This is a genomic window from Clostridium sp. OM02-18AC (assembly GCF_003481825.1).
Lineage (GTDB): Bacteria > Bacillota > Clostridia > Lachnospirales > Lachnospiraceae > Brotaphodocola.
This window is the reverse complement of the sequence record NZ_QULW01000007.1, coordinates 1-57462: the sequence shown is the minus strand read 5'-3', so window position 1 is coordinate 57462 and position 57462 is coordinate 1. Positions and strand designations below refer to the sequence as shown.

Genomic DNA, 57462 nt, shown 5'->3' with positions numbered 1-57462 from the left:
CCAGACGGGCACCGTCCACATAAAGCGGGATCTGATATTCACGGCAGACGCTGCTGATATCCTCTAATTCCTTTTTGGAGTAAAGCGTGCCGTACTCCGTCGGCTGGGAAATGTAAACCATACCAGGCAGGACCATATGCTCGTGGTTTTCATCGCTCCAAAATGTTTTCAGGTATGCACGGATTTCCTCTGCCGAAAGCTTCCCAAGCTCATGAGGCAGCGTCAGCACCTTGTGCCCGCTGTGCTCGATCGCACCTGCCTCGTGCATGCTGACATGACCGGTATCTGCGGCAATCACACCCTGATAGGACTGCAAAAGCGCATCGATCACCGTAGCATTGGTCTGGGTTCCTCCAACCAGAAAATACACCTCTGCACCCGGTGCCTTGCAGGCCTCGCGGATCTTCTGCTTTGCAGACTCCGTGAAAGAATCCGTTCCATAGCCCGGGGATGCCAGAAAATTGGTTTCCTGTAATGTTTCTAAAATAGAAGGATGCGCACCTTCCATGTAGTCACTTGCGAATGATAATTTCGTATTCATAGTCATTTCTCCTAAATGTAGCAATCAAATTCTATAGACTGTTTTATTTTACTTCATGAAAGCTTCCTTATCAACTTCAATATTACTTCAATGTCAGCTTCCATGCTACTTCAATATCACTTCACGACCTACTTCAATACCACTTCATGTTCTACTTCAATACCACTTCACGACCTACTTCAAAACCAAGAATTATCACGAGCTGCTTTCTCTGAATGCATAGAGCAACAAAAAAGTCCAGAAAAGCGCTTTTTCACGCTTTTCCGGACCTTCTCTATTTTATTGAAAGATCAATTTCTTACTTGCTATACTTAATTTTCCTCACCTGCCCAAACGGCACCACGCCCTCAACAGCCTTTGCTGCATCGATCACCTCATCATCGTTATCGAGGTCGATCAGACGATAGCGGTTATTGCCCATGCCCATTTCCTTCATATAGGAAAGCTGGCGCATGCTGTGGCGAGTGAGCATGCGCTTTGTCAGAGCCTTGTGCTCGTCCTCTTTCATGGCAAAGACCATATCCACGCAGGCCTGATCTGCTGCCAGAATATCTGCAGATGCCACAATGCCCACATCCGGGGTAACAACCGGCTCTGCTGCAACGCCTTCGCAGTCACAGGAAACAGACATGTTGCGCATCACATTCACAAATGCAATGTGGTCACCAAAATGGTCAACAACAGACTTTGTAGACTCGGTGATCCGCTCCATCAGCTCCTCCGTAGCAATGCTCCACATATGATCAGAACCTTCTACCGTGTGGATCATCGCCTTGCCGACTCTTCCGTCTGCACAGCCAATACCGATGTTCTTGTTGGAACCGCCGAAGCCGCCCATCACATGACCCTTAAAATGAGTCAGGACCAGCAGGGAATCATAGTTTAACAGATTCTTGCCAACGCTCATCTCGGTAAACCATTTGCCATCTTTAACCGGAAGCATGGCAGTTCCGTCCTCATCCATAATGTCGACCGGGCAGAACGTCCAGCCATTTACCTTTAAGGTCTCCCGATGCTGCTCGGTGGTATAGCGGTCTCCCTCGTAGTAAGTGTTGGTCTCCACAATGTTTGCATCCGGAAGCTCGGAAGCCAGAAGCTCCTTTACCCACGGACGCGGGATGATATTCGGACCGTTCTTCTCGCCGGTGTGAAGCTTCACGCCGGTCTTTCCGGAAATATGCTCCTTGATGCGGTTATAAACCTTCTTTAACCCTTCCTCAGAAAGGTCTCTGGTAAAATAAACAACGGACTCCTTGCCGGTTCTCTGGTCATATGGTACATACTGGTCGCCATTGGTTGCTGCAACTGGTTTCTGGTCATTCATAGATAAATCCTCCTTTTTTACCATTCTAAAAATATCATAGATCCTAAACCTGGCTTTACGTCAAGTGTTTGTTTTATATTTTTCCAGCCATTACATACGCTCATTCTGCTGCTTTACGAGGATTCTCAGAAATCATACCGCACAACCTCACAGTTTTTCACACCATACGCCGCGAACTCCTCGTTTGTCATATCCGTAAAATAGGACTGTACTACCCGGGCAATTCCATTATGCGCCACCAGAATATAGGTTTTCTCATCCGACTGCGCCTTGATCTCATCCAGCAGATTGTAAATCCGCTGGGCCAGACGCAGCATGGATTCGCCGCCCTCATAACTGCAGGCAAACGACTGCTTCGCCTGCTGAAATTCCGCGCCCTTTCGCGGCGTAGACTCCCATTTGCCAAAGTTCTGCTCCTTCAGGCGCGGTTCCATCCGGGCTGGGATCCCGGTCATCTCAGAAATATGTTTTGCCGTATCCGCCGCGCGCATCAGCGGAGAATACAAAATCTCGTCCGCATGAATGTGCTCCTCCAGAATCTTTTTTCCTGTTTCTATCGCCTGTTTGTGTCCCAGGTCCGTCAGGGCAATATCGGTTGCCCCGCAGATTTTTCCTTCTACATTCCAGATGGTCTGGCCGTGTCTTACGAAATAAAAATGTCCCATTGTTCTTTGCTCCTTTATCCAGTTCTGCCCGCTGCACACTTGTCTCACTTCCTCTATGATACCGGATTGTTTCACCTTATGCACTGCAAGTATTCTGACTTTATCATAAACAACCTTTCTCCTAATTGCAATGTAAAATCCAGTTTCTGGAAGCGCCATCAACGTATAAATCCCCTCATTTCCGTAAATCATCTTTATAGAAATCAAATGTAACGGTTCATAACAAAATCTCATGCTGAATCGTTACAGCCCATAAACATCATCTGCGGAGGTAAGGAACATGGCAGGCTACAAAGTGGAAATCTGCGGAGTCAATACGGCGAAGCTGCCCCTGCTTACGAACGAGGAAAAAGATGCACTTTTCCGGCGCATTTTGGATGGCGATAAGGACGCCAGAGAACAGTACATCAAAGGAAATTTACGACTGGTCTTAAGCGTGATCCAGCGTTTTTCCAGCAGCAATGAAAATGTCGATGACTTGTTTCAGATCGGCTGCATTGGCCTGATCAAGGCCATTGACAATTTTGATATCACCCAGAATGTCCGCTTTTCTACGTACGCGGTTCCCATGATCTTAGGGGAGGTGCGTCGCTATCTGCGTGACAACAATTCGATCCGGGTCAGCCGCTCCCTCCGGGATACCGCCTACAAAGCCATCTATGCAAGAGAAGGACTGACCCGCAAAAATTCCCGCGAACCAACCCTCATGGAAATTGCCCAGGAGATTGGGATCAGCAAAGAAGAGATCACCTATGCGCTGGACGCCATCCAGAGTCCGGTCAGCCTGTACGAGCCTATCTTTACCGATGGCGGTGACCCGCTCTACGTCATGGACCAGATCAAGGATAAAAAGAGTTCCGAAGAAAGCTGGGTCGAAGAAATCTCCCTGCGGGAAGCCATGGACCGGCTGCCGAAACGGGAACGGCACATCATAGACCTTCGTTTTTTCGAGGGAAAGACCCAGACAGAAGTGGCAGAAGAAATCCATATCAGCCAGGCACAGGTGTCAAGGCTGGAGAAAAATGCGCTGAAAAGCATGCGAAATTATCTAAGCTAAATCCAGAAAGTTTTCGTTTGTACTTCTTAATCTGCAAATCGACGGACATGCCACTGGTGTCTCCCCGATCTGCACATGGAAACAGCCATCTGCATTATACAGATGGCTGCCTTATTTTCACCTCTTATTTCACACGATACGTCAGCCGTACCCCGCTGTGATTCTGATCATCTTTTTTCATTTTTTACGCAAATGGATTCTCCGTCGGATAACGCACACCCGCCGGCTGGTTGTAACCAATCTCTTTCCCATCAACGCCGATATACTTAAACACTTCATACAGTGCCTTTCCGTAATGGCCGAATGCCACGGCACCGTGATGCGGGAAGTTTCCTTCGATCAGCACATGACGGTAGAAGCGTTTCATCTCTGGAATTGCGAACACGCCGATGCTTCCAAAGGAATGCGTTGCCACTGGAAGAACCTCTCCGTTTGCCACATAAGCTCTCAGCTTGTTATCTGCGGTGCTCTGCAGGCGGAAGAAGGTAATATCACCCGGAACAATATCTCCCTCCAGGGTTCCCTGGGTCACTTCTTCTGGAAGGCTTCTCGCCATGATCAGCTGGTACTTCATCTGGCAGAAGGAAAGCTTTTTCGTGCTGGTGTTGCCACAGTGGAAGCCCATAAATACATCGTGGCTTCTGTAATCGAATTTGTCCTTGATCTCGCTGTCGTAAAGATCGTACGGCACGGTATTATTGATGTCCAGAAGCGTTACGGCATCCTGGCTCACGCAGGTTCCGATGAACTCGCTCAAGCAGCCATAGATATCTACCTCACAGGATACCGGGATACCGCGTCCCGTCAGACGGCTGTTGACATAGCATGGCACGAAGCCAAACTGGGTCTGGAATGCAGGCCAGCATTTCCCGGCGATCGCCACATATTTGCGGTAGCCCTTATGTGCCTCGATCCAGTCAAGCAGGGTCAGTTCATACTGTGCAAGCTTTGGCAGGATTTCCGGCTTCTTATTGCCCTCACCCAGTTCTTGTTCCATGTCAGCCACAACATCCGGGATCCTCGGGTCTCCCTCATGCTTGTTGAAGGCTTCAAACAGATCCAGCTCCGAGTTTTCCTCAATCTCCACGCCCAGGTTATAAAGCTGTTTGATCGGCGCATTGCATGCCAGAAAGTTTAACGGTCTCGGGCCAAAACTGATGATTTTTAAATCAGACAGACCGATGACAGCCCGCGCGACTGGCAGAAATTCATGAATCATATCTGCGCACTCATCTGCGGTTCCGACCGGATACTCCGGGATATATGCCTTGATATTGCGCAATGCCAGGTTGTAGCTCGCATTCAGCATACCGCAGTAAGCGTCTCCGCGTCCCTGTACCAGATTATCCTTACTCTCCTCCGCTGCCGCAACAAACATCTTCGGTCCATCAAAATGCTTTGCCAGCAGCGTCTCCGAAATTTCCGGACCAAAGTTTCCAAGATATACGACCAATGCATTACAGCCAGCCGTCTTAATGTCTTCCAGTGCCTGCACCATGTGGATCTCACTCTCTACGATGCAGACCGGGCACTCATAAATATCCTTTGTATCGTACTTTTTACGGTACGCATCCACCAGTGCTTTTCTGCGGTTCACAGACAAAGACTCCGGGAAACAGTCACGGCTCACCGCAACAATGCCTACTTTTACTTCTGGAATGTTGTTCATACCTTCTCCTCCTGTTTTCTATGGGCAGTTCCCATCAATTTCTTATTTCATCAGCGCAAATAACGGTTTGCAGGCCTGGTAGATCTGACGGAACACCTGGTAACGTGCTTCATACTTTGCCACCAGCTCCGGTTCCGGCTCTACCGTGCCGGTAATCTTCACAATTTTACCGGCTGCTTCCTCTACGTTTTCATATTCCCCGCAGGTAACTGCCGCCAACATGGCACCGCCCAAAGCCGGTCCTTCCTCGCTCTCGATCATGTCCACTTTCAAATTCATAACGTTCGCAATGATCTTTCTCCACAGCGGACTTTTCGCACCGCCGCCGCATATCTTCGTGCGCTCAATCTTGATTCCAAGGGATTTTGCCACTTCCAGGGAATCCCGCAATGCAAAAGCCACACCCTCCAGCACGGCCTGGGTCATATCGGCCCGGCTGGTATCCATAGTCATGCCAATGAACGTCCCGCGGGCGTTCGGATCGTTATGCGGGGAGCGTTCCCCCATAAGATAGGGAAGAAAATACACATGATTGTCTCCCAGATTTTCAATTGTGAGCTGTTCCCCTGCATAGTCGTTCGTTTTGAGTATCTCATCCATCCACCACTTATTGCAGGAAGCCGCACTGAGCATGCACCCCATCAGATGATAATGTCCGTCTGCATGGGCGAACGCATGCAGCGCATTGTGCTTGTCTACCCCAAACTTTTCCGAAGAAATGAAGATTGTGCCGCTGGTTCCTAAAGAAATATTGCACATGCCATCGCCCACCGTACCGGTTCCAACGGCCGCTGCCGCATTGTCTCCAGCACCTGCTGCTACCCAGACTGTATGCGGGATACCAAGCTCATCCGCAATCTCCGGGAGTACGGTTCCCACGCTCTCGTAAGACTCATAAACCTTTGCCAGCTGCTCTTCACGCACTCCGCAGATCTCACACATTTTCTTTGACCAGCAGCGGTTCTTTACATCAAACAGCAGCATGCCGGACGCATCCGACACATCGGTGCAATGCACCCCGGTCAGACGGTAAGCGATGTAATCCTTCGGGAGCATGATCTTCGCAATCCGCGCAAAATGTTCCGGTTCCTTATTTTTCACCCACAAAAGCTTCGGTGCCGTAAAGCCTGTAAAAGCAATGTTAGCCGTATATTCCGAAAGCGTTTCCTTACCGATCACGTTGTTTAAGTAATCGCATTCCTCCCAGGTCCGTCCATCGTTCCATAACAGTGCCGGGCGGATTACCTGGTCGTTCCGATCCAGAATCACAAGCCCGTGCATCTGCCCGCCAAAGCTGATACCTGCCACCTGGTCCTTCTCGCAGCCATCCAGTAATTCTTTCAAACCGTCCATTGTCCCGGCGAACCAGTCCTCCGGCTTTTGCTCCGACCAGCTGGGATGCGGAAAATAGATCGGATATTCCCTGGATACGATTTTCCGGATCGTTCCATCGCCCTCCATAAGAAGGAGTTTTACCGCCGATGTTCCAAGATCAATTCCAATATAGAGCATACCTTTCCCCCTTTCAGGTAATGCAATCCGTTCGTTGCTGTTCACGCGTTGCCTAACAGCAACACCAGTTCTACTCCCATATTAGCCTGTTTACTCTTGATTTTCAATAAGCGGTTATGAAATTGCATAATTCCCAGGCCGCACTTATTAGCAGTCTGCATAAAAGAGTGCTAATTTCTGAAAATATTGCCAATATTATTTCTTTGTGTACTGTTTTTTTGTAACTTTTTCAAGGTTCACTTTTTTCCAGAAGTGCTATAATACAGTCAGTGCAAGAAGAACCAATCGATGTTTAAAGCAACACATCAAGCTCTCCATCTACACGAATGAATAATGATTATAAGACCGGAAGGATTTCTTTCTCCGGCCATTCAAAGTAGGAGGCAGATTATTATGATGACATTAGCAGCTGAAAAAAGAGACCCTGAGGTAAAGGCAAAAAAATTAAGAAGAGAAGGCTACACCACCGGCGTTTTATATGGTCGTGAGATGAAAGAAAATGTAGCTCTGAAATACGCAGAAAAGGATGCTTTAAGCTTCATTAAAAAAGCCAAAGAAGGTGCACAGACCATGCTGGATATCGCAGGTGAAAAGGTCGATGCCCTGGTAAAAAATATTGATTATGATCCACTGAGCAAGAAGATCCTGGCACTGGATTTCCAGGCACTGGTCGCAGGTGAAGTTGTATCCGCAACCGTTCCGGTCACCTTTGTAAATGAAGAAGTCGTTCAGGGTGTCTTCGAACCGGAGATCACCGAGATTCATTACAAAGCAGACCCGGCACATCTGCTTGACCCGATTGAGATCGATCTGGCAAAGCTTCCGCAGGGAACCAAGACGTTGTATGTCAAAGACCTGAAGCTGGAGGAAAAGGGTGTTACCGTAGTCACCACTGCCGATTCCCAGTTGTTCCATGTTGGTGAATATGCGAAGGTTGAAGAGGATGCTGAGGAAGAAGCACCTGCAACGAAATAACAATCCATTTGACTTTAATAGGACCGTGTGAGTTGCCTTTCGGCAACTCACACGGTCCTTGTCATATACTTAAATTGTTATAAATGAACACTCTCTATGATACACGTATGCTTTTTCTTATTTTTAGGATCTTCGTTATAGTTGATTCCTACAAGCAAAATTTTATCTCCGTATCCCTGTAATATTCCACTGTATCGTCGGTCTTTAATTTGCCGGATTGCTGAATCAGCTGACTCATTATATTTCAATTCCACAACAAAAGCAGGTCTTCCCCCGGCATTTGCTCTTGGAATGAATTTTTGCAACTTCACTCCATGAACCGGTTTGCAATGCCAGATGAGTCACACAGACCTTTTACTTCTTCTTCCGTAAAGCCAAAATACCTCGTAAGCTGCCGGGATTTCAGCATGGTAAATTCCCGGAAATTATTGAGTGCGGACTCATCTTTTATTTTTTTATAGGTAAAATACCTGTGATATACGCCAATGCCAGAAACGCCTTTGACTCTTCACTTTTAAACAATAAATGTAAAAACTGCAGATAATTGTGAACCAGTTCTGAGTTTCCCCCATTTCTGATCACACAGTCCCATTCGTCCATAATGATAACAAATGGAATACCGGTAAGTTTATAGATGGACAGAAGTATAACACTTAGCATTTTTGTATAGTCGATGGAATCGCCATATACCTGCTTCAGCTCGTCGCAGATATACTCCTGGATTTTTTCTATTACATTATCCTTATAGACATCCCAAAATGATGAAACATCGATGTGAATCACATGATACTGATTCATGTGTTCAAGATATCCGGGCTTTGTTGCTATTTCCGTATTTTCAAAAAGTTCTGATGAATCGCAGCCACGGCTATAGTATGCATCTATCATTCCGGCGGCATGGGATTTACCAAATCTTCTTGCATGACTGACACTGATACAGTTGGCATTTGTGCAGATAACCCGGTTCAGATGTTCCAGCAAACCGGTTTTATCGAGGTATAATTCACTATTTTTATCCTTTTTGAAGCTATCGTTATCAGGATTAAAATAAATTCCCATTTCTTAGTTCCCCTTCCAAAAACTCATGTAGATGCTTAACGGACTGCCACATTACTCTTTAATATTCCCCTTCGCAATATTCTCTTTCAGGATCTGGTCCGTGATCTCGAACAGCTTCTCTGATCCTTCGCGGGTACGGGACTGTCTTCCGTAAACCTGCTTGGCCGTAACATCGTGGCGCTTCCAGTCTCCGCCATCATTGCTGTTGTTCAATAAAAGCGGCTGCAGGTTATCCAGTGCCCGCGCAAATTTTGCTTCCGGAGTCTTGCGTTCCTCAAATTCATCGAAGATTTCCACCAGCTTCTCTTTCTGATCTTCCGGAAGAAGGGAATAAATGCGTTCCTTTGCTGCTTCTTCCCTTGCTTTCTGGGTTTTCAAGCCTTCCGCATCGTAGGCGTAGGTGTCTCCCGCATCGATCTCCACCACATCATGGATCAGGCACATGAGCATAACCCGTGCCACATCGATCTTTTCGTTGGAATATTCCCGCAAAAGATATGCCATGATCGCCATGTGCCAGGCATGCTCCGCATCGTTCTCATTGCGCCCGTGTCCCGTCAGGTGCGTCTGGCGGAAAATATTTTTTTCTTTATCGATTTCCAAAATAAAGTCAATCTGCTTCTGTAAACGTTCGTCCATACTGAATCCTCTTTCTGTACACGATATGCCGGTTTCATTTCCTGTTTCTCGCGGCTCATGCCTTTCACTGCATAAATTTAGTTCTGAAAATTCCTAACCGTATACAATAACATTCTACCACAGCTTTTCCCCTCTTTCAGCCACAAAATACATTCCATCCAACAAAAAGCGTGGTATAATGAATGCAATCATATCGAAAGGACGACTTTTCCATGAAAATACTTACCTTCGGAGAAATCATGCTCCGTTTAAAAACACCTGACCACCTTCGGATCGTGCAAACAGACGGGTTTGAGGCCAGTTACGGCGGCGCGGAATCCAATGTCGCCGTATCACTTGCCACCCTTGGGGATGACGCAGCCTTTGTCAGCAAGCTTCCGAAAAATCCGGTAGGCGATGCTGCATTTAACGAGCTTCGGCGCTACGGGGTCGATACCTCCCGCATTCTGCGCGGCGGTCCGAGACTTGGTATTTATTACTTTGAAAAGGGAAGCGATATCCGTCCGACAAGCGTCCTCTACGACCGCGCCGGAAGCGCCCTGGCCGAAGCTGATGCCAACGAGTTTGACTGGAAAACCCTGCTTTCCGGTGTGGACATTTTCTTCTTTTCCGGTGTCACACCTGCCATCAGCGATTCTGTAGAACAGGCTGTACGCGACGCACTGAAATACTGCCACACACATGGCATTACCGTCATCTGCGACTTAAATTACCGCGCGAAAATGTGGTCCCGCGAAAAAGCCCAGTCCGTCATGAAAGAACTGATGCAGTATGTAGACCTTTGTATCGCCAACGATGAAGATTTCGAAGCGACTCTCGGCATCCACGCATTCGACGGTGACATGGCACACGGCATCGACCAGATTGAAACTTACCGCCAGGGAATGAAACAGATTCAAGAGCTTTACCCAAACTGCAGCGCCGTTGCCAGTGTTCTGCGCAATTTGAAAACCACTGAGGATGGAGACTGGATGGGCATCTATTTAAAGGACGGACATTTTTACGAAAGTCCCATCCACACCGTACACAGCTTCGAAGCCGTCGGCGCAGGGGATGCTTTTGCCGGTGCCCTGATCCATGGACTCGTCCACCAGTTTTCCCCACAGAAGCTGATCGACTTTTCCATCACCGCCAGCGTCATGAAACTGATGATCCAGCACGACTTTAATCTGGTCAGTGAAGATGAAATTCTCCGCATTATGAAAACCGGAGAGACTAATGTGATGCGCTAAATGATATAACCATATCGCACGATAACAAACAAGGGGCGAACGTTCCGCATCCACCATTTACGGCGGGCACGGGACATTCGCCCCTTGGGTATTTCCTATGCAATATCGCTTCTGTTCTTATCCTTCGACTCTTCTCAGCTCTCCGGTTGCAGAATCCATGATAAATCCGTTGATCCGCACATCTTTCGGCATCAGCGGATGCTCTTTTAAGCGGCACACGGTCTCATGAACCGAAATCTCCACGGACTCAAAGCCGCCCAGCCAGCGTTCCAGATCCACGCCACTGTGACGCACAATATCAATGTGCTGCTGGTCAATACCGCGCTCCACCAGCTTCTCCAGCATCTCGTTTCCATCCATGCCCTGCACGCCGCAGTCAGTATGACCAATGACCATAACCTCTTCCACACCTAGTTCCAGAATGCCGACCAACAGGCTTCGCACCACGCTGCCATAAGGATGCACGATCACACCACCGGCATTCTTGATGATCTTGGCATCGCCATTTTTGATGCCAAGCGCAGCCGGAAGAAGTTCTAAGAGACGGGTATCCATACAGGTTAAGATTGCCAGTTTTTTGTCCGGGTATTTGCTGGTTAAATACGGCTCATAGCCCTTATTCTCCACAAATTTCCGGTTGTATTCCATAATTTCATCTATCATAGGTTATCACTCTCTTTCTGTGGGATATCTGCAGGCTGCCATGTCCGTGAAATTTTTCTCTGTACCAATTGCCTGCATGCATCAATATAGCAGATTTTTGTTCTATTGTCAGTAGATCAGAAAATTATTTATGGAAATTTCAGAAACACGTCGGAAGCATACATGACGATTCCCCAATCACCAACAGCGTCTTTGCAGGTATCATCGGACATCCACCGGAAGCACCGGAACCAGTACCTCAATCTCTACCGGTTTTCTTGTCTTGGTATCATAATATTTTCCGTAGTTTGATGCATCTATCTTATGTTTCTTAAGACAGTTCTCTATCTTTCCGCTCGATATTTCAATCGTTCAACGCTCAATTTTCACATTTCTGATCATCTTCCTGATAAGCCCATATTGCCAGTGCCGGGATTTTTCCCACCTGACGAATGGCCTCCTCTGGCAAAAATTTATATTGCAAAATTTCTTTTTTCTCTCCGATTCTTACATATCTGAGCTGCTTCTGATCTTCCTGACTCTGGTAATACGGACATGCTTCCTGCACAGTCAGGATTTTCCATGAAATTGTGTAGTACTTCCGGCACTCTTCCAGTGCCCCTTTTTTCGCAAACTGACAGCTTCTACACTGCGGCGTAAACACCTGGTAATTGCTGCTGCCATCTGCCTGCATTTCTTCGTCCATCTGCCATTTTTCTTCCAGCGTCAGCGCACGTGGTTCTTCTTTGCCTTGTTCCAGCTTCTCCTGTTCTGCCATAAAATCCCTCCCCTCTCTAACCCCATTCTCCTCTTTCTTCCAACAGCTTCTCAAAACTCGCATCCATGCCAAGCGCCCCGAGCGGTGCTGTAATGAGGATTGCCATAACCGCCACCGACAAAATGATCTGTCCGCATGGCAGTCCCATTGCCATCGGCACGGAACCGATCGCAGCCTGCACGGTTGCTTTCGGCAGATAGGCGATCACGCAGAACAGGCGCTCTTTCCAGTTCAGGGTCGTCTTGACCAGGCAGAGCAGCACGCCAACCGTGCGGAAAAGCAGAGCAACCGCGATCATGACAACGGCAGCCAGCCCGGCTCCCACGGTGTAGCGGATATCCACTGCCGCGCCCACCAGCACAAACAAAAGCACCTCTGCTGCCAGCCACAGCTTTCCAAACTTTTCAGACAGACGCCCGGAGACTTCTTTGATGCTGCGCAGCTTCAGCACACAGGCCATGCTGACTACAGACAGAAGACCGGATACCGAAATATATGGTTTCAGCCAAGTTTCCACGGACATGAGAAGGAACGAGATTCCGAGCACAATGATCACCTTCATGCTGTTGCGGACATAATGTTTCTTCGCATAGGCTGTCTCAAAGAACAGGCTCAGCAGCCAGCCAGCTACGGTGCCAACGATCACGCCGCTGATGATGGACACTGGAATATTGACAAAATCCATCAGTCTGGCACTCCCGCCCTGTGCCATCCCGGAAAACGTAGAAAACAGGACAATGACAAAAATATCATCGCAGGATGCGCCTGCCAGGACCATCTGCGGAATACTCTTTTTCGTACCGTATCCGGTTTCGATCAGCTTCACCATGCGCGGCACAACAACAGCTGGGGAAACAGCTGCCAGAACAGCACCCATAACAGCGGCCTCGATCCGGTTCACACCAAGGATCACAGGCGCAAACAATACATACCCAAGAAGCTCAAAGCTTGCCGGAACACACGCCATCATCACGGCTGGGCGCCCCACTTTCTTTAAATCTGCCAGGTTCAGGGATAATCCGGCTTTCACCAGAATGATGATCAGTGCCATCTGACGCAGCTCGGATGAAATAGACAAAATGGACGGATCCAGCAGATCCAGCACATACGGCCCAAGCACAATACCGGTCAGAAGCATACCGATGATGCGCGGCAGTTTCATACGTGCACAGATCGCCGCCATGGCCAGACCTGCCAGAAAAATGAATGATAGTGATGTTAACATATTTTTTCCTCCTTATTGTACGCGAAATCATCGGACGCGCCACTGGTGACTCCTCGATATGCAATGCAAAAAAAGCTGGTGACCCCTGTGATTTTCTCACAGAAGTCATCAGCCTTATTTCAGCGGTTTTGGTTTCCCACGGGAGAACTTCATTCCCAGTCGCTATTTTACTGTATTTTCCACGGTTTGTAAAGCGAAGATTCTCATTTTTGCCATCTAATCTTGTCATCCAAACACTCTGTACGATATAATAAGACTATTAGGCAAAATTCTATACCTGCATTCTACATTAGGAGATGGATCATGAATAAACTTTCGAAATGGAAAAAACTGGAATACGCAGCAATTGGTTTTCTGCTGCTGTGTCTGGTCTTTCTGTCATTTTGCTTTTATAAACCAGAGCCTGCCGTGAACGCGCCGGTATCCGTTGTGAGCGACTGGTACCGGCTGCAGGACGGACAGCGCATCGAAGTGAGACTTCCGGCAAACCTGACACCGGGACCTGACGGCAGCCTCACGCTGTATTGTGACAAACTGACCAGATCCGATGCCGGGAAATTTTTTTCCGCCCGCGGCATCCAGTATGGCCTTGAGATCCGCATGGGAGACTCCCTTCTTTATCAGTACCGGGAAAATGCGTTTCTGAAAAATGACCAGATGAAGGGAAAACTCTGGGCTGATGTTTTCCTCCCACAAACGACCGGAAGCAGTCCGCTTTGCCTGGTCTATAGAAACATGCCAGACAGCCCTCAGTTTATTTACGCGCCCATTTTCGGTCCCACTTCAGCAGTGACAAGACAGCATCTGATTGACCATGCGCTTTCCTTTGCCGTCCTGGCGGGCATGCTGGGCATTGGGATTCTTTCCCTTGCCATTTACCTGTACCTGAAATATCACGATTTTCACGAACCACGTTTTCTGGATGTCGCACTGTTTCTGTTCCTGTGTTCTCTGTGGTCCTTTACCGACTCAGGGATTTATCATGTATATGGAAAAGAAATTGCGATTGGAAGCCTCATCTCCTTTTACGCATTCATGCTGATGTCCGTTCCCATGCTTCACTTCGTACAAAATACTGTGACATTAAAAAGGAGTCCGCTTCCCGGTCTCTGGATCGCAGCCCTCTATGCCAATGCTTTTTTCCAGGGGATCTGGTACCTTTTGACAGGCATACCGTTTATCCATATGCTTTTCCTCACACATATCCTGCTGTTTTCCGGAGTCATTACCATGATTTTGCTGTTACGCCGCGAATACCTGACCACACACAACCAGGGAGTCGGGCTTTGTCTGATTGCATTCGCGATCCTTGGCGTGGGCGGCATTATCTCTCTGATCTTATACTGGCTCTTTAAGATCTACTGGTATGATGCCATCTTCCAGTTTGGAATCATGCTGTATATCCTGCTTCTGTTCTGGGGTCTGATCTGTAAGATCACAAACGATATCCGCTTCCGCATGGAACAGGAAATCCGGGAAAAAATGTCCATGGAAGACCGGATGACCGGCTTGAAAAACAAAAAAGCCTTCGAACACTATCTTGCAAAACTGGAACGGCATTCTGATGAATACGCAAATGCATTCCTGGCATTTCTGAAACTGGAGGATCTGAAAGAAGCCAATGCGGCCTATGGCATGAGTGCCGGAAATGAACTGATCATCAGTGCCGCGCAGTGTATCCAGAATGTCTGCAGGGAACTTTCACCGGAACCGATTGAATGTTTCCGTACCGATGGAAATGAATTTGCCGTCATTCTTACCGATCCAAAAATTTCTTTTTCTGACTATGAAACCATGCTGCAGAAAGAGATTCGCAGATTCAATGCGTCCGGCAGCAGCCGCTGCCAGGTATGTCTTACATTGGGACACAGCTATTTTAAAGACAGCCTGGGAAATACACAGAGTATCAGCAGCTGGAAGAGCCAGGCCGATTATGACCAGCACAAAAGCAGCGGACAGACCGCCGCTTCCCAGGTCAGCAATCCATACAAAAGAATGTCCGAACAGGAGGAATCCTTATGAGTTATAATTCCGATTTTCTGATTGCCGCGTTCATCATTCTTACCATCGTTCTGTGGCAGTTTTTTAATCAGAAGCGCCCAAACGATCTGAATAACCGCACATTTCTTCATTTGGCAGTGCTTGGAATTCTGGATGTATTTTTTGAACTGATCAGCACTTACTACATTGCTTCCGGTCATAGTGATTTTGGAATGGGCGCCATTTTGTCCACTACCATCTTTTACCTGATGCAGACCTTGCTTCCTTTCGTTCTGGTCTGTTACATCCGGACCTTTCATAAAAAAGAGCACATTCATCCCGGTGAAATGTTCATCCTGGGCTTTCCAACACTTATCCTGCTCTTTTTGATCCTGAGCAATCAGTTTACCGGCAATATGTTTTTCTTTGAATCTCAGACCGGTTACGTAAAAGGCCCACTGTACATGCTCATGTATTACTGTGCCCTGCTCCATATTGCAGAAGCCACTCTGATCATCATTTTCCGGAGAAAAGCACTTGGTCCAGCGACCAGCAAGGCACTGTTTCAGATTCTTGTACTGTCGGCTTTCGGTGTCATCGTTCAGGCGCTGTATCAACCGCTTTTGATGACTGGATTTGGGCTCAGCCTTGCAGTCCTGACACTGTTTTTGACCATTAACAATCCACATGCCAATACCGACAGTCTGACCGGGCTCTATGACAAACCATACTTCATCCGAAAAACAGAAGAATTTCTCGCGGAAAAGAAAAGTTTCCACGTGATCACCATAACCTTTTACCAGTTAAACCAGATCAACCGGGCAGCCGGTACCCAGAGTGGGGACCAGTTTCTAAAGCTCATCTCCGAACAGCTTCAAGAAATCTGCGGACTGCAGGTTTTCCGCATCACCGGAAAACGATTTCTCGTACTGGCCTCTTCCCTGCAGGAATATGAATATTTCCTGACGGAAATAAAAAAGCTTTTTCAGCAGAATTCCGGTTTGAATGCAGAAACCTCTGACAAGCTATCCTCCCCTGCCATTCTTTGCGGTATCCTCAATGCAGAAAAGCTGGATGATGGAGGGGCCATCCTGGAATACGCAGAATACCTGGAATCTCTTGCTCCGCGAAATGGCATCGTTGAGACCGTTCAGGATGACCAGAAAACCATGAGCAGCTTTGTGTATAATAAAGAAATCGAACAGTTTCTGCATACCGCCATTGAAGAGGATCTGTTTGAAGTCTATTACCAGCCGGTCTACTCCCTGGATGAAAAATGCTTCGTTTCCCTGGAAGCCTTAAGCCGCCTGCGTCATCCGACGTACGGCTGGATTTCTCCCGATATGTTCATTCAGATTGCAGAAAGGAACCGGTTGGTCGACCAGATCAGCGACCTGCAGTTTCGCCGTGTCTGCCGCTTCCTCAAAGACCATGAAGATCTGATGAAGCAGCTCCATACGGTCAAATTCAACCTTTCTCCGCTGGATCTGATCAAAAATGACTGCAGCAGCCGTTTTATCCGGATCATAGATGAATTCGGTCTCCCGCATTCCTATTTTCAATTTGAAATTACGGAAACCGTGGCAACCGAATACAATAACATCCTGAATCAGGCTGTCGAAGAATTTTCCAATGCCGGGATTCTCTTGTGCCTGGATGATTTCGGCTCCGGCTACGCAAACTTTAATACCGTCATGCGGCTTCCATTTGCTGCGATCAAGCTGGACCGCTCCCTGCTCTTTCACATCTGTTCTGATGTCAAAGCCGCTACCTTCTATCAAAGTATTGTGGCTGCATTCCAGCAGATGGGCTATCTGATCATTTCAGAGGGTGTGGAAACCCAGGAAGAACTGGACCTGCTGGAACAGTGGGGTGTCAATATGATCCAGGGATATTATTTTTCCAGACCTCTGGCTCCGATCGCGCTTCTGGAACTGCTCACCGAGAAAACAAACTAAGCGGATCCAGGATTCCTACCGTCACAGCCGGATCCATATCAAAAAAGCTGATGCCCTGCGTTTTTTCCGCAGAAGTCATCAGCTTTTTCTTTCTATTATAATGCTTTTTCGTAACACCAGTAATCGTGTTCGTGTAAAAAACACGCCCCGACTGTTTCATATTCAAACACCTTATAAGACGCCAGTGCTTTTTTATTTTCCTTTGCCACCAGGATGTGTACACTTTTGAATCCCTGGCTGCGCAGTTCCTCTATCGCCCCCGCCATCAGCTTTCTGGCAATTCCCTGGTTCTGGTAGCTTTCGCGCACACCGAGCCTGGAAAGTTCCCGCCCCGGCTGAAGTTCTTTCGTCCAGCAGGACAGCGTTTCCACCTTTGGATCTTCATCGATGGAGATAACTCCGGCGATCTCTCCGTTTTCTTCGTTCCGCAGACAGAATAATGCATTGCGGGATAAATCAAAGTCTACATCACTGCGGGATGGATAATCCGCAGTCCAGGCGCAAAACGGAGTGCCGATCAGCGAACGGTAGAGGTCCAGGACTTCGTCCGCCTCTTCTTTTCGCACATGCTCAAATACAAATTCCATGGTCTGTTTCCTCTTTTCTATTGCTCCGCGCTCTCAAGCGGGAAATGACAGAACACCGTTCTATCCCCAAAACGCTTACATGGCGACTGCTCTTTTCCACAAATTTCCTGTGCATAAGGGCAGCGGGTGTGGAATTTACAGCCAGACGGCGGATTCACCGGAGACGGAATCTCGCCGACCAGCAACTCCTTTTCTTTGGTCCGAAGATGCGGGTCTGCCTTCGGGATCGCGTTCATAAGAAAGCGGGTGTACGGGTGCAGCGGATGCGCATACAGCGACTCCGTATCCCCGATCTCACAGATACTTCCCAAAAACATGACACACACACGGTCTGCGATAAATTTCACTACGCTCAGATCGTGGGAAATAAACAGATACGTCAGCTTATATTCTTCCTGCAGATCCTTTAACAGGTTTAACACCTGGGACTGGATGGAAACGTCCAGCGCGGATACCGGCTCATCGCAGACGATCAGTTTCGGATTCAGTGCGATGGCACGGGCAATGCCAATTCGCTGGCGCTGTCCGCCGGAGAACTGGTGCGGATACCGGTTATAAAATTCTTCCGGGATCCCGACCTCTTTCATGAGCTCCTTCACCCGTGTTTCCAACTGCTTTTTATCTTTCATTCCATAAGTTGTCAGCGGCTCTGCAATAATCTTCGCCACGCTCATACGCGGATTTAAGGAAGCGTACGGATCCTGGAAGATGATCTGCAGCTGCCTGCGGATCTTTGCAAACTCCGACTCTTTCATGGCGGTGATGTCCTGTCCTTCAAACTCCACCTTGCCGGACGTTGCCTCCAGAAGACGGATCAGAAGACGCCCAAGCGTACTCTTTCCGCAGCCGGATTCTCCGACCAGTGCCAGCGTCTCACCTTCGTAAATTTCCAGGTTGACATCAGACACTGCATGCACCACCAGCGGATCCTTCTTTGTGCCGCCAATAGGGAATTCCTTTACCAGATGATTGGTGCGAAGCAGAAGCTTGCGTTCACTCGTGCTGTTTTCTGTCTGCTGGTTTTCTGCCAGCCCATCCAGACATGGCTGATCTGCCAGCCATGTTGTGTTTTCAGTTGTCTCCATGTCCACTCACCTCCTCTGCTCTGGCACTTTCGCTCCGAAAGCACCGTACTTTATGCCCACCGGCAGTCTCATACATCTGCGGCTCCTCATTTCTGCACCGCTCCGTCGCATACTCACACCGGGTGCAGAAACGGCAACCTTTCGGCAGATGTAAGAGATTCGGCACCACACCCTCGATCGTGTAAAGCCGCTCTTCCCGGCTGTCCAGCTTCGGAATGGACTTTAACAGGCCCTGCGTATAAGGGTGCGCGGTATGGTCAAACAGTTCAAAGGTCTCTGCCTGCTCCATAACCTTGCCCGCATACATGACATACACATAGTCGCAAACTTCTGCCACCACGCCCATATTGTGGGTAATGAGGATGACCGAAGTTCCCTGCTCCTCACAGAGTTTCTTCATTAACTGTAAGATCTGCGCTTCAATGGTCACGTCCAGCGCCGTGGTCGGCTCGTCGGCGATCATCACCTTCGGGCGACACACCATGGTCATACCGATCATGACTCTCTGGCGCAGACCGCCGGAAAGCTGATGCGGATAACTCTTATAGCGCTTCTCCGGCTCCGGGATTCCGACTGCACGGAAAATGTCAATAACGCGCTGCTTTGCTTCTTCTTTTGAAACCTTCTGATGCAAAAGAATGGCCTCCTGCACCTGCTTTCCCACCGGATAGACCGGGTTTAACGAGGTCATCGGCTCCTGGAAGATCATCGAGATCTCATTTCCGCGCACCTTCGCCAGTTCCCGCGGGGAAAGGTGGGTAATGTCGCGTCCCTCCAGGGTAATGCTTCCGCCTACCACCTTGCCCGGGTAACGCAAAAGTCCCATAACAGACATGGCGGTCATACTCTTTCCACATCCGCTCTCTCCTACAATGCCAATGATCTTTCCGGCCGGTACCTCAATGCTGACGCCATCCACTGCCGGCACCTCCCCCTTCGCGGTAAAGAAGTGGGATTTCAGATCACGGATATCTAATACGATTGAATCGTTCATGTTCTTCTCCTTTTCATTCCTGCCCCTGTCAGGCAAAAATGCTCCTTCTCTGCTGGCAACTGCTCCTGCCCGTCAGGAACAGCCAGTCACCACTGCTGTCTTTTTCCATGAAGTTCCGGCCTTACTGCTCCTTCAGATACGGGTCCAGCACATCGCGCAGACCATCGCCCAGGAAGTTAAATGCCATCACCACGATCATGATCGCAACACTCGGCGCAATGGAAAGCCACGGCTCGGAAAACAGATATTTCTTTCCGCGCACAACCATCAGTCCCCAGCTGGCACTCGGCGGCTGTGCGCCGACACCCAGGAAGCTTAATGATGCCTCGGACAAAATTGCAGACGGAATATTTAACGTAAACAGCACGATCAGGGAAGGAATGCAGTTCGGCAGGATGTGCCGGAACATGATGACCCATTTTTTCACGCCAATGCTGCGTGCCGCCTCCACATACTCCTTTTCCTTTAAAGAAAGGGTCTGGGAGCGGACAATGCGAGCCGTTCCCGCCCAGTTTACCAGGCTTAATGCAATGAAGATGTTGATCAGACCACCACCCATGGTATACATGACCACCATAGCCAGAAGCAGGGACGGGAATGCCAGCATCACATCCGCCAGACGCATGATGATGAAATCGACCTTTCCGCCATAGAAACCGGCATACATGCCAAGCACGGTGCCGATTGCCATGGAAATGAGCGTCGGCACCAGACCAATCGTTAAGGAAATGCGGGCACCGAAAATAATGCGGCTTAAGACATCGCGCCCCAACTCATCGGTTCCCAGCCAGTGCGCTGCGCTCGGATGCTGCAGGCGGTCTGCCAGGCTCTGCTGTAAATGATCGTAAGGCGCCACCACCGGGGCAAAGATTGCGATCAGGATCATAAGGATGATCAAGAGTGCAGAAAATGCTGCCAGCTTATTCTGACGTACCAGAATCTTCGCCTTGTCCAGCCAGGTGTCTGCCTCGCCGATCTGAGCGCTGAAATCCGTCTGCATGTTTTTTGCATTTGTGCCATCCTGCTGCACGCTGCTGCCCACACCGGTCCAGCTGTTTTCAGACAGATTTTCCATACTTGTTTTTCTTTCCATCTTACGCGCCCTCCCTGATTCTCGGATCCAGTACATTATAAAGCAGGTCTGCCACCAGGTTTCCTGCAATGATCAGGATCGTAGTAAAAATAACGGTGCCCTGCAAAAGCGGCATATCTCTGGTCTCAATGGCATTGACTGCCAGACGACCAATGCCCGGAACACCGAACACACTCTCCGTTAAAACAGCGCCGGACAGCATGCTGGACACCTGCAGCGCCATCATCGTCACAACCGGGAGCATGGCATTTTTCAGCGCATGCTTTACAATGACACCAGACTCCAACAGACCCTTAGCCCGCGCTGTGCGGATAAAGTCATTCTGCATGATCTCAACCAAGTTGGAGCGGGTCATGCGGGCAATGCTTCCCGCAGAGTTCCACCCCAGCACGATCGCCGGAAGGATCATTGCACGGAAGGAATCAAAACCGGAAACCGGGAACCATTTAAACTTAAACGCAAACAGATACTGGAGTACCAGCGCTGTCATAAAGACCGGCATGGAAACACCGATCAGGGCACCGCCCATAAACAGGCGGTCCAGCAGCTTATTCTGGCGCACCGCTGCAATGATCCCAGCCACAATGCCGATCACCCAGGCAACCACCGCCGCCAGAAGGGATAATTTCACTGTATTCGGGAATGCCTCTAAAATAATCTTTGTCACATTCCGGTTCAGCCTGTAGGACGTTCCGAAATCGCCCCGCAGCGCATGGGCAATATACTGGAAAAACTGAACATACAAAGGCTTATCCAACCCCATCTCTTTGCTGATCTTCTCGATCACCGCCGGATTCACATGCTCACCCATCATGGTGGTAACCGGGTCACCCGGGACAATGCGCAGCATGATGAAAATCAGAAGCACCACGCCCACCAGGACCGGAATGGAAATCAGAATCCTCTTCAGTACCTTCTTGAACAAAACCTTATCCTCCTTCTATGCAGACACACAATCTGGCATGCCCGTTGACATACAGACCGGCCATGAATGTTTCCTTCCTCTGCGTTTCTACATGGCAAAAGAGGGAGTCCCTTTCGGAAACTCCCTCCGGTCACGATCCTACTCGTTGATTGATACGTTGTAGAAAAGCTGGTCACTCAGACCGCTCCATAACGGTGCAAAGCCCTCTACCCGCTTGCTGACTGCGAACAGATGCAGTCTGGAGAACATCGGCACCCATGCCGCATCCTCGTGGGCGATCTTCTCTTCCAGTGCCTTGTACTCAGCCAGACGCTCGTCTTCGTTCACAATGGTACGCGCCTTCGCTACACGGTTCATCACTTCGGTATCCGGGTAATTGATGGAGCGGATCTTTGTCTTCTCTTCATTTCCAAAGAAGGTGTAAATGAAGTTGTCCGGGTCGTTGTAATCGGCAGACCAGGTAGACATGAAGGAACCAAGCTCACCGGATTTTCTGGTCTCTAACCAGGTAGATTCATCGTAATTCTTGATCTCTGCGCGGATGCCAACCTCAGCAAGCTGGTCGCTGACAATCTCCAGCGCCATGGTCATGGTGTCAGAAGCAGAGCTGTCTGCTGCAATCTCCATGTCGAAGCCATCGGCATAGCCAGCCTCGGCAAGCAGCGCCTTTGCAGCCTCCGGATCGTACTTGATCTCTTCCTGATCCGGGTTAAAGCCGATGAGGCCGTGCGGGAAGATTCCCTGCTCCACCTGTCCTCTGCCGCCGTAAAGCGCATCCAGGATTGCCTGGCGGTCGATGGACATCTGAACCGCCTTGCGGACTCTGACATCCTGGAACGGCTCCTTATTAAAGTTCATGGTAAAGTACACGATACCAACACGCGGTCCCTGCACGATCTGGTCCGGATACGTCTCGGTAAAGCGGTCAACAGAATCTGCCGCATAGTCCAGGTCGAGAATGTCAAGCTCGCCGCTCTCAAACATCATGGACTGGGTCTCAGTATCCGGGATGATCTTGATGACAACGCCCGGAAGCTTGGAAGCGCCCTTCCAGTAGTCCTCATTGCGGGTCAGAACCAGCTGGTTGTTAAAGCTCCAGGAAGAAAACTCAAACGGGCCTGTACCAACGGTCACTGCCGGATCCATACCAAACTGGTCACCTGCTGCCTCGGTTGCCTCGCTGTCATAAATCGAAACACCCGGGGAAGAAATACTTGCCAGGAAACCGGCAAACGGCTCCTTTAAGGTCACTTTGATGGTGTAATCGTCCACCACCTCAACGCCCTCCAGGGTATCGGTCTCGCCAGCCAAGAGCTCATCCGCACCCTTGATCTGGTCGATAAATTCGGTATTCACGCCGCCCTCTACGGTCAACATGCGGTGGAAAGTATAAGCCACATCCTCTGCGGTAAAATCATTGCCATTGTGGAACTTCACGCCCTGTCTTAAATGGAACGTATACTCCAGACCATCGTCAGAAATATCCCAGTTCTCAGCCAAACTCGGAACAATCTTGGAATTGCCGTCCGCGTCGACCTCAACATCGACCAGACGATCGAAAATATTGAACGGAACCTCGTAATCCTTGGAGGTCTTCTGGACATCTGCCGTCTGGATATCCGCATTCAATGCAGCTACCAGGTAACCGGTCGTATCCACGTCCACGCCCTTCACCTCAGCAGCCGTTTCACTCTCTGCGCCCGCTGTATTCTCTGTTGTATCGGAAGTTTTGCTGCCGCCGCAGCCGGTCAGCGCCAGGCCAGCCGTCAGTGCAGCAGCCAGGATGAGACTGAGCTTCTTCTTCATAATATCCTCCTTGATGCGGACGGGATTTTATTGCTGTTTTTCCACACAGCATTCTATGCCAGCAACCAAAAATGGTGCATTGCCTCCTTAAGAGGATGCACCATTGCATTTGTATTGGCTGCGGCATCTGAAAATGTCCGCTAATAAAAAAATCATATCACATCGGAGGTGGATTTTCAACACCCTTTCGTAGCACTCCTTTTTATTTTCACTTATATTTTCTACTATCATACAATCTTTCATATATGCCCTTGTATGCTCAGCGCTGCTACAAAAACAGGTCATCCAGGCTTCGCACAATCCGAATTGCCAGTTCTTTTAATACAAACATCACCAGCCTTGCCCATCCTACCAGATTCAGATGACAGATAAAGCTCACAAAATTTCCACCTGCAAGTCCATGAACAGCTGCATCTGCCCCATCGATTATGCAAAGAGTCGCATTCCCTATAATGAGCATTATACGCAGGTCGCACTGGCCCACTCTGTTTTATGGATATCCGCCGTGAGGTAATCCTTTTCCCCGATCATTGCAGTTTCACTCCGATTCTTTCCGATAACGCTTCCGAAGAATTCAATAAGGTTCGCAGCATCTCCTTTTCTTCCGAAGAAAGTTTTTTGTAGTCACGGTGACCGAGTGCTTCTAATTGCTTCAAAATTTTCTTCACTCCAGAATGAAGTGGCCGGATTGCCTTTCTTTCCGCTTCTACCCTGGTATCGATTTCTTTCAGATTTTCCGTCTCTTTCTTTATTTTTCTGGTCTGTGCCTCTGCCTCTTCTGCGATCTTTTTATTCTTGTGATTTGCAAATGCGCCGCCTCCCAGAATGGCTGCTCCGCCGATTGCCCAGCCAACCGGCCCTGCCAGGGCGAGAAATGCTTCGCCCGCGGCCATTCCGCCACCTCCGACAGCAAGTGCTCCGCCACCAAGCCATGCCAGCGCCGCATTGGTTGCTGCCGCACCAGACAATGTCGCGATAGCTGTTCCTGTTGATGCCGTTCCAAACGTGGTCGCAACTGCCATAGCCGCAGTTGGACCAAATGCTGCAATACCGGCTCCTGCCATGGCACCTGCCCCGGCAAGACTGGTACTGATCTTATCCGTCTTCTTGCTTTCAATCTGTAACTGATCGACTTCCTGCTCAAAAGCCTGGCGTTTCAGAGTGACCCGGGACATCTGTTTGCTCAGTTCACCAGGCTTATTTGATAGGGAATGAATATAGTCATCTACCTGCTTTAAAATTACTACGGCTTCCAGTTTCTTTTCATGGAGACCTGTAGTGTGCCGGATTGTTATATCATAAGTATCCTGATACTGTTCGCCTGCTTCTTGCGCTGCTTCAAGTGCTGCTTTCTTATATCCGGAATTAAACATGAGAACCCCACTTTCCATTACGTGTTTACAATATGTATCATGGTTCCATTATACACGTAAGGAATAGAGGATGCAATTTTATATGGTCAACTGAATTTGGCATAAATCACATCAATATTTTCATCTATATTTCCACCAAACTCTTACATATTGTTTTCCCATCTCCTATGATAATACTACAAAGAAAACAAAGGAGGCTTCCCTATGAGCTCAGCATTTACCACTTTGACCGAAAAATTAGCCCAGTTTGAAAAATATCTAATGGAAACAATAGAGAACTTGCGTCTTCTGAAGCTTGCACAGCTGAAGCTTCATCGCTATAAAAAAGAGAAAAATGCCGCAGAATAAATTTACTCCATTCTGCGGCATCTTTTTCATGTCTTATTTCATTGTTACTTATTTTGCTGTTGGACATAATGATTCCTTCTGATAAGCTTCACTGATTTTTTTCACATCATAATCCGGCGCATAGTCTTTGGCTACGTTGCATATTTCTTTCACTATGGCAAGATTAATTTCCAACATATCTGCAATCTGCTCCGGTGCAAGACCTCTTTTCATTTTTTTGATTATCAAATCTGTCAACACGTAAGCTTCTCCTCGGGATTCTCCTAAAGCCTCTCCTATTTTCTGTCCCCGCTCCATGCCTATCGATAAAATGCTCATCTGCACAGCCTCCCATTCTTCTGACTGCTTTACCTCTTTTACAACTTGATCAATCTGGGTAAGGCGGTTATCCCAACACAAAATATTGGGATTATCGCTTCTTGTATCTTTCATATACTGTAATAAACTAATCAATTCCGGAGTGCCATTTTTACTGGTCATGTTCAGGAAAATGCAAGAAATTCTTCTCGACCATAATTGACATAAATCGCATCCATATTTTCATCTGCTGCTTGCCGAAAGCGCAGAAATCGAATGAACCGATAACAAATAAAAACAGCTGTCCCGCACGCACTTGCGCAAGCCGGGACAGCCATTTTCTCATTTTCACCAATTTCAGGGAGCAATATCTCTCCCCCCAACCCTCACAACTCCTCCACATACCTCACAAATTCCAACGTCCGGATCTCATCCAGCAAATTCACCCGCATTCTTTTTTTCTGCATTTCTATGCTGATGACAGCGCTTGGCACTTTATCCAGGCCTTTTCCTTTTGTCAGTTCCAGCGTGTTGACCTTGACTTCCAGTTCCTGCATGCGCTGCAGGAACTGGCTGACATTTTTGCTGGAATCAAACTCGATATAGAGGTCAAAGACTTTGGCATAACGGTGGAGCAGGACATCGACCCGGGTCAGCACCTTTAATGTGAGCATCATGAAGATCAGGGTGAAGATGGCCCCCTCCGCAAAGCCGATGCCGATGGCCAGTCCCACACAGGCGCTGGTCCACAGTCCCGCTGCGGTGGTGAGACCCCGTATCTGGTTTTTTCCTGTCACCAAAATGGTTCCAACTCCCAGAAAACCGATACCGCTTATGACCTGGGCTCCAAGTCTCGCCAGGTCCAGTTTTTCCCCCGGGAATGCATACACCATGTATTCACTGGTCATCATGACCAGGGCAGAGCCCAGGCAGACCAGCACATGGGTCTTGACGCCTGCGCCGCGCCGTTTGAGTCCGCGGTCGATACCGACGGCCATGCCGCTCAGCATCGCCAGCACCAGCCGCAGAAAAATTGCCAGAGTATTCCAGCCTGATGCTGCATCCATCAGACTGCGCCAGAGGCCTGTCATTGTTCTTCCGCCTTTTCCATGGACATTTTTTCCATCCGGTTCATGAAGATCGGGGACAGAATACCGAAGATGCAAAGGACAATCAGCACCCAGCATACCGGAGTGGAGAACAGGATGGTCGGACTGCCTTTGGACAGTGCCAGGGAACGACGCAGACCTTTTTCACCGATCGGTCCAAGAATCAGGGCGAGTACGACTGCCGCATTGTTTAAGTCAAACTTGCGGAGCAGGTAACCTAATACGCCGAAGATCATCATGATGACAACGTCCAGGAAGTTTTTGTGGATCGCATAGGAGCCAACCACACAGAGTACGGATACTGCCGGAATCAGGATCGCGTCGGACAGTCTGGAAATCTGTGCGAAAATCCGGCAGCCTAACAGGCCGATGCCGAGCATTGCAAACTGGGTCAGTACAAAGCCTGCAAAGAAGGTGTAGGTCATCTTTGCGGTCTCACCCACAAACAGATCCGGTCCGGGAGTCAGCCCCTGAATGATCAGGCCGCCCATCAGCACTGCCGTAACGCTCTCCCCCGGAATACCAAGGGTCAGCATCGGGATCAGGGAGCCGCCGGTTACAGCATTGTTCGCTGCCTCAGAACCCGCTACACCTTCAATGCTGCCGTGTCCAAATTCTTCTTTGTGTTTGGAGAACTGGCGGGATGTGTTGTAGCCTAAAAAGCAGGCAATGGATGCTCCGGCACCCGGCAGGATTCCGATCAGGTTTCCAATGATCCAGGAACGTCCTACGGTAGGTGCGATCCGTTTCATTTCTTCTTTATTTAATAACATCCGGTCTTTGAATTTCTTTGCGGTTCCACGCGCACGTATTTCTTTTTCTGCCAGAATAAGAGCCTGGCTCATGGAGAAGAGACCAATGAGGGCACAGGTCACATTGATACCTTCATATAAGGAAGACTGGCCGAACATGAAACGCTGCACACCCTCCATCGGATCCATGCCGATGGTGGAAAGAAGCAGCCCCAGTGCACCGGAGATCAGACCCTTGACCATAGACTTGGAGGAGACGCCTGCAATGATGGTCAGACCGAAAATGGAGAGCCAGAAATATTCAGGTGAACCGAATTTCATAGCTAACTGGGCCAAAATTGGCGCAAAAAAATAAAGGGAGATGCAGGAAAGCAGTCCACCGAAGAAGGAAGCGATACATGCCGTTCCAAGTGCCTTTCCTGCTTTGCCCTGCAGCGTCATCTGATATCCCTCGATGGCAGTCGCTGCAGATGCCGGTGTACCCGGTGTATGGATCAGAATCGCGGAAATAGATCCGCCAAAAATCGCGCCACAGTAGATCGCCCCCAGAATGATCAAACCGGTGGATGCTCCCATGGAGAAGGTCATCGGTAACAGTAATGCAACACCCATGGCTGCAGAAAGTCCCGGAAGACATCCGATGACGATACCAATGGTGGTTCCGGCTATGATCGCCAGAATATTGATGGGATTCAGCGCACTGATGAAACCGCCGCCCATTAAGCTTAATGTACCTAACATATGCCAGACCTCCTCTCTATGCGAACACAATTCCCATCGGCAGCTTCACGCCAAGGAACAGGGTAAATGCGCAGTATACCAAAAGCAGGATGACTGCTGTCGACAGCAGGATCTGCCATTTTTTCACTTTGAGAAATAACAGGGATACTACCATGAACAGTGCCGTGGAAATGTAAAATCCCACAAAATACATCAGAACCAGATACACCACGATCATGACCAGAATTGGAAAAAACTGTTTTGGAAGAAATCCTTTAAAATCCTCCAGACCGCTCTCAACGCCCTTCTTTTTCGCCCCAATGATCATCTGCACCACATAAAGTGTGGTCAGTCCCAGCAAAAGCACAATGATAAAAAGTGGATATGCCTGCGCTGGTTTCGGAAGCTTTAAGGTCATGGATAAAAATAACAGAGCGACTACATACATAAATCCTACAACACCAATGTCTGTTTTTTTCATGCTCTCATTCCTTTCCGCCGAAATGTATACTCAGATTTCCTTTGTGCCTGTTTTACAGACATGCATCCATTCTTAGCGCATATGGGGACTGTTCCCATTGTTCGCAGTCCCCATATGCAAGATGAAACAGTCCGATTCCTGTCTCATGGAAAATCAGAAACAATCTGACTCATGCTGTCCAAGATTAATCGTTCCAGAGTTTGGAGGTAACATCCGTACAGAAGGTGTACTGGTCATCCAGCAGCTTCTGAGTTTCGACCGGATCCATATAAGCGGTGGTTACGCCTGCTTTTTCTGCTGCTTCCACATATTCCGGATCTTCCATAGCCTGCTTGAATGCATCTGCATAGAAGTCGATGATCTCCTGCGGAGTTCCCTTCGGTGCTACGATGGCACGGGCACTGCCATACCACTGGTCATAATAGCCGAGCTCGCCAAGTGTCGGAACATCCGGCATGGACTCCATACGCTCCGGGCTGAATACACCAAGAACTTTTACTTCCGAAGTCATGGATGCAATATCTGCTTCTTTTGCTACAGAAAAATCAACCTCTCCCTGTCTTAATGCCAGCAGCTGGTCTGCAGTACCGCCATAAGGGATGTCGGTGTATTCGAAATCTGCACTGTTTGCAAGAAGCTGTGCGCCGATGTGGTTGGATGCTTTGTTTCCGTTGGTGGATGCCTTTAATTCACCCGGATGTTCTTTTGCATAAGCAACCAGATCATCCAGTGTATCAAACTGGCTGTTTGCTGCTACCAGAACCAGTGCTGTCTCATTTACATGGTTACAGATCGGAACGTAATCTTCCATTGTATAATTAGCAAGTCCGTCTACAATATTGGAACAAAGAGTCGGCAGGTTTACGAATCCCAGTGTATAGCCGTCCGGCTTTGCGTTTGCCAGAGCGGTCCAGCCAATAGAACCAGAACCACCTTCCTGGTTATCGATGACAATGGTCTTTCCTACATATTTGGTTGCGTACTGGGAAAGGACACGTGCGGTATTATCGGTACCGGAACCTGCTTTATACGCTACGATCATGGTCACATTTTCTTCCGGGGTCCAGGCAGATGCAGAACTCTCGCCAGAAACTGCTTCACTTCCTTCACTCTTTGCTTCTGCTTTGGTCTCTGCCGGTGCTGCACTTGTGCCTGCGCTTTCCTTATTACCGGATCCGCACGCTGTCATGGAACACATCATAACGGCTGCCATACACATTGCTGCTGCTTTTCTCCATTTTCTCATTTCATAACCCTCCTTAATATAAAGTTTCTTTTTTCAACTTGAATCTTAACGACAATTCAACATCTTTTATGCGTTTTGTATGTTTCTTTGTCGTTTGTTGTTGAGTTCATTGTATATTTTGTGGTAATATGTGTAAAGTACAAAATATACGGAAATTGAACTATGTACAATTTTTGAACCTGGAGGTAGTTTTTTATGGGTAAAACAACAGACCGTTTCCTCCCTTTTCCTGTTTCTGACAGAAAACTGACCGGAACCTTAAAGCGGCAGTTCCGCTATATCCTGGCCGGTGTTCTTACTCTGGCGCTCGCAGTATCCCTTTTATTTTCCATGACCCGCTTTTTTGAGCAGATCACCTACGATGCCATTTCCGATTCCAACCGCGACTTTGCCGTTTCCGTGAATGCCATGACGGAAACCCTGAATTCTTCCATGGTAAATTTCGAGCGGCAGCTTTTCTATTCTAATACGATTTCCACGCTGTTCCGGAAAGACGGCTTTACCGAGGCAGAAAAATCTTACATCATGAAGGACTTGAACAGTTCCCTGAATGCGGCAGATTTCACGGAAGCCATCTACGTTTACAACGGTTACACGGATACGGTTTACTCTACCGGTCCGTTCTTTGCCCGCAAGCTGGAGGATGTCAATGCAATTCCCATCCGCGATCTCCTCTCTGACCGTTCTGTAGACCAGCGCTTCCATGCAGTCTACTGCCACGAAGATGGGGACGAGGAACACAGCGACCACAATTACTATGCCTTTATCTTCTATGAGCTCTACCCGGACCGCACACCGAAGCCAAACGCACTGGTTGTCACCATTCACGATGACTGGTACCAGAACTTTCTTCTGTTAGCCAATCCTTCCTCCGACTTTATCGTTCTGGACCTTGCCGGTAACCCTCTGCTCTACGCAGATGAAGCCCTCTGCGCCTCCAGCCAGCCTTACTACAAGCAGATCCATGAAGATACCGAGAATCCGCCATCCGGCTACATTCTCGGAAAAAACCGGAATGAAATCTGTCTCTACTATGAGTCACCGGATAGCGGACATATTTATCTGCGAATCACCTCCATCCGGGAGCTGGTTCCCCGTTTTTACCGGTTCCGCCAGATCACGACCCGCATCATCATCGGCTTAAGCTTTCTGTTCGGTGCTTTGCTTCTGGCACTTCTGTTTTACAGTTTTCTGCCTATGCTCCGAATGAAAGATGCCATCCGGCAGATTGACTCCTGTCTGACTGGTGAGCCAGAAACAGATTCTGCACTCAAAGCAACAGCAAATGAAGAAACACTTCCGCTAAAAAAACAGCTTGAGAATGTCGTTTCCAAATCCGAGCGCACCAGTCTGGAGCAGATTCTTTATGATATGCTGCTGGAAAAACGCCCGGCAGATGCAGACCGCCTTTTCAAGACAGCTGTCCCGCCCTATGGACTGATGCTCATTCAGGCACATCACCGCAGTGATATTTACCGTGCCGCCCTGCAGGAGCACCCGGAAATCCTGATCACAAAATCCGACAATATTTATGCCTGCATTGCCTCTTACGCTTTTCCGGATGCACAGAACGCATTCGCAAAACAGCTTGCGGATACGCTGGAATGCCGGGTATTTGTCAGCACACTCTTTTCTGATTTTCAGGAACTGACCTCTCACTTTGGCAATCTGCGGGAGCTGCACCGCCTGGCGCTGGTACTGGATGCGGCACAAACCGTTGTTATGGAAACTGAATTGGAAAAGAAGACTGCGGAAAACTCGGTTTCCACCAAAGATTTTACAGAACTGACTGCACGCTTAAAAGCCGGCAAGCTGGAATCCAGCCTCGCCAAGTGGCAGGAAATCCGGGACCGGCTTTATACCTACCGCTACGATTCGTTCCAGTATATCCTGAACCGTACGGAAGACACGATCTGCCGGATCTTAAAAGACCTGCATTCCGATCTTCTTACAGAGGAAGAACGCCTGCTGCCGGAACATGTAGAGCAGATCTCCGATTTTTCCGAGATTGACCGGACTTTCGAAAAAGCTTTTGCTGTGATCTGCGAAAATTACAGTGAGAAAAAAGCACAGAAATACTCCAATCTGGCGCAAAAGGTAAAGGAAATCGTAGAGCAGGAATACCACGATCCGGAACTGAATGCCCAGAGCATTGCCGACCGCCTGCAATTAAACAACGCCTACTTGGGGCGCATGTTCCGCAGCGCCTACGGTCACTCCATCAACGACTGCATCAACACCTGCCGCCTGGAGGAAAGCAAAACACTCCTGCGAAACAGTCAGGAATCCATAGACAGCATCGCGCGGAATGTGGGATTCTCCAATGTGAAATATTATTACGTGTTATTCAAGAAATATACCGGACAGACACCGGCTGCGCACCGGAGCGGAGAAGAAACAATATAATAACTTGATTAACTTTAATAGGGCCGTGTGAGTTGCCTTTCGGCAACTCACACGGCCCTTGTCATATACTGAAATTGCTATTACATCAGAGACTTATACAGCTCTTTGATCTCTTCTACAGAGGTGTCTCTCGGGTTGCCCGGACGGCATGCATCTGCGTATGCGGACTCGGACAGGAAGTCCAGATCCTCTTCTTTTACGATTGCCTTTAAGTCTGCCGGGATACCTACATCTGCGGACAGTTTCTTCACGGCATCGACTGCTGCCTTGCGGTACTCTTCCTGGCTCATGGAATCGACACCTTCAACGCCCATTGCCTTTGCGATGTATTTGTACTTGTCACCGGTGCACGGAGCGTTGTACTCCATGATCGTCGGCAGAAGGATTGCGTTTGCTACACCGTGCGGGGTATCATAAACAGCACCCAGGGAGTGTGCCATGGAATGAACAATACCAAGACCTACGTTAGAGAAGCCCATACCTGCTACATACTGACCAAGTGCCATGCCTTCTCTGCCCTCTGGGGTGTTTGCTACTGCGCCGCGCAGGGATTTGGAAATGATCTCGATTGCTTTTAAGTGGAACATATCGGTCATCTCCCATGCACCCTTGGTGATGTAACCCTCGATTGCGTGGGTTAATGCGTCCATACCAGTGGAAGCGGTCAGGCCCTTCGGCATGCTGGACATCATATCCGGGTCGATCACTGCAACAACCGGGATATCGTGGGTATCTACACAAACGAATTTGCGTTTTTTCTCAACATCGGTGATTACGTAGTTGATGGTAACCTCTGCTGCGGTACCTGCAGTGGTCGGAACTGCGATGATCGGTACGCACGGTTTCTTGGTCGGTGCTACACCCTCAAGGCTTCTGACATCCTCGAACTCCGGGTTGTTGATGATGATACCGATTGCTTTTGCAGTATCCATGGAGGAACCACCGCCGATTGCGATCAGGTAGTCAGCGCCAGATGCCTTGAATGCTGCAACACCAGTCTGCACGTTCTCGATGGTTGGGTTCGGTTTGATGTTGGAGTAGATCTCATAAGCAAGACCAGCCTCGTCTAATACGTCGGTTACTTTCTTGGTTACGCCAAATTTGATCAGATCCGGGTCAGAACATACGAAAGCTTTTGCAAAGCCTCTGGTCTTTACCTCATTTGCGATCTCTTTGATAGCGCCTGCGCCATGATAAGAAGTTTCATTTAAAACGATTCTGTTTGCCATGATAAAATCCTCCTTGAGTCTGTGCTCATTTGATTTCTTGTTTTGCTGAATTTCTTCGTGACACTTTGCCAGCACGAAATCGTTTGGCATTTTTCCTCTCACGAACTGATATTATTTTAACAAGTATAATGAGAAAAAGAAAGTGACAAAGTATCACTTCTGTCACTTTCTTCTCATTTTTGTGGATTCCTCACAATTTATTTTGTTTAATTTGTAACATTTTATAAGAGTTCCAGTTCTGAAAAGACTTTTTCCAGCTTCGGCGGCATCGCCTCAACCAGCTTATCAGACATTCGGCGCGGGGAATCCTTCATGCCGCCAAGCACCCATTTTTCTGTCATGTATACCGAGCCGCGGCAGTACATCTCCAGTAAAAACTCAAGTTCCTCTCCCAGCGGACGGCTGGTCTTTCGAGCGATCAGATCCTTGTAAAACTGCAGGATCAGCTCAAAGTCATGCTCCTTAACCGAGTTATAGTCATCGGAGCGGAATGCCTCGGTAAAAAATGCTTTCTCATTTAAAATGAACTCAAATTTCTGGGTCAGGCTCTCGCCCACCGTATTTCCCATACCGATCTGCTCAAACGACTGCAGCACCAGCTTATCGAAATACCAGTTGATGAGGTCATACTTGTCCTTGAAATTGCGGTAGAAAGTCTGACGGGTGAGTCCGCTGCCCTCCACGATATCCTTTACAGTGATGCGGTCGACCGGCGTGGTCTTCATACATTCCTTGATGGAGGCCGCCAGCTTATATTTCGTCCGGTCGTGCTTTTGCAGAGCCGGTACCATTGCAGTTTCTGCTGATCCCGTTTTATTCGTTCTTCTTTTGCTCGCTTCCGTCATTCTCGCTTCTTCCGTTCCCGTTTCTGCTGCTCTCGTTTCCGTCATTCTCACTTCCGCCGTTCTTGTTTCTTCCGTTCTGCTTTCTTTCATATAGATACGTTTTTTCCTTCCTATATAAGAGGGGTTCTGTTGTTTTTTCATGATTATTTCTATTCTATCATGCTTTTTTTGCACCTTCAATAGCGGTTGCGCATCCGTTAAGGATATGCTAAGATAAAAGTAATGTCAACGGGGACATTGCGTGTTCAGGTGCAGTGTCTCCTTTTTTACTGCATCAGCAGCCAATCGGGCTTTCCCGCACCAATGCTTTCAATGACTTAAACGAGATTTTCATGAAATGCATGGAGATGATCTTAAATGTAACCTTCTTCAAGGGAATGCTTCCGGCCATTATGTTCGCAGCTTCCATCGGAACCGCCGGTGTCCCAGGTGCCGGTATGATCATGCTGGCTATGGTACTGACCTCTGTCGAACTTCCGGTCGATGGCATCGCCCTGGTAGCCGGTGTGGACCGTATCTTCGATATGGGTCGTACCACCGTCAACATCACCGGTGACGCAGCCTGCACCATGGTTGTTTCCAACTTAGAGGCGAAGAGAGAAACAAAAAATCATAAAGGAGCATATCTATTATGTCTGCAAATGTTATTTTAAAGAAAGGCGAAGGCCGCACCTTAAAATCCGGCGGCGCCTGGATCTACGACAACGAGATCGATAAAATCGAAGGAAATTTCGAAAACGGCGATATGGTCACCGTCTCCGACTTCGACGGCTATCCTATGGGACAGGGCTTTATCAACACCCGTTCCAAGATCACCGTCCGCATGATGACCCGCAAAAAAGATACCGTTGTAGATGACGCGTTCATCGAGATGCGTGTCCGCAATGCCTGGGAGTACCGCAAATCTACCGTAGATACCTCCAGCTGCCGCCTGATCTTCGGTGAGGCAGATTTCCTGCCTGGTATCGTCATCGACAAATTTTCCGATGTTCTTGTAGTTGAGTCTCTCGCACTGGGCATCGACCGCTGGAAACCGGTGATTCTGGATAAGCTGAAAAAGGTTCTGGCAGAAGACGGTATCTCCATCCGCGGTGTTTACGAGCGCAGCGATGCAAAGGTACGTCTTCAGGAAGGCATGGAGCGCGTAAAAGGCTTTATCGGCGAGCCATTCGACACCAAAGTAGAGATCGTGGAAAACGGTGTCCGCTACATCGTCGACGTGCAGGACGGCCAGAAAACCGGCTTCTTCCTCGACCAGAAGTATAACCGCCTTGCGATCCAGAAGCTGTGCAAAGGCAAAAAGGTTCTGGACTGCTTTACCCACACTGGTTCCTTTGCCTTAAACGCAGGCATTGCCGGAGCCGCTTCCGTCCTGGGTGTCGATGCCTCTGAGTTAGGTGTCGCACAGGCCCGCGAGAATGCAGAGTTAAACGTTCTTTCCGACCGCGTCACCTTCCAGTGTGCCGATGTGTTCGATCTGCTTCCAGAATTGGAAGAAAAAGGTGAAAAATTCGATGTTGTCATTCTGGACCCGCCTGCTTTCACGAAATCCCGCAGTTCCATCAAAAACGCTGTCAAGGGTTACCGCGAGATCAACCTGCGCGGCATGAAGCTGGTGAAGGACGGTGGCTATCTTGCGACCTGCTCCTGCTCCCATTTCATGGATCCGGAACTGTTCACCAAGACCATCCGCGAAGCTGCAGGAAACGTACACAAACGCCTCCGCCAGGTCGAATACCGCACCCAGGCAGCCGACCATCCGATTCTTTGGACCGGTGGTGAGCAGGCATCCTACTATCTGAAGTTCTACATTTTCCAGGTGGTGGATGAAAAATAATCTGCAGTATCAAACAAACGCCTCAGAATTCTGTATCCAGTTTTCTGAGGCGTTTGCATGGACTCTTCTATCTTATTTTCAGCACAGCTGTCTGCTGCAGCATTTCTTCATTCAGTTCAATGGAATTTCCCGGGTATTCTACCACGCAATCGCAAAGCGCTGTGAAATCTTCCAGGGTTCCCAGCACATCATATCCAAAATTTTCACTCCGATAATGCATTGGGATCGTAACGCGCGGCTGAATCTGATCCACCAGTTTTTTTGCCTGAGCAGCATCGATGGTAAAGAAACCTCCCACCGGAATCATAACAGCATCCAGATTTTTTAACTGCTCCAACTGTTCCGGCTCCAGTTCACATCCAAGGTCTCCCAGATGCGCCACACGGTATGTTCCATCATCAAAAATACGGATACCGTTTGCGCCCCGCTTTGCGCCCTGCACTTCATCATGCCAGGTATGGATTTCCATAATGGCAAATGGTGACGGCACGTCACTGTTTTTTAAAGTTACCACGGTTCTTGCATTATGATCGTTATGTTCATGACTGCAGAAGACCGCATCTGCAGTTTCTCTTACCGGAGCAAGTCCCGGTACATAACCATCCTCATATGGATCGAGAATTATGGTGTACCCCTGTGATTCCAGTTTAAAACAGGAATGTCCAAGCCATGTGATTTTCATATAAATCCCCCTTTTCTTTTTCACAGTGTACTTTCCCTGCACGGGAAACCTGACTGTTACATTGCAAAGTGTTTAATCCGATTATAACACAAGAAACGGTAAAGCACAGACAGAATACGAAGATCAGCGTTGTATTCTTTAGATAAAAATGTTATCATTCTGCTATGGTATCTTTTTTGAGTAACTTTTTTGGCACGCTTCTGTCAAATATATCTTGCATTTTTTATTCATGTATACTATAATCGCTTTAACGCGTCAACGTGCGAATTTATTCGTGTGATTGGAACCTGACATGCAGGAATTTTTATTTTCCTGTACCTATTATTTACAAAATGAGGAGAACATTATGGCATTCGAATTCATAAACAAGCTGCCGACCCCGGCAGAGATCAAAGAACAGTTCCCGCTTGCGGCGGATCTCGCATTATGCAAAGCCCAGCGCGACGAGGAAGTTAAAAAAATCATCAGCGGAGAAAGCGATAAATTCCTGGTTCTCATCGGACCATGCTCTGCAGATAACGAGGATGCAGTCTTAGATTACACCAGCCGCCTGATCGATGTTCAGGAAAAGACCAAAGACCGCCTGGTGATCGTACCGCGTGTCTACACGAACAAACCGCGTACCACCGGTGACGGCTACAAAGGTATGCTTCACCAGCCGGATCCGGAGAAACGTCCGAGCATGGCAGAGGGTCTTCATGCAATCCGTCATCTGCATATGCGTGTCTTAAAAGAAACCGGTTTCTCCACAGCAGATGAAATGCTCTACCCGGATAACGTCAGCTACTTAGACGATATCATGTCCTATATCGCAGTCGGCGCCCGTTCCGTAGAAAACCAGCAGCACCGTCTGGTATCCAGCGGCTGCCATGTTCCGGTCGGCATGAAAAACCCAACCAGTGGAGACTTATCCGTTATGATGAACTCCGTCCAGGCTGGTCAGCACAGCCACGAATTCATCATGCGTGACTGGGAAGTAAAAACGGACGGAAACCCGTACACCCACACCATCCTGCGCGGCGCAGTCAGCAAGCATGGTCAGTGCCTGCCGAACTACCACTACGAGGATCTTATGCTGCTCCACGAGCTGTACGCCAAACGCGATCTGGTCAATCCAGCCTGCATCGTAGACGCGAACCACTCCAACTCCAACAAGCAGTATATGGAGCAGATCCGTATTGTCAAAGAGATCCTGCACAGCCGCAGACATTCTGCTGACTTAAACAAGCTGGTAAAAGGGGTTATGATCGAAAGCTACATTGAACCGGGCAACCAGAAGATCGGCGAACACTGCTACGGAAAATCCATCACAGACCCATGTCTTGGCTGGGAAGATTCCGAGCGTCTGCTGTATGAAATCGCAGAGCAGATGTAAAATAACAATATAAGTATATGACAAGGGCCGTGTGAGTTGCCGAAAGGCAACTCACACGGCCCTATTAAAGTGAATCAAATGGTTAATTAGTTGAAACTGGAATACATCTTTCCAGCCTCCAGCGTCTTTCCCTTCGCCGCTGCCATCTGGCTTACAGTCACCATCTGGAAGCCACGCTTATGAAGCTCCGGCACAATCCGCAAAACCGCATCGCCAGTCGCACCGTAAAGCTCGTGCATCAGGATGATATCTCCATCTTTCACATGATTCAGCACTGCTGCTACCGTCTTATCTGCATTTCTGGTTTTCCAGTCCAGTGTATCAATATTCCACTGGATCATCGGCATTCCGGCATTCGCCATAACCGTAGCGTTGTGGTTTCCGCCTGGGAGACGAAGCAGGGTCGGGCGGACGCCGCAGGCTGCCTGAATCGCATCATTTCCCTGGTTGACCTGTGCCTGGATCTGGGCAGCTCCCAGCTTCTGCAGATATTTGTGGTTCATGGTATGGTTTGCCACCTCGTGCCCCTCTGCCACCATACGCTGCACCTCTGTTTTATAAGAACCGACACGCTCCCCTACCATAAAGAAGGTTGCCTTGCCGCCGTACTGTGCCAGACAGTCCATAATGCGGTTGCCGACCGATGGCTGCGGACCATCATCAAAGGTCAGGGCCACCATCGGTCTGGACGGGTCTACGCTTCCTGCCTGCTGTGCTGCAGCCTGTCCGGCGTCTGTCGCCTGGGCTGCTTCCTGTGCTGCCTGCTCCTCCGGCAGAACCGGTGTCACCGGGTCACTCTTAATGCCGCCAGGTCCCTCCGGGATACCGGTTACCTCGCCAGCAGAAACCGGCGCAGAAGATGCACCATTGTCTGCTGTTGCCGGCGCTGCGGTCTGGTTTTGTCCGGATACGATGGTCGGGGACTGCTGAATGCTGGTTCCATCTGACTGCGGAGCCGTTTCTGCTGCCGATGGCGCCTGACTGGATGCATTTGCCGGTGCCGGTGCAGATGACTGCCCTGCACCAGTCGGCGCTTCTCCCGCAACAACGCCGGATGACTGAACTGCCTCCTGTGCTGCCTCTTCCGGAGTCTGCACACTCTGATTTACGCCTGCAGTAACCACCGGCGCTGCATATGCAGGCTGCGCTGCAAGTAAAAAGCTGAGGGCCGCCCCCAGTGTGATCCATTTTTTGAGTTTCATTTTCCCATTCCTCCTCTATCTTCTTGTATCATAATGATTCAGCTGCATCACTGCTGTCTTATCTGAGTTCTATCTTAATCGAAATTCACTACTGAGGCAACCATTTCACCTGCTTTGTAATGAATTATTAAGACTTTGCAAAAAAGAGGGCATTCCGCAATTTCACGGAATGCCCCTGGCAAAAATGGGATTTCACTATTAGATTATTTCTGCGGATGCAAAGCACCTTCACTCTTTGCTACCACAACTGCTGCCGCTGCGTCACCGACAATATTCGGAATAACACGGGCCATATTCAGAATACGATCGATTCCGGCTAACAGACCAATCGTCTCTAATGGAAGGTTTACCGCATTCAGAACGATTGTCATCATGACGAGACCGGATCCCGGGATTCCTGCTGTACCGACAGATGCCAGGACTGCAGTCACCATAACCATGATCTGCTGGGTCACAGTGAGTTCGATGCCGAATACCTGGGATGCAAAAATAACTGCAACTGCCTCGTAAATTGCCGTACCATTCATGTTCATGACTGCGCCGAAGGGAATGACGAAGTCTGCGATCTTATCATCGACACCAAGTGCCTTGGTACATTTTAAGTTCAGAGGAATGGTTGCTACACTGGAGCAGGTTGCGAATACGAACAGAATTGCTTCTTTCATGGTGCCAAAGAATAACAATGTTGGTGATTTCTTTCCATGCTTCGGTCCATGCGCGGAAGAAATCCAGTACCGGAGCCCCCTTGTCTCCCAGTTTGATGAGGGAGAATCCCAGCAGAAGAGCAAAGAAAATGATCTGCAGCAGGTTCTGCTCACTTAAGGAATTGAATGGGTTGGTCGGAATGATGTTCATCAGCGTGTCTGCAATGCTCGGGATTTCCTTTGCATCATAAGCTGCCTGCGTTTCCATGACAAATCCCGCACCGATCTGCATCACGTTGCAAAGTACCAGGCCAATGGCTACCGCTACAGCAGTACCGCCAAGGAAAATTGCCAGCGTCTTTCCGCCAATCTTACCAAGTGTCTTGAAATCTTTCACATCGGCTGCTGCACAGATCAGAAGTCCCAGAACCAGCGGCGCAACTACCATAGTCAGAAGTCTTGTCAGGATGGTTCCCAGAAATGCAAGTTTCGTTGCGGATTCGCCCAAAATGACACCTGCTGCGATTCCCAATACAAAACCAATCATGATTTTTGTAAAAAGACTTAATTTGTTCCACATCTTAATCGGATTCATCGCATTTTCTCCGCCTTCCTAGACAAACCGGCATACATGGTCTACTGCGATATCAGAAAAACCATATGCCTCTGCTTTTGTCATTTTTCCATTGCAAACCTGATTGATCTCTTCTAACAGCATTTTTCCGCTCTCCTGAATCGTAGCGGTTCCATCCATAATGCCGCTTAAGTCGACATCCATATTGTCTTCCATCATCTGATAAGTCCGTTTGTTTGCGGTCACCTTCAATACCGGAGCAATCGCATTTCCGGTTGGGGTTCCGCGTCCGGTCGTGAAGACAACGCAGGCACATCCTGCTGCTACCATGGATGTTACGGAAGAAATATCATAACCTGCCGTATCCATAACGATAGCGCCGTGCTTCGTTGGGCGTTCTGCCTGCTCAAGCACTTCTACGATCGGTCTGGTACCGCCCTTGCGGATACAGCCCAGGCTCTTCTCATCCAGAGTGGAAAGACCGCCAGCCTTATTGCCTGGTGTCGGCTGTCCGGCACGGCAATCCTGACCTGCTGCCTTCAAATGCTTTTCATAATCTTCGCATACTTTGATGATCTGGTTATGGATTTCCGGAGTTGCCGCACGCTTTGCCAGCAGATGCTCACCGCCGATCCACTCAATCGACTCACTCATGATGGTGGAAGCACCAAGATCTACCAGAAGGTCGCTCAGTTCTCCTACTGCAGGGTTGGAAGCGATTCCAGAGGTTGCATCAGAACCGCCGCACTCGATTCCCATAAGCAGTTCGGAAATGTCACACTCCTCTTTCTGGACAAGCGCTGCCTGTGCAGCCATATCTCTTGCAGCACGCACTGCTTTTTCAATGGTCTTTAAGGTGCCGCCCTCTTCCTGGATACCAAACGATACCACCGGTTTGTCGGTCATGGCCTGAATTTTTTCTCTCAATTCTTTATGCGGAACAGTCTCACAGCCCAGTCCGATGATCACAACTCCGTATACGTTCGGGTTGCAGGCAAAACCGGTCAGAACTTTCTGCGACATTGCCGTGTTTGCAGCAACATCGGAGCAGCCCGTGTTAAACACAATGTTAACGGCTCCTCTTACCTGACTAGCCACAATGCGGCTGGATTCACTTCCGCAGGCACAAGCCGGTAAAATTAATACATGATTTCGAATTCCTACACGTCCATCTGAACGACGATAACCCATAAATTTCATAACTTTCCTCCTAATTTTTATGCCTCCGACACATACTCACTTTCATAATCACGCGGAACACTGTAAATATTTTTGTGATCTACCAGGCAGCCTTTTCCGATCGGAGACATTGCTTTTCCGATCAGCTCTCCATATTTATAAATTTCTGCCTCCTTCGCAACTTCCTCCAGTGCGATCTTATGTCCGAATGGGATATTTTCTTTCGCATCCACATTCAGGAACGCATCTCCATTTCGGTAGCAAACCATTTCGCCAGCCGCAACATCCCGCACGCAGGTCACTACGTTGTCTTTGGGATCCAGCATAATTGCATCAATCTTCATCTCGACTCCTATTCTCCGAATTATCCGGTTTTGACACAATATGATGTTGGGTTCAAAAATTGTCTTGTGCACAAGCTTCCAACGGATTTCCAATCTTTTTGCCCCTGATACCATCATCGTTTTGTGTCAGGTTTTTATTTTTTCTGTTGTCCTTATTATAAGTTCGCGCTATAATTAAATCAAATTTATCGTTTTTATTTTATTATAAATCAATTTTATATGAGGTATCTTATGCAGCAGGAAATGAAATATATCTATACCGTATATCAGAAAGGCAGCTTCTCCAAAGCCGCTGAATCCCTTTACATGACCCAGCCCGCCCTCAGTATTTCCATCCAGAAAGTAGAAACTGAGATCGGCATGCCTTTATTTAACCGCGACAAAAAGCCTCTGGAATTAACAGAGGCTGGAAAACTTTATATTGAAAAAATCCGTCAGATCATGCACCTGGAAAACGAATTGGCCCAACAGCTTGGAGACCTGACGTCTCTTAAAACCGGCAATCTGCGTGTCGGAGGATCCCATTATTTTAATTCTTATATTCTGCCTCCGGTCATTGCAGATTTCAAAAAAAAATGGCCCGGCATCGATCTGCAGCTGACCGAAGCCGGGTCCAATGAACTTTTGGATATGCTGAAAGAAGATCTGATCGACCTGACCTTTAACTGTACACCAGATTCTCATGATAAATTACGCCGGGTTCCAGGTTTCAAAGACACGATCCTCCTGGCTGTCTCTACCCGTTTTCCAGTCAACGACCACTTGAGAAAGGCTGCGCTTACCACCGGCGATATTCTTTCCCACCGTTATCTGGAAGAAAATTGTCCGGCTGTCACGATGGAAGCATTTGCTGATACCCCATTTATTTTACTCTCTCCCGGAAACAACCTGTACAGCCGCTCCCAGATTCTTTTTCAGGAAGCAGGCGTTATACCTCCGGTTGCCATGCAGGTTTCCCAGCTGGTCACCGCTTACCACCTGGCGCAGTCCGGAATCGGAGCTACCCTCATCAGCGACTGGATGGTTATTGGAAAACACCCGGAAATGGTGTACTACAAAATTGATTCTCCGCTTGCATCCCGTGTCTTTGATATTGTAACTCCGGGAAAAAACTATCTTTCCAATGCGCAGAAGGCTTTTATTGCGCTGTTCCAGGAATATTACAAAAATTCACGATTGTAAGATCACTTTTTTCCCGCGATAATACGTATTTCCTTCTTCATCTTTCGTAAACTGGCACAAAAACTGGTCATAGGAGATCCAGCTTTCCTCTGGATAATTGGCATGGACCATATTTGACACCACACCAGCCACCAGCATCGGAATGCCCTGCTCATTTGGGAAAGAATACCAGGTGATGGGGCAATCCGACCAACTTTCCACTCTGGAAATATCCAGATGCCTGCTCTTAATCTTTTCCATGAATGCAATGCGCATACTTAGTGCCGGTGAAAACGGCAATTCCGGATCTTCCTGATGCGAAGCACATAAAAAATCCTGGTCTCCGTAAATCCACATTGTCGGAACGGTCCGGCTGCCCGGCTGATAATTCGTTTTCATGATATCGTTTGAACGCAAAGCAGACCATGGCGCCACTGCAGTAAAAATATCTCCGGCTGCATAGCCAAGCACATCGCTCATCATCCCGCCGCTGGACTGTCCCATGGCATAGACACGACTCTGGTCGATGCCATAGCGGGTCTGGATATCTGCATAAATCTCCCGGATAAATTTCACATCGTCGATCGACTTTCCCTGATATTCCCCGCACCAAACCAGCACATTTCTTAATCCATGCTCTTTTTGCTGGTAAATTCCAGCCTGTGGGATTACGGCAATAAACTGTCGTTCTTCTGCAAGAGCGGAAATTCCACTCAGGTCAAAGAAGGTTTCTGCGGTACCTCCGCGTCCATGAAATACAAAAACAAGCGGCCATGTTTTATCCGGTGTGCAGCTGGACGGCACATATTCATACCAGGTACGCATGATGCCGTCCACCTTCTTTTCCCATTTCACTGCCCCGCAGGCAATCGGGTCTTTGAAATAACGCAGACACTTTCTGCCCTGTCCTCTGTGACGACGTGCCAGGCCAATATACTCCCATGCCTGTTCTATGTGCTTCACGGAAAAATCTTCTGTTCCAACTGCAACCCGTACCTGCGCAATATACTCTTCATTCACCTCACTGCGGACCCTGACCGGAGTCGGAGCCCAGATTTCATCTGCCCCACCTCCGGACAATGCGATTCCGGTCACGTGATTTTGCTCTTTCCAGTATGCGATCGCAGAACAATTCTCCCGGCTGTTTCGTTCTGATATCCGCATCCAGACCGGAAGCTGTGCCCTCGTTCCCATGATTTTCAGTTCTACTTCGCCCTGGCTTTCCTCCCCATGCAATATCGGTGCATCCTGAGTAAGATTTCCATTCAGCTCGCCGAACGTCATCAGTCCGCTCCACTCACTGGCCATGCGTTTTGCTGCCTGATGCGCTGCAAACGAAGCATCCCCGATTCCACAAAGATAAATATTATCCTGCATAGTAATGTAAAAGTCTCTCGCCTGGATCGTCACATAAATCGCATTCAGATAATCTGCATCACTTCCGTCCGGATTCCAATGATCCTCCGGATAAGCCACATGCAGAAACAGCTGTTTTTCCTCTGCAAAATCTTTTAAACCAGAAGTTTCCAGATATGCTTCCGGATGCACCCCGGAAGGAATTGCGGTTACCAGACATGGCTGACAGTATTCCAGATTTTCCGGAATATACGTGAGAAATCTGCGCGGTGTGCCATGAACCAGCGTATGCTCTTCAAATAAACCATGGACCAGCGTCCGGTTTGGATGCATCAGATCTACCTCAAGATCTTCCATGCAGGAAGGAAATGTTTTTGCTTCCATATTTCTTTGCCTCCATATTATATTTTGTAATCGCTGTTCTGCTTAGAACGGATATACCGTCATGATCCAGAAAATATTTACCAACGATAAAAGAATCGCCGGAAACACGGACTGCTTCAACTGAGACTTCACATCGTATCCACCGATATCCATAATCATCGGAACACACGCAGTTGCCATTGGCGTCATAAATGCGGTACAGCAGGCTGATGCAATCAGAAGCACCGGTCCAACACAGCTTACCCCCATACCCTTACATGCAAGAATCGCGATTGGCTGGAACGTTGCCATAACCGTACGGTTCTGCATGATCTGGGTGAGGAAAAACGGAACCAGATAAAATACAGCACCTACGAGATACGGATTCCCCAGCTTTCCTGCAACCGAAGCAATGGCTCCACCAATCAGATCTCCACCACCAGTATTCGCCAGGGCAGATCCCATGCAAAGGCTTCCTGCAATCAAAAAACCGAGATCCCACGGAACAGACGCAAATGCTTCTTTACTGGAAAGAACGCCAGTCAAAACCATGATCACAGCACCTGCAAGTACAATTTCCCAGGAAGCCAACGGTGCCAGACCCACCGCCTGTAAACCTGCATTCAACTGCGTGTTGAAAATCAATGCCAGACTTACCAAAAAGAATACCAGATATCCACATTTTTCTTTAGCAGGAGATAACGCTTCTGCTTTCTTATTCTTTGCAGCCAGATCTGCTCCATTTTCCATCTGAATCACAGGTTGTTCCGGTGAAAAACGATAGCCAAGGAATACACAATAAATAACCAGTACCACAAGGCTCATCCAGCGTCCTTTAAAAAGATCTGTGACAGCCAGCTGATACTCTGCGTAGTCATTTGCTGTAATATATCCATTTAATTCTGCAAACATCGCAAGTGATCCGCCTACCGGAATAATTCCACAAGCTGCGATGCAGGTAAGACCAACACAGAACGTAACTTTGCTTGGACTAATATGTAATTCCTCACAACTCGCTGCCACAATCGGAGCCATAATACAAAACGCTGCTGCCGCACTTCCGGTTAAAGTCGCCGCAAGGACGGATGCAAAGATAAAGCCAAACATAACTTTTGTAATGCTTCCCTTAGACAGTACGTTTACACTTCGTCCGATCATCTTAACAAACTGTGTCTTGTTAAATCCAGCGGATACTACAAACATACTGAGCACCATAATGACATTGCTGTTTCCAATATTGCCCAATGCATCCTTCGCTGAAATGCAGCCTGTCAGCAGAAACAAAAGCATACTGCACGCCGCAACTGTGCCAAGTGTCATTTTCCCCCAGACATAACCCAGGATTGTCAAAAGACAAATGACAAGGCAGATTCCTAATAATTGATTCATGACTCTTCTCCTGTTCCCCATAAATTTATCTATGGTGTTTTTACTTTTAGCTACATTATAGGAATCTGCCTGCTTAAAATCAAATTTATAGATTTTATTTTATTATAAATTCATTTTATGCACATGAAAATTTTACATATTATTACGATTACAATTCTCCCCTCAGATACGCGATCACCCCAGCCGCACTGCGTTCCTTCACCGCCATGGTATACTCTGCCTCATGGATATGCTCCAGATAATGCGCATCGGAATCGCAGATTGTGCGGCACTGGAAAAGATACGGATTGTTCTGCTGCAGTTTGGAAAGTTTTGTCATGTCATGCAGCTCAACCGTTCGAAACTGGCTTTCCGGCGGCATAAAGCCCAGGTTTGAGAGCAGGCTGTTGGCATTTTTATCGATATGCGCCGGGATCATGACGCCACCATACTGCCCAGCCACAATATCCCAGAGTTCATCAAAGGAAAGCGTTGTACTGTTGATGAGCAAATTCGGCTCTGTACCGATGCAGATGTCTTCCTCATTCATGATCTGCTGCTTTCCAAAGATGTCTTCCCGGTTTGGAAATTTTATCAGTTTTTCATAGACAAACCGGTCAAACTCCAGCGCAGCGGAAAGCTCCGGGAAAAGGCAGACTGCATGAACTTCCTCTGCCGTGGTCAGTTCCATGCCCGGAATGACCAGAATTCCATACTGTTCCGCCAGCTTCATGACCGCCGGACAGTTTTTGCAGGAATTGTGGTCTGTCACTGCGATCACATCCAGCCCTTTGATCGCTGTCATTCCCACAATATTGCCCGGCGTCATGTCATCGTCCCCACAGGGAGAAAGGCAGGAGTGGATGTGCAGGTCATAACTCAATGTTACGCAATCTGAACATCGTTCTGACAGATTTTTCTGTTCCTGCACCGCATGCGCATCCCGGTTCATGACTTCTGCTCCCCACCCTGCATCTGCTGCCAGATCCAGAGTGCCGCATCAAACACCGGAAGTTCCGTAGCCAGCACTGTAATGTCCTGCTGCTCTGCTTTCTTTTTTGCCGTTTCATCCAACGTTGCTCCTTCTGCCAAAACAATACAGGCTGCATCTGCCAGCGTTGCCACCGCCAGCGTGTTCATGTTTCCCATAACCGTGACCCAGGCACAGCCCGCCGGGGCCTTTCCCATAGCCACACTCAAAAGATCGCAGCAAAACGGAGTCGTAATTTCCCGTTCCGGCTCATCGCCCGCATGGATCACCTGAAATTTTCCACTCTCAAGAAGATGTTTGACGTTCATATTTCCTCCTTATTGCCTGTTCTGATGGCAGTCTTTTCTGCACATTCTGTCACTCAGACATTTCCTTTCTCTGTGTTTGGGTCCGTGTTTTCACCCATGTTTTCGTTTTTCTCACGGTTTTGTTCCTCCAGAAGCTTCTGCATCCGCTCTTTCAGCACATAAACACAGTCCTCTTCCTTCGCCTCGCCTTTTGCAATATCCTCCGCAAGTGCCCTGCAGGATGGCGCCCCGCAGGCACCGCAGTCAAGTCCCGGAAGCTGTTTGCTCAAAGCCTCAATTCGGCTTAAACGGGCAAAACTCTCCATCATACTTTCGCCTAAATTGTAGACCGGCTCATATTCAACGGTTTCTGTCCACGAAAGCAAATTTTCTGCTTCTGTCTCGGTTTCTGCATCCATATGGCTTCTTGCCACCGGCATATACTTGCGCAAATGCTTGAGTTTTACTTCTGCAACGTACGGATTTTCTACCGTCAGGACTCCTCCCACGCAGCCGCCGCTGCAGGCATCCAGCTCAACAAATTTTAAATCGGTAAACTTCTGGTCTTCCATGTCCTCCAGCACCCGGATGACATTTTCTATTCCATCTGCCGCCAGATAACTCTCCGTAAACAGACCTCCGGCCTCGCCGCCGCTGTGTCCCCAGCTGATGCCGATCTTGCCGGAAATGCTGATATTTTCCGGATCTTCCTCCACCTGCTTCATATATTTTAAAAGCTGTGGATATACATCTTTAATGGCAAACACACAGTCGATCTCGCTCTTTTTCATTCCGATCGGCGATCTCGCATAAGTCACCTTGGACGCACATGGGGAAAGAAAACAGATTCCGATTTTTTCCCTTGGAAGTCCTGTTTTTTCCATAGCCCGCTTCACTGCAAGTCCCGCTGCCACTTCCACCGGCGGATTTAACGGCAAAAGATGCGGAATCAGATTCGGAAACCGCACCCGGATCAGCCGTACCACACTCGGACAGGCCGTACTGATCAGAGGCAGCTGTTCTTCGTGTTCGGTTATGTAAGAGCGGGTTGCTTCGCTGACCAGCTCCGCTGCAGCGCCCACTTCAAATACATCATCAAATCCCATCCGCAAAAGGGCGTGCAGCACAATGTTGATATCATCCAGATTGTTAAACTGACTGTATAAAGAAGGAGCCGGAAGCGCCACCGTATATTGAAAACGATTCATTTCCTCAAGCGGATCATAAACCGCATGCTTTGCATGATGCGGACATACTCGGATACAGGCTCCGCAGTCGATGCAGAACTTTTTGTTGATCCGGGCTTTTCCATCCTGCACGCGGATGGCCTGGGTGGGGCAGCGCTTGATGCAATTGATGCAGCCTTTGCACAAGTCCTCATCCAGACGTACGGAATGGTAAAACTTATCCATCCGTTCTCACCTCCAACTATCATTTTGTTGCCGTTCGCATGCTGTACAGCAGCAGCGGGATTTTTCCAGTCCCACCCGGCACATGCTCACCCAAGTAATACTTCCATCGTAATCTTGGTTCCGACGCCAAGCTCTGTCTCTATTTTCATATCATCGGTATACTTTTTCATATTCGGAAGTCCCATTCCTGCTCCAAAACCAAGATTTCGTACCTCATCCGGCGCCGTGGAATAGCCCTCCTGCATGGCACGCTCAATATCCGGAATGCCAGGACCTACATCATCTAAGATCATCCGGACCTTCTGCGGCGTGATTTCTACCGTGATCTCACCGCCCTTTGCATGAATCACCATATTGATCTCGCCCTCATACATGGCAATGGCAACCTTGCGTACGGTCGCCGGGCTGATGCCAAGCTGCTTCAATTTCCCTTTCACATCACTGCTGGCCTCTCCCGCCCGGGTAAAGTCATCTGCCGAGATATGATACTGTAATACGATCGCATTTTCCATTAGACTGCACCTCCGCCTAATCCCGCCTGGTAGAGCATACCGCAGGTGGAATACATACGATGCCCCGTTTCCATGACAATAAGTTCACGTTCTTTTGCCATGGAGAGAATCGTCTCATCTGGTTTTTTTCCGCGGACAAAGATCACACACACAATGTCTAACATCTCTGCAGTCCGGATCACCTGCGGATTGCACAGTCCTGTAATGAGGACCGAATGATCTTTGGAAAAAGCCAGCACATCGCTCATCATATCGGATGCGCAGGCGCTTGTGATCTCACGGTCCAGAAATTCTTCTCCCGTAAGGACTCTCGCCCCGAGGATTTTCTGAACATTTCTTGCTGTCATAAGCAGATTCCCCCTGTCATAGGATACCTGTAAATGATCGCAGATGGCTATAACCGGCCATATTGATTTAGCCATTTTCCGTCATTTTTTCAGGTTTTATTTCGTCACATTTTTGTCATACTAAACATATTTCCAAGGTAAGAATATCATCTTTTCTGTTAATAATCAACAAAAAGATGAATTGCGTTTTTAAATTAACACAGAAAATTTGTAGATTTTTTTTCATCTTCATGTTAAGATATTATAAACATTTTACAATAGCAATAAGGAGGAGGGTTACCATGGCTTGTAAAAAAGAATGTGTTCCTTTCAGCGGAACCCCCGAGCAGGAAGCGGCTCTGAAAAAGGTGATTGCTGAATTGAAAGACACCAAAGGCGCACTGATGCCGATCATGCAGCAGGCGCAGGAAATTTACGGCTATCTGCCGATCGAAGTCCAGACTATGATTTCCGACGAAACCGGAATCCCGTTAGAAAAAATCTACGGCGTTTCCACATTCTATTCCCAGTTTGCCCTGCAGCCAAAGGGCAAATATCAGATTTCCGTATGCTTAGGCACAGCCTGCTACGTCAAAGGCTCCGGTGCGATCTTTTCCAAACTGGAAGAACTGCTCGGCATCAGCAACGGGGAGTGCACCCCGGACGGACGTTTTTCCCTGGATTCCTGCCGCTGTGTCGGCGCCTGCGGACTGGCTCCGGTCATGATGATCAACGACGAAGTTTACGGACGGCTTACCCCGGACGATATTCCTGGCATCCTTGCCAAATACCAGTAGCCTATGATGCCGGAAATTTCTTTGAACATTCTTGATGTAGCAGAAAATTCCACCCGGGCAGGCGCATCTTTCATCCGGATCACGGTAGATATCCAGCCGGAAACGGACAGGCTGACCGTCATCATTACTGACGACGGCTGCGGCATGACAAGCGAACAGTTAGAGCGGGTCACGGACCCATTCTACACCAGCCGCACAACCAGAAAAGTGGGGCTCGGTGTTCCTTTTTTCAAGCTCGCTGCGGAAAGCACCGGCGGAAGCTTCCGGATGGAGTCGGAACCCGGGAAAGGAACCACGGTCACCGCGGTCTTTGCACTCGGTCACATCGACCGGATGCCGCTTGGCGACATGACTGCCACCATCCACACCCTGATTCTCGGGCACCCGGATACCGATTTTCTCTACCGTTACCGTTATCGTCAAAATGAATTCACGCTCGACACCCGCGAAATGCGAGAAATCCTGGGCGGCGTTCCTTTTGACGCACCTGAAATTTCCAATTATATCAGGGATTATCTGACAGAAAACAAACTCGAAACCGACGGAGGAGCTGTTTATTAAATTTGGATTGCAGGTCGGAATGGCACACTCATTGCGAGCGATGCACAGACCTGTTTTCAAAAAAGCCCCCGTCAGAACAGGAGGAATCATTAGCATGAAAAGTCTTGAAGAATTAAGAGCGATCCGCGAGAGAATGCAAAGTCAGGTCAGCATGCGTGCGGAAGACCACACCCACACCCGCGTTGTGGTCGGCATGGCTACCTGCGGCATTGCCAGCGGCGCAAGACCGGTCCTTAACACCCTTTCCACACTCGTTCAGGAAAAAGGTCTGACCGATAAAGTTTCCGTTACCCAGACCGGATGCATCGGTCTTTGCCAGTATGAGCCGATCGTAGAGGTCATGGAACCTGGCAAACCGAAGATCACCTACATTAAGATGAATGCAGACAAGGCAGCCGAGGTTGTGGAACGCCACCTCATCGGCGGACATATCGTAGAAGAATACACATTAAATTCAGCAGATCTGAAATAAGGAGGAAAGCGGATGTATCGTTCACATGTATTAGTTTGCGGCGGAACAGGCTGTACCTCCTCCGGAAGCCAGCAGATTATGGAAACCTTAAAAGAAGAGATCAAAAAAGCCGGACTGGAAAAGGAAGTCTCCGTTGTCCAGACCGGATGCCATGGTCTCTGCGCCCTGGGTCCGATCATGATCGTCTACCCAGACGCAAGCTTCTACTCTATGGTCAAGGTAGAAGATATTCCTGAGATCGTTCAGGAGCACTTATTAAAAGGACGTGTCGTTACCCGTCTTCTTTACCAGGAGACCGTTACCCCGGCCGGCGTCAAGGCTCTTATCGACACCAACTTCTACAAGAAGCAGCACCGCATCGCACTTCGCAACTGCGGTATCATCAACCCGGAAGTCATTGAAGAGTACATCGGAACCGGCGGCTACGCTGCCCTCGGTAAAGTTCTCACCGAGATGACTCCGGACGACGTCATCCAGTGCCTGTTAGATTCCGGCCTGCGCGGACGCGGCGGCGGCGGATTCCCGACCGGTCTCAAATGGAAGCTTGCAAAGCAGAACGATGCCGACCAGAAGTACGTCTGCTGTAACGCCGACGAGGGTGACCCGGGCGCATTCATGGACCGCTCCGTCTTAGAGGGCGACCCGCACGCTGTCCTGGAGGCTATGGCGATTGCCGGTTATGCGATCGGCGCAAGCCAGGGCTACATCTACGTGCGTGCAGAGTACCCGATTGCCGTTGAACGACTGAAAATTGCAATCAAACAAGCTCGCGAGATGGAGCTCTTAGGCAAAGATATCTTCGGCAGTGGCTTCGATTTCGACATTGACCTGCGTCTCGGTGCCGGAGCATTCGTCTGCGGCGAGGAAACCGCCCTCATGACCTCCATCGAAGGCAACCGCGGCGAGCCAAGACCGCGTCCTCCGTTCCCGGCACAGAAGGGCCTGTTCGGCAAACCGACCATCTTAAATAACGTAGAAACCTTTGCAAACATCCCGCAGATCATCTTAAATGGTCCGGAATGGTTCGCTTCCATGGGTACCGAAAAATCCAAGGGCACCAAGGTCTTCGCCCTGGGCGGCAAAATCCACAACACCGGTCTGGTCGAGATTCCGATGGGTACCACCCTGCGCGAAGTCATCGAGGAGATCGGCGGCGGTATCCCGAACGGCAAGAAGTTCAAGGCGGCACAGACCGGCGGTCCGTCCGGCGGATGTATCCCGGCGGAGCATTTCGATATCCCGATTGACTACGATAACCTCATTTCCATCGGTTCCATGATGGGCTCCGGCGGCCTCATCGTTATGGACGAGACCGACTGTATGGTAGACATCGCAAAATTCTTCCTGGAGTTCACCGTTGAAGAATCCTGCGGCAAATGTACACCGTGCCGTATCGGCACCAAGCGCATGCTGGAGATCCTCACCAAGATCACCAAGGGCACCGCAACCATGGAAGACTTAGACAAGCTCGAAGAGCTCTGCTACTACGTCAAGGAAAACTCCGCCTGCGGTCTTGGCCAGACGGCTCCAAACCCGGTGCTTTCCACCCTCCGCTACTTCCGCGATGAGTACGAGGCACATATCAAAGAGAAACGCTGTCCTGCAGGCGTCTGCAAGGCCCTGCTCTCCTACCACATCGACGCAGACAAATGTAAGGGCTGTACCCTGTGTGCAAGAAACTGCCCGGTTGGCGCCATCATCGGCACAGTCAAGAATCCGCACATCATCGACACCGACAAGTGCGTCAAGTGCGGTGCCTGCATGGAGAAATGTAAGTTCGGCGCAATCTACAAACAGTAATGGAGGATGGATATGGAGAATATTACGATCAAAATTAACGGCATAGAAGTCAGTGCTCCAAAAGGCTCCACCATTCTGGAGGCAGCAAGACTGGCGCACATTGAAATTCCGACACTCTGCTTTTTAAAAGACATCAACGAGATCGGCGCATGCCGTATCTGCGTGGTAGAAGTAAAAGGCGCAAGAAGCCTGGTAGTTTCCTGCGTCTATCCGATCAATGAAGGCATGGAAGTATGGACCAATACCCCGAAGGTACTGGAATCCCGCAGAAAAACCCTGCAGCTTTTACTTTCCAACCACGACCGCAAGTGCTTATCCTGCGTCCGCAGCGGAAACTGCGAGCTGCAGCAGCTCTGTAAAGAACTCGGCGTGACCGACGAAGGCTATTACGATGGTGAGCGCACCCCGTCCAGGATTGACGACAGTGCCGTTCACATGATCCGCGACAACAGCAAATGTATCCTGTGCCGCCGCTGCTCTGCAGTCTGCGAAAAGGTACAGGGCATTGGCGTCATCGGTGCCAACATGCGTGGCTTTGCTACCTTTATCGGCTCTGCTTTCGACATGGGCCTGGGCGAGACCTCCTGCGTCTCCTGCGGCCAGTGTATCGCAGTCTGCCCGACCGGTGCCCTGCAGGAAAAATCCCAGGTGGACGAAGTTCTGGCAGCGATCGCAGATCCGAAGAAACATGTCATCGTGCAGACCGCCCCGGCTGTCCGCGCAGCTTTAGGCGAAGAATTCGGTTATCCGATCGGCACCAACGTACAGGGCAAGATGGCAGCTGCGCTGCGCCGCATCGGCTTTGACAAGGTATTCGACACCAACTTCAGCGCTGACTTAACCATCATGGAAGAAGCGCATGAATTCTTAGACCGCGTGCAGAACGGCGGCGTGCTTCCGCTCATCACCTCCTGCTCCCCGGGCTGGATCAAATACTGCGAACACTACTTCCCGGATATGACCGAGAACCTCTCCAGCTGCAAATCCCCACAGCAAATGTTCGGTGCCATCGCCAAATCCTACTACGCAGAAAAGATGGGACTGGATCCGAAGGACATCGTGTCTGTTTCCATCATGCCGTGTACCGCAAAGAAATTCGAGATTCAGCGGCCGGATGAAGCCGCAAACGGCGTCCCGGATGTTGACTACTCCCTGACCACCAGAGAGCTTGCCCGCATGATCCGCAAAGTCGGCCTGAAATTCAACACACTTCCAGACGAAGAATACGACGCACCGCTCGGTCTTGGAACCGGTGCTGCTGTCATCTTCGGCGCAACCGGCGGTGTTATGGAGGCTGCACTGCGTACTGCAGTCGAGACGCTCACCGGCGAGGAATTAAAGAACCTGGACTTCACCGATGTCCGCGGCATGGAAGGCATCAAGGAAGCCACCTACCCGGTAGCCGGACTGGAAGTCAAAGTCGCCATCGCCTCCGGTCTCGGCAACGCAAAGAAGCTGCTCGAGAAAGTCAAATCCGGCGAAGCAGCCTACCACTTCATCGAGATCATGGGCTGCCCGGGCGGATGCATCAACGGCGGCGGCCAGCCGCAGCAGCCGGGCTATGTACGCAACACCGTCGATATTCGCGGCCTGCGTGCAAAAGTCCTCTACGACTCCGATAAAAACAACCCGATCCGGAAATCCCATGAGAATCCGGCCATCCAGGAGCTGTACGCAACGTTCCTCGGCGAACCAGGAAGTGAGAAGGCACATCATTTGCTGCACACCACATATGTGAAGAGGAAAGTGAACGAAATCTAAAATAACAATTTGATTCACTTTAATAGGGCCGTGTGAGTTGCCTTTCGACAACTCACACGGCCCTTATCATATACTTAAATTGTTATGTGTTACAGTAAAATATACTTCAATACAAACAGCACAGCCAGCACATACATCAGCGGCGTGATGTGCTTCTCTTTTGCCTTTCCGGTTACCAGATTGATGGCCACATAGGAGATAACCCCCATAGCGATTCCTTCGGAAATGCTATACATAAACGGCATTGCAATGACTGCAATGTAAGCCGGAATGGCCTCCGTGTAATCCGCAAAATTGACTTTCAGAATAGAGGTCAGCATCAAAAATCCTACTACGATCAAAGCCGGTGCCGTTGCAAAGGACGGAATAGCCAAAAAGATCGGGGACAGGAACAGGGATAATGCAAACAGGATCGCAGATACCACTGCGGTCAGACCGGTTCTTCCGCCCTCTGCCACGCCAGATGCACTCTCTACGAAAGTGGTTGTGGTAGAAGTACCAAGTACTGCACCAACTGCAGTACCGATAGAATCGGAAAGGAGCGCGCCGCGGATGCGCGGCAGGCGTCCCTGTTCATCCAGCATGTTTGCCTTGGATGCCACACCAATGAGCGTTCCCAGGGTATCAAACATATCTACAAACAGAAAAGCAAACATTACAACTACAAAATCCAGAGAAGCCACACGGCTGAAATCCATTTTCATAAAGGTCGGGGCCAGACTCGGAACTGCAATTCCGTTGGAGAAATCCGGGAGCAGGCTGTAGCAGCCGGCATCCGGGTTGACCTGATAAATACCAGTCAGCTGACATACAATGCCGAGTGCCCAGGTGATCAAAATTCCCCAGAGAATGTTGCCCTTCACACCTTTTACCAGAAGGACTCCGGTAATCAGCACACCGATCAAAGCCAGAAGCACGGTGATGCCCTCACTGTGAAACAGTCCATTTGCTACCGAAGCTTTAAAGGAATACATGCCAACCAGGGTTGCGCTGTCCACAACAATCTTAGCATTCTGCAAACCAATGAATGCAATAAACAGACCGATTCCTGCGGATACTGCATATTTTAAGTTCATCGGAATGGAGTTAAAGATCTGCTCACGCACATTGGTTAAGGATAATGCCAGGAAGATGATACCTTCTACAAATACTGCTGCAAGTGCCATTTCCCAGGTGTAACCCATAGAAAGGACAACCGTATAAGCAAAATAAGCATTCAGCCCCATACCCGGTGCCAGCACGAACGGATAATTGGAAAATGCTGCCATAAGCAGTGTTGCAATTGCCGAGGCAAGTGCCGTTGCTGTAAACACGGCACCGCTGTCCATGCCAGATGCACTTAATACACTGGGATTGACTGCCAGGATGTAGGCCATGGTCATAAACGTGGTAATACCGGCCATGACCTCAGTCTTTACATCGGTATGGTTTTCTTTGAGATGGAATAGCTTTTCCAGATTCATAAGACCCTCCTTTTAGTAAGAACAACATGTTACAGTTTTCTAACGCTGTCCCTATTTTATCATCTATCCTTATAAATTGCTACATTTTTTGATGTTTTTCTGATAAGACTTTACTTACATATATTCTTACCGTTTTGCCATAATAGCTATATATAAATACAAATAAATATAAGTAAATATTTTATTTTAAAATAAATACATATAAATAAATAAGGAGTAAATTATGAAAACAGCTAATCCTTTTACGCTGACATTCGGTCAAAAGCCTGCCGAATTCATCTCCCGCGGCGATCACAGATCAACAGGATTTTAGATAACTTCGATATGGAAGTTCCCTCTAACACTTGTTTACCACGTTCTGTGGAGCACCATCGATCACAGACCTGATGTTCTCAGCTGTCGTGTTCATGATACGTTCCCGTGCTTCCTTGGTTGCCCAGGAG

54 protein-coding genes, 2 pseudogenes and 1 riboswitch (1 of these 57 only partly in view) are annotated in these 57462 nt (G+C 48.8%); of the genes and pseudogenes, 16 read left to right on the top strand and 40 right to left on the bottom strand.

Annotation, left to right across the window (positions count from 1 at the left end; genetic code table 11):
• The 3 genes from DXB18_RS06605 to DXB18_RS06595 form a co-directional block, all read right to left on the bottom strand.
• On the bottom strand, positions 1-547 hold the 5' portion of the coding sequence (locus DXB18_RS06605; RefSeq protein WP_347560861.1) for an aminotransferase class I/II-fold pyridoxal phosphate-dependent enzyme. The gene continues 503 nt to the left of window position 1, outside the view; only the first 547 of its 1050 coding nucleotides appear in the window; its start codon is at positions 545-547; the stop codon falls past the left edge of the window.
• Between the two features lie 292 nt (positions 548-839).
• The gene (locus DXB18_RS06600; protein ID WP_118706727.1) at positions 840-1865 is read right to left on the bottom strand and encodes a DUF362 domain-containing protein; all 1026 of its coding nucleotides are present in this window, start codon (positions 1863-1865) and stop codon (positions 840-842) included.
• A gap of 125 nt (positions 1866-1990) precedes the next feature.
• Positions 1991-2530: a histidine phosphatase family protein gene (locus DXB18_RS06595; protein WP_118543628.1), complete on the bottom strand. Its 540-nt coding sequence runs from the start codon at positions 2528-2530 to the stop codon at positions 1991-1993.
• 280 nt (positions 2531-2810) lie between these two features.
• Between DXB18_RS06595 and sigG the strand changes: the two genes are divergently transcribed.
• Positions 2811-3587 (top strand): RNA polymerase sporulation sigma factor SigG, encoded by a 777-nt coding sequence (gene sigG, locus DXB18_RS06590; RefSeq protein ID WP_118543629.1) that lies wholly within the window; start codon positions 2811-2813, stop codon positions 3585-3587.
• A 184-nt stretch (positions 3588-3771) separates the two neighbouring features.
• Here the strand turns inward: sigG and DXB18_RS06585 are convergent, their stop codons facing one another.
• On the bottom strand, positions 3772-5256 hold the full coding sequence (locus DXB18_RS06585; RefSeq protein WP_118706725.1) for an L-fucose/L-arabinose isomerase family protein: 1485 nt from the start codon (positions 5254-5256) through the stop codon (positions 3772-3774).
• Positions 5257-5298: 42 nt separating this feature from the next.
• Positions 5299-6768 carry a xylulokinase gene (gene xylB, locus DXB18_RS06580; protein ID WP_118706723.1) on the bottom strand — a complete coding sequence of 490 codons (1470 nt, stop codon included), beginning with the start codon at positions 6766-6768 and terminating at the stop codon, positions 5299-5301.
• A 393-nt stretch (positions 6769-7161) separates the two neighbouring features.
• Between xylB and DXB18_RS06575 the strand changes: the two genes are divergently transcribed.
• On the top strand, positions 7162-7743 hold the full coding sequence (locus DXB18_RS06575) for a 50S ribosomal protein L25 (RefSeq protein ID WP_118543632.1): 582 nt from the start codon (positions 7162-7164) through the stop codon (positions 7741-7743).
• Positions 7744-8190: 447 nt separating this feature from the next.
• Here DXB18_RS06575 and DXB18_RS06565 read toward each other — a convergent pair whose 3' ends face one another.
• Both DXB18_RS06565 and DXB18_RS06560 read right to left on the bottom strand, forming a co-directional pair.
• Positions 8191-8802, bottom strand: coding sequence for an AAA family ATPase (locus tag DXB18_RS06565; RefSeq protein WP_118706719.1), 612 nt, complete (start codon positions 8800-8802; stop codon positions 8191-8193).
• Positions 8803-8853: 51 nt separating this feature from the next.
• A complete protein-coding gene (locus DXB18_RS06560; protein ID WP_118543634.1) occupies positions 8854-9441 on the bottom strand; it encodes an HD domain-containing protein in 588 nt (195 codons plus the stop codon).
• A 212-nt stretch (positions 9442-9653) separates the two neighbouring features.
• Here DXB18_RS06560 and DXB18_RS06555 point away from each other — a divergent pair, with 212 nt between their 5' ends.
• Positions 9654-10673: a sugar kinase gene (locus DXB18_RS06555; RefSeq protein WP_118706717.1), complete on the top strand. Its 1020-nt coding sequence runs from the start codon at positions 9654-9656 to the stop codon at positions 10671-10673.
• Between the two features lie 117 nt (positions 10674-10790).
• Here DXB18_RS06555 and DXB18_RS06550 read toward each other — a convergent pair whose 3' ends face one another.
• The 3 genes from DXB18_RS06550 to DXB18_RS06540 form a co-directional block, all read right to left on the bottom strand.
• Positions 10791-11336 (bottom strand): carbonic anhydrase, encoded by a 546-nt coding sequence (locus DXB18_RS06550; RefSeq protein WP_118706715.1) that lies wholly within the window; start codon positions 11334-11336, stop codon positions 10791-10793.
• Between the two features lie 358 nt (positions 11337-11694).
• The gene (locus tag DXB18_RS06545; protein ID WP_118706713.1) at positions 11695-12093 is read right to left on the bottom strand and encodes a hypothetical protein; all 399 of its coding nucleotides are present in this window, start codon (positions 12091-12093) and stop codon (positions 11695-11697) included.
• A gap of 16 nt (positions 12094-12109) precedes the next feature.
• Positions 12110-13318 carry a cation:proton antiporter gene (locus tag DXB18_RS06540; RefSeq protein ID WP_118706711.1) on the bottom strand — a complete coding sequence of 403 codons (1209 nt, stop codon included), beginning with the start codon at positions 13316-13318 and terminating at the stop codon, positions 12110-12112.
• Between the two features lie 92 nt (positions 13319-13410).
• A riboswitch (Fluoride riboswitch) is annotated at positions 13411-13484 on the bottom strand.
• Between the two features lie 137 nt (positions 13485-13621).
• On the opposite strand from DXB18_RS06540, the gene DXB18_RS06535 reads away from it, so the two are divergent.
• A complete protein-coding gene (locus tag DXB18_RS06535) occupies positions 13622-15340 on the top strand; it encodes a diguanylate cyclase (RefSeq protein WP_118706709.1) in 1719 nt (572 codons plus the stop codon).
• A complete protein-coding gene (locus tag DXB18_RS06530) occupies positions 15337-17256 on the top strand; it encodes a GGDEF domain-containing phosphodiesterase (RefSeq protein ID WP_118706707.1) in 1920 nt (639 codons plus the stop codon). Before DXB18_RS06535 ends, DXB18_RS06530 begins: the two co-directional genes overlap by 4 nt.
• Positions 17257-17351: 95 nt before the next feature.
• Here the strand turns inward: DXB18_RS06530 and DXB18_RS06525 are convergent, their stop codons facing one another.
• The 7 genes from DXB18_RS06525 to DXB18_RS06490 form a co-directional block, all read right to left on the bottom strand.
• Positions 17352-17843: a GNAT family N-acetyltransferase gene (locus tag DXB18_RS06525; RefSeq protein WP_118706705.1), complete on the bottom strand. Its 492-nt coding sequence runs from the start codon at positions 17841-17843 to the stop codon at positions 17352-17354.
• A 17-nt stretch (positions 17844-17860) separates the two neighbouring features.
• Positions 17861-18928, bottom strand: coding sequence for an oligopeptide/dipeptide ABC transporter ATP-binding protein (locus tag DXB18_RS06520; protein WP_118706703.1), 1068 nt, complete (start codon positions 18926-18928; stop codon positions 17861-17863).
• Positions 18915-19922, bottom strand: a complete 1008-nt coding sequence (locus tag DXB18_RS06515; RefSeq protein ID WP_118706701.1) for an ABC transporter ATP-binding protein — start codon at positions 19920-19922, stop codon at positions 18915-18917. Before DXB18_RS06515 ends, DXB18_RS06520 begins: the two co-directional genes overlap by 14 nt.
• 121 nt (positions 19923-20043) lie before the next feature.
• Positions 20044-21015: an ABC transporter permease gene (locus tag DXB18_RS06510; RefSeq protein WP_347560860.1), complete on the bottom strand. Its 972-nt coding sequence runs from the start codon at positions 21013-21015 to the stop codon at positions 20044-20046.
• Position 21016: 1 nt separating this feature from the next.
• Complete coding sequence (locus tag DXB18_RS06505) at positions 21017-21940, bottom strand: ABC transporter permease (RefSeq protein ID WP_118543644.1); 924 nt, start codon at positions 21938-21940, stop codon at positions 21017-21019.
• A 138-nt stretch (positions 21941-22078) separates the two neighbouring features.
• Positions 22079-23746 carry an ABC transporter substrate-binding protein gene (locus tag DXB18_RS06500; RefSeq protein ID WP_118543645.1) on the bottom strand — a complete coding sequence of 556 codons (1668 nt, stop codon included), beginning with the start codon at positions 23744-23746 and terminating at the stop codon, positions 22079-22081.
• 527 nt (positions 23747-24273) lie between these two features.
• Entirely contained in the window at positions 24274-25119 is an 846-nt protein-coding gene (locus DXB18_RS06490; protein ID WP_118706697.1) for a hypothetical protein, read from the bottom strand.
• A 204-nt stretch (positions 25120-25323) separates the two neighbouring features.
• Here DXB18_RS06490 and DXB18_RS16140 point away from each other — a divergent pair, with 204 nt between their 5' ends.
• The gene (locus DXB18_RS16140) at positions 25324-25467 is read left to right on the top strand and encodes a hypothetical protein (protein WP_182430497.1); all 144 of its coding nucleotides are present in this window, start codon (positions 25324-25326) and stop codon (positions 25465-25467) included.
• Between the two features lie 48 nt (positions 25468-25515).
• Here the strand turns inward: DXB18_RS16140 and DXB18_RS16135 are convergent, their stop codons facing one another.
• The 6 genes from DXB18_RS16135 to DXB18_RS06460 all read right to left on the bottom strand — a co-directional run bounded on the left by DXB18_RS16135 (position 25516) and on the right by DXB18_RS06460 (position 30072).
• Positions 25516-25947: a hypothetical protein gene (locus DXB18_RS16135; protein WP_182430496.1), complete on the bottom strand. Its 432-nt coding sequence runs from the start codon at positions 25945-25947 to the stop codon at positions 25516-25518.
• Positions 25948-25949: 2 nt separating this feature from the next.
• On the bottom strand, positions 25950-26147 hold the full coding sequence (locus DXB18_RS06480) for a hypothetical protein (RefSeq protein ID WP_147355227.1): 198 nt from the start codon (positions 26145-26147) through the stop codon (positions 25950-25952).
• 3 nt (positions 26148-26150) lie between these two features.
• Positions 26151-26855 carry an MgtC/SapB family protein gene (locus tag DXB18_RS06475; protein WP_118541665.1) on the bottom strand — a complete coding sequence of 235 codons (705 nt, stop codon included), beginning with the start codon at positions 26853-26855 and terminating at the stop codon, positions 26151-26153.
• Positions 26852-28366, bottom strand: a complete 1515-nt coding sequence (locus DXB18_RS06470) for a tripartite tricarboxylate transporter permease (protein WP_118706693.1) — start codon at positions 28364-28366, stop codon at positions 26852-26854. The genes DXB18_RS06475 and DXB18_RS06470 overlap by 4 nt, the downstream gene beginning before the upstream one ends.
• Positions 28367-28382: 16 nt before the next feature.
• Positions 28383-28826, bottom strand: a complete 444-nt coding sequence (locus DXB18_RS06465) for a tripartite tricarboxylate transporter TctB family protein (protein WP_118706691.1) — start codon at positions 28824-28826, stop codon at positions 28383-28385.
• Positions 28827-29010: 184 nt separating this feature from the next.
• Positions 29011-30072, bottom strand: coding sequence for a tripartite tricarboxylate transporter substrate binding protein (locus DXB18_RS06460; protein WP_118706689.1), 1062 nt, complete (start codon positions 30070-30072; stop codon positions 29011-29013).
• Between the two features lie 195 nt (positions 30073-30267).
• On the opposite strand from DXB18_RS06460, the gene DXB18_RS06455 reads away from it, so the two are divergent.
• Positions 30268-32478, top strand: a complete 2211-nt coding sequence (locus tag DXB18_RS06455) for a helix-turn-helix transcriptional regulator (RefSeq protein WP_118706687.1) — start codon at positions 30268-30270, stop codon at positions 32476-32478.
• An 80-nt stretch (positions 32479-32558) separates the two neighbouring features.
• Here DXB18_RS06455 and fucO read toward each other — a convergent pair whose 3' ends face one another.
• Together fucO and DXB18_RS06445 are read right to left on the bottom strand one after the other, a co-directional pair.
• On the bottom strand, positions 32559-33707 hold the full coding sequence (fucO, locus tag DXB18_RS06450; RefSeq protein ID WP_118541656.1) for a lactaldehyde reductase: 1149 nt from the start codon (positions 33705-33707) through the stop codon (positions 32559-32561).
• Positions 33708-33928: 221 nt separating this feature from the next.
• Positions 33929-34642, bottom strand: coding sequence for a TetR/AcrR family transcriptional regulator C-terminal domain-containing protein (locus DXB18_RS06445; protein WP_347560053.1), 714 nt, complete (start codon positions 34640-34642; stop codon positions 33929-33931).
• A gap of 299 nt (positions 34643-34941) precedes the next feature.
• On the opposite strand from DXB18_RS06445, the pseudogene DXB18_RS06440 reads away from it, so the two are divergent.
• Positions 34942-35205: pseudogene (locus DXB18_RS06440) on the top strand (cation:dicarboxylase symporter family transporter); the annotation flags it as partial.
• Positions 35184-36389 (top strand): class I SAM-dependent rRNA methyltransferase, encoded by a 1206-nt coding sequence (locus tag DXB18_RS06435; RefSeq protein ID WP_118706685.1) that lies wholly within the window; start codon positions 35184-35186, stop codon positions 36387-36389. The pseudogene DXB18_RS06440 and the gene DXB18_RS06435, both read left to right, overlap by 22 nt.
• Positions 36390-36456: 67 nt before the next feature.
• Here DXB18_RS06435 and DXB18_RS06430 read toward each other — a convergent pair whose 3' ends face one another.
• Positions 36457-37071, bottom strand: a complete 615-nt coding sequence (locus DXB18_RS06430) for an MBL fold metallo-hydrolase (RefSeq protein ID WP_118706683.1) — start codon at positions 37069-37071, stop codon at positions 36457-36459.
• Positions 37072-37417: 346 nt separating this feature from the next.
• Between DXB18_RS06430 and DXB18_RS06425 the strand changes: the two genes are divergently transcribed.
• Positions 37418-38446: a 3-deoxy-7-phosphoheptulonate synthase gene (locus DXB18_RS06425; protein WP_118706811.1), complete on the top strand. Its 1029-nt coding sequence runs from the start codon at positions 37418-37420 to the stop codon at positions 38444-38446.
• 86 nt (positions 38447-38532) lie between these two features.
• On the opposite strand, the gene DXB18_RS06420 is transcribed toward DXB18_RS06425, so the two are convergent.
• The 5 genes from DXB18_RS06420 to DXB18_RS06405 form a co-directional block, all read right to left on the bottom strand.
• Positions 38533-39648 (bottom strand): polysaccharide deacetylase family protein, encoded by a 1116-nt coding sequence (locus DXB18_RS06420; RefSeq protein WP_118706681.1) that lies wholly within the window; start codon positions 39646-39648, stop codon positions 38533-38535.
• 203 nt (positions 39649-39851) lie between these two features.
• Positions 39852-40313, bottom strand: a complete 462-nt coding sequence (locus DXB18_RS16545; protein WP_243103240.1) for a cation:dicarboxylase symporter family transporter — start codon at positions 40311-40313, stop codon at positions 39852-39854.
• Positions 40219-40887, bottom strand: a complete 669-nt coding sequence (locus DXB18_RS16540) for a cation:dicarboxylase symporter family transporter (protein ID WP_243103237.1) — start codon at positions 40885-40887, stop codon at positions 40219-40221. The genes DXB18_RS16545 and DXB18_RS16540 overlap by 95 nt, the downstream gene beginning before the upstream one ends.
• Before the next feature lie 18 nt (positions 40888-40905).
• Positions 40906-42066 (bottom strand): UxaA family hydrolase, encoded by a 1161-nt coding sequence (locus DXB18_RS06410; RefSeq protein WP_118706679.1) that lies wholly within the window; start codon positions 42064-42066, stop codon positions 40906-40908.
• A gap of 17 nt (positions 42067-42083) precedes the next feature.
• A complete protein-coding gene (locus DXB18_RS06405) occupies positions 42084-42389 on the bottom strand; it encodes a UxaA family hydrolase (RefSeq protein WP_118706677.1) in 306 nt (101 codons plus the stop codon).
• Positions 42390-42620: 231 nt separating this feature from the next.
• Between DXB18_RS06405 and DXB18_RS06400 the strand changes: the two genes are divergently transcribed.
• Complete coding sequence (locus DXB18_RS06400; RefSeq protein ID WP_182430495.1) at positions 42621-43571, top strand: LysR family transcriptional regulator; 951 nt, start codon at positions 42621-42623, stop codon at positions 43569-43571.
• On the opposite strand, the gene DXB18_RS06395 is transcribed toward DXB18_RS06400, so the two are convergent.
• The 7 genes from DXB18_RS06395 to DXB18_RS06365 all read right to left on the bottom strand — a co-directional run bounded on the left by DXB18_RS06395 (position 43560) and on the right by DXB18_RS06365 (position 50186).
• Entirely contained in the window at positions 43560-45290 is a 1731-nt protein-coding gene (locus DXB18_RS06395) for a PHB depolymerase family esterase (RefSeq protein WP_118706673.1), read from the bottom strand. The two genes, DXB18_RS06400 and DXB18_RS06395, sit on opposite strands and share 12 nt — an antisense overlap.
• Before the next feature lie 42 nt (positions 45291-45332).
• Complete coding sequence (locus DXB18_RS06390) at positions 45333-46658, bottom strand: SLC13 family permease (RefSeq protein ID WP_118541640.1); 1326 nt, start codon at positions 46656-46658, stop codon at positions 45333-45335.
• Positions 46659-46806: 148 nt separating this feature from the next.
• Positions 46807-47589, bottom strand: a complete 783-nt coding sequence (locus DXB18_RS06385) for a PHP domain-containing protein (RefSeq protein WP_118706671.1) — start codon at positions 47587-47589, stop codon at positions 46807-46809.
• Positions 47586-47936, bottom strand: a complete 351-nt coding sequence (locus DXB18_RS06380; protein ID WP_118706669.1) for a hypothetical protein — start codon at positions 47934-47936, stop codon at positions 47586-47588. The genes DXB18_RS06385 and DXB18_RS06380 overlap by 4 nt, the downstream gene beginning before the upstream one ends.
• Before the next feature lie 53 nt (positions 47937-47989).
• Positions 47990-49327 carry a [Fe-Fe] hydrogenase large subunit C-terminal domain-containing protein gene (locus DXB18_RS06375; RefSeq protein ID WP_118706667.1) on the bottom strand — a complete coding sequence of 446 codons (1338 nt, stop codon included), beginning with the start codon at positions 49325-49327 and terminating at the stop codon, positions 47990-47992.
• 86 nt (positions 49328-49413) lie between these two features.
• The gene (locus tag DXB18_RS06370; protein WP_118706665.1) at positions 49414-49839 is read right to left on the bottom strand and encodes an ATP-binding protein; all 426 of its coding nucleotides are present in this window, start codon (positions 49837-49839) and stop codon (positions 49414-49416) included.
• Positions 49839-50186: a DRTGG domain-containing protein gene (locus DXB18_RS06365; protein WP_118706663.1), complete on the bottom strand. Its 348-nt coding sequence runs from the start codon at positions 50184-50186 to the stop codon at positions 49839-49841. Before DXB18_RS06365 ends, DXB18_RS06370 begins: the two co-directional genes overlap by 1 nt.
• 281 nt (positions 50187-50467) lie before the next feature.
• Between DXB18_RS06365 and nuoE the strand changes: the two genes are divergently transcribed.
• From nuoE to DXB18_RS06340, 5 genes are all read left to right on the top strand, one after another.
• Positions 50468-50962 carry an NADH-quinone oxidoreductase subunit NuoE gene (nuoE, locus tag DXB18_RS06360; RefSeq protein ID WP_118706661.1) on the top strand — a complete coding sequence of 165 codons (495 nt, stop codon included), beginning with the start codon at positions 50468-50470 and terminating at the stop codon, positions 50960-50962.
• Positions 50963-50965: 3 nt separating this feature from the next.
• Positions 50966-51523 (top strand): sensor histidine kinase, encoded by a 558-nt coding sequence (locus tag DXB18_RS06355; RefSeq protein ID WP_118706659.1) that lies wholly within the window; start codon positions 50966-50968, stop codon positions 51521-51523.
• Between the two features lie 94 nt (positions 51524-51617).
• The gene (locus tag DXB18_RS06350) at positions 51618-51995 is read left to right on the top strand and encodes a (2Fe-2S) ferredoxin domain-containing protein (RefSeq protein ID WP_118541624.1); all 378 of its coding nucleotides are present in this window, start codon (positions 51618-51620) and stop codon (positions 51993-51995) included.
• 12 nt (positions 51996-52007) lie between these two features.
• Positions 52008-53795 (top strand): NADH-quinone oxidoreductase subunit NuoF, encoded by a 1788-nt coding sequence (gene nuoF, locus DXB18_RS06345; RefSeq protein WP_118706657.1) that lies wholly within the window; start codon positions 52008-52010, stop codon positions 53793-53795.
• 12 nt (positions 53796-53807) lie between these two features.
• Entirely contained in the window at positions 53808-55556 is a 1749-nt protein-coding gene (locus DXB18_RS06340) for an NADH-dependent [FeFe] hydrogenase, group A6 (protein WP_118541620.1), read from the top strand.
• Between the two features lie 89 nt (positions 55557-55645).
• Here DXB18_RS06340 and DXB18_RS06335 read toward each other — a convergent pair whose 3' ends face one another.
• Entirely contained in the window at positions 55646-57019 is a 1374-nt protein-coding gene (locus DXB18_RS06335) for an NCS2 family permease (protein ID WP_118706655.1), read from the bottom strand.
• Between the two features lie 337 nt (positions 57020-57356).
• Positions 57357-57462 (bottom strand): annotated as a pseudogene (locus DXB18_RS06330) (D-2-hydroxyacid dehydrogenase); the annotation flags it as partial.

Excerpts from the sequence above, each read along its gene's own strand:
- DXB18_RS06520 (WP_118706703.1), bottom strand. The coding sequence starts at position 18,928 with ATGGAGACAACTGAAAACACAACATGGCTGGCAGATCAGCCATGTCTG.
- DXB18_RS06395 (WP_118706673.1), bottom strand. The coding sequence starts at position 45,290 with ATGGAAGCAAAAACATTTCCTTCCTGCATGGAAGATCTTGAGGTAGAT.
- DXB18_RS06385 (WP_118706671.1), bottom strand. The coding sequence starts at position 47,589 with ATGAACCGGGATGCGCATGCGGTGCAGGAACAGAAAAATCTGTCAGAA.
- DXB18_RS06500 (WP_118543645.1), bottom strand. The coding sequence starts at position 23,746 with ATGAAGAAGAAGCTCAGTCTCATCCTGGCTGCTGCACTGACGGCTGGC.
- DXB18_RS06585 (WP_118706725.1), bottom strand. The coding sequence starts at position 5,256 with ATGAACAACATTCCAGAAGTAAAAGTAGGCATTGTTGCGGTGAGCCGT.
- DXB18_RS06525 (WP_118706705.1), bottom strand. The coding sequence starts at position 17,843 with ATGGAATTTGTATTTGAGCATGTGCGAAAAGAAGAGGCGGACGAAGTC.
- DXB18_RS16545 (WP_243103240.1), bottom strand. The coding sequence starts at position 40,313 with ATGAAAGAAGCAATTCTGTTCGTATTCGCAACCTGCTCCAGTGTAGCA.
- DXB18_RS06555 (WP_118706717.1), top strand. The coding sequence starts at position 9,654 with ATGAAAATACTTACCTTCGGAGAAATCATGCTCCGTTTAAAAACACCT.
- DXB18_RS06475 (WP_118541665.1), bottom strand. The coding sequence starts at position 26,855 with ATGACAGGCCTCTGGCGCAGTCTGATGGATGCAGCATCAGGCTGGAAT.
- DXB18_RS06445 (WP_347560053.1), bottom strand. The coding sequence starts at position 34,642 with ATGAAAGAAAGCAGAACGGAAGAAACAAGAACGGCGGAAGTGAGAATG.
- DXB18_RS06565 (WP_118706719.1), bottom strand. The coding sequence starts at position 8,802 with ATGGGAATTTATTTTAATCCTGATAACGATAGCTTCAAAAAGGATAAA.
- nuoE (WP_118706661.1), top strand. The coding sequence starts at position 50,468 with ATGGCTTGTAAAAAAGAATGTGTTCCTTTCAGCGGAACCCCCGAGCAG.
- fucO (WP_118541656.1), bottom strand. The coding sequence starts at position 33,707 with ATGGCAAACAGAATCGTTTTAAATGAAACTTCTTATCATGGCGCAGGC.
- DXB18_RS06600 (WP_118706727.1), bottom strand. The coding sequence starts at position 1,865 with ATGAATGACCAGAAACCAGTTGCAGCAACCAATGGCGACCAGTATGTA.
- DXB18_RS06550 (WP_118706715.1), bottom strand. The coding sequence starts at position 11,336 with ATGATAGATGAAATTATGGAATACAACCGGAAATTTGTGGAGAATAAG.
- DXB18_RS06595 (WP_118543628.1), bottom strand. The coding sequence starts at position 2,530 with ATGGGACATTTTTATTTCGTAAGACACGGCCAGACCATCTGGAATGTA.
- DXB18_RS06515 (WP_118706701.1), bottom strand. The coding sequence starts at position 19,922 with ATGAACGATTCAATCGTATTAGATATCCGTGATCTGAAATCCCACTTC.
- DXB18_RS06465 (WP_118706691.1), bottom strand. The coding sequence starts at position 28,826 with ATGAAAAAAACAGACATTGGTGTTGTAGGATTTATGTATGTAGTCGCT.
- DXB18_RS06560 (WP_118543634.1), bottom strand. The coding sequence starts at position 9,441 with ATGGACGAACGTTTACAGAAGCAGATTGACTTTATTTTGGAAATCGAT.
- DXB18_RS06340 (WP_118541620.1), top strand. The coding sequence starts at position 53,808 with ATGGAGAATATTACGATCAAAATTAACGGCATAGAAGTCAGTGCTCCA.
- DXB18_RS16140 (WP_182430497.1), top strand. The coding sequence starts at position 25,324 with ATGAGCTCAGCATTTACCACTTTGACCGAAAAATTAGCCCAGTTTGAA.
- DXB18_RS06455 (WP_118706687.1), top strand. The coding sequence starts at position 30,268 with ATGGGTAAAACAACAGACCGTTTCCTCCCTTTTCCTGTTTCTGACAGA.
- DXB18_RS06490 (WP_118706697.1), bottom strand. The coding sequence starts at position 25,119 with ATGTTTAATTCCGGATATAAGAAAGCAGCACTTGAAGCAGCGCAAGAA.
- DXB18_RS06510 (WP_347560860.1), bottom strand. The coding sequence starts at position 21,015 with ATGGAAAGAAAAACAAGTATGGAAAATCTGTCTGAAAACAGCTGGACC.
- DXB18_RS06470 (WP_118706693.1), bottom strand. The coding sequence starts at position 28,366 with ATGTTAGGTACATTAAGCTTAATGGGCGGCGGTTTCATCAGTGCGCTG.
- nuoF (WP_118706657.1), top strand. The coding sequence starts at position 52,008 with ATGTATCGTTCACATGTATTAGTTTGCGGCGGAACAGGCTGTACCTCC.
- sigG (WP_118543629.1), top strand. The coding sequence starts at position 2,811 with ATGGCAGGCTACAAAGTGGAAATCTGCGGAGTCAATACGGCGAAGCTG.
- DXB18_RS06460 (WP_118706689.1), bottom strand. The coding sequence starts at position 30,072 with ATGAGAAAATGGAGAAAAGCAGCAGCAATGTGTATGGCAGCCGTTATG.
- DXB18_RS06435 (WP_118706685.1), top strand. The coding sequence starts at position 35,184 with ATGTCTGCAAATGTTATTTTAAAGAAAGGCGAAGGCCGCACCTTAAAA.
- DXB18_RS06350 (WP_118541624.1), top strand. The coding sequence starts at position 51,618 with ATGAAAAGTCTTGAAGAATTAAGAGCGATCCGCGAGAGAATGCAAAGT.
- DXB18_RS06405 (WP_118706677.1), bottom strand. The coding sequence starts at position 42,389 with ATGAAGATTGATGCAATTATGCTGGATCCCAAAGACAACGTAGTGACC.
- DXB18_RS06575 (WP_118543632.1), top strand. The coding sequence starts at position 7,162 with ATGATGACATTAGCAGCTGAAAAAAGAGACCCTGAGGTAAAGGCAAAA.
- DXB18_RS06400 (WP_182430495.1), top strand. The coding sequence starts at position 42,621 with ATGCAGCAGGAAATGAAATATATCTATACCGTATATCAGAAAGGCAGC.
- DXB18_RS06430 (WP_118706683.1), bottom strand. The coding sequence starts at position 37,071 with ATGAAAATCACATGGCTTGGACATTCCTGTTTTAAACTGGAATCACAG.
- DXB18_RS06335 (WP_118706655.1), bottom strand. The coding sequence starts at position 57,019 with ATGAATCTGGAAAAGCTATTCCATCTCAAAGAAAACCATACCGATGTA.
- DXB18_RS06375 (WP_118706667.1), bottom strand. The coding sequence starts at position 49,327 with ATGGATAAGTTTTACCATTCCGTACGTCTGGATGAGGACTTGTGCAAA.
- DXB18_RS06535 (WP_118706709.1), top strand. The coding sequence starts at position 13,622 with ATGAATAAACTTTCGAAATGGAAAAAACTGGAATACGCAGCAATTGGT.
- DXB18_RS06425 (WP_118706811.1), top strand. The coding sequence starts at position 37,418 with ATGGCATTCGAATTCATAAACAAGCTGCCGACCCCGGCAGAGATCAAA.
- DXB18_RS16135 (WP_182430496.1), bottom strand. The coding sequence starts at position 25,947 with ATGACCAGTAAAAATGGCACTCCGGAATTGATTAGTTTATTACAGTAT.
- DXB18_RS06390 (WP_118541640.1), bottom strand. The coding sequence starts at position 46,658 with ATGAATCAATTATTAGGAATCTGCCTTGTCATTTGTCTTTTGACAATC.
- DXB18_RS06530 (WP_118706707.1), top strand. The coding sequence starts at position 15,337 with ATGAGTTATAATTCCGATTTTCTGATTGCCGCGTTCATCATTCTTACC.
- DXB18_RS06380 (WP_118706669.1), bottom strand. The coding sequence starts at position 47,936 with ATGAACGTCAAACATCTTCTTGAGAGTGGAAAATTTCAGGTGATCCAT.
- xylB (WP_118706723.1), bottom strand. The coding sequence starts at position 6,768 with ATGCTCTATATTGGAATTGATCTTGGAACATCGGCGGTAAAACTCCTT.
- DXB18_RS06545 (WP_118706713.1), bottom strand. The coding sequence starts at position 12,093 with ATGGCAGAACAGGAGAAGCTGGAACAAGGCAAAGAAGAACCACGTGCG.
- DXB18_RS06365 (WP_118706663.1), bottom strand. The coding sequence starts at position 50,186 with ATGACAGCAAGAAATGTTCAGAAAATCCTCGGGGCGAGAGTCCTTACG.
- DXB18_RS16540 (WP_243103237.1), bottom strand. The coding sequence starts at position 40,887 with ATGAATCCGATTAAGATGTGGAACAAATTAAGTCTTTTTACAAAAATC.
- DXB18_RS06355 (WP_118706659.1), top strand. The coding sequence starts at position 50,966 with ATGATGCCGGAAATTTCTTTGAACATTCTTGATGTAGCAGAAAATTCC.
- DXB18_RS06540 (WP_118706711.1), bottom strand. The coding sequence starts at position 13,318 with ATGTTAACATCACTATCATTCATTTTTCTGGCAGGTCTGGCCATGGCG.
- DXB18_RS06370 (WP_118706665.1), bottom strand. The coding sequence starts at position 49,839 with ATGGAAAATGCGATCGTATTACAGTATCATATCTCGGCAGATGACTTT.
- DXB18_RS06420 (WP_118706681.1), bottom strand. The coding sequence starts at position 39,648 with ATGAAACTCAAAAAATGGATCACACTGGGGGCGGCCCTCAGCTTTTTA.
- DXB18_RS06410 (WP_118706679.1), bottom strand. The coding sequence starts at position 42,066 with ATGAAATTTATGGGTTATCGTCGTTCAGATGGACGTGTAGGAATTCGA.